Origin of the sequence: Acetobacterium wieringae, from assembly GCF_001766835.1 — a bacterium.
Lineage (GTDB): Bacteria > Bacillota > Clostridia > Eubacteriales > Eubacteriaceae > Acetobacterium > Acetobacterium wieringae.
The window spans coordinates 1-57,671 of the sequence record NZ_LKEU01000044.1 but is presented as its reverse complement, the minus strand read 5'-3'; the positions used below and the strand labels follow the sequence as shown (position 1 = coordinate 57,671).

Below are 57,671 nucleotides of genomic sequence, written 5' to 3'. Positions count from 1 at the left end.
ATTGTTTTGGCCCTGGCCATCAACAACCAGGCCTTAACCCAAAAGTGTGCTTCTTCGAAAAAGCCCCAGGTTGAAAATGAAAAGTTTGCCATGCGCACCTACTTAAACCGCATCGGCTTCATTGGCAGCGAGTTTGCCAACTGCCGCGAGCACTTAACCGCAGCCCTCACCGGTTCGGCAGCATGGCGGTATGGGGTGGCATGAGCTGCCCCCGGTTCAAAAGGAAAAAAGGAGAATGCTCATGAAGACTAAACTGTATCTGGCCTATGGCTCAAACTTAAATCTGGCTCAAATGGCCAAACGCTGCCCCACCGCTCGGGTCGTTGAAGCACTCACCCTTGACGGCTACCAACTGCTGTTTAAAGGCCCCCACGATGGCGCTGTGGCCACTATTGAACCCCAACAAGGCAGCCGGGTACCAGTGCTGGTCTGGGAAATCACCCCGGAAGATGAAGCCGCCCTGGACCATTACGAAGGCTGGCCGATTCTTTATCGCAAAGAAACCATCACCGTCCGCATCGGTAAACGGCTTAGCAAAGCCATGGTTTACCTGATGAACGAGAACCGGCCCTTGGGGCTGCCAAGCTGTTACTATTACAGCGTTATTCTGGAAGGCTACAAAGCCGCCGGGTTTGATGTTGGCATCCTACGGCAGGCAGTTAGCGACTCAACCGAAGCTGCAATTAGATAGTGACATATAAATAATTTAATATGTTTTTAAGGCGATATAACTTGCTATACGTGTCACTTAGAGCTAATATGTACACAACAAAAGCAAAGGAGGCAAACGCCATGAAAAAACAAAACGTTAACGAAAAAGATTACGAGGAACTTTTGAAAATTGCCAAGGAAGCATTCTACAGCATCGAACAAAGAGGGGACCTTGAAACAAGGTACAGCGACCACGAAGATTTCCTAGACATTTCGGTTTGGGGCCTTAAAGAAGTATTGATTCAGGCCTTTGAATACGGAAAGAAACAAGCTTAAAACTTTTGGAAAGGGCTGAAAACCAGCCTTTTTCTCGTAGCGATTATTATTCTTTAAACAAAATGCAAACTTTTTATGCAGCTCTGTAAAGGGGTGCTTTTTTGTTGTCTTTTTTTACCGGCAACGAGGAAAGGAAAAAAATGAATCTTGAAATAGGAACCATGGGTACCGCTGTGGCCCAATTACAGCGGGATTTAAATTTCTGTGCTTATGACGCCGGAACGGTTGATGGCGACTTCGGAAGGAAAACCGAGGATGCGGTACTTGCTCTACAAGCATATCACGGTCTGGAAAAGGATGGCATTTACGGGGATCACTCCGATGCCACCCTAATGGGAGAAATCAGATTGATTCAGGAAGCCCTCATTAAGAACGGCTACCGCCTTACTGTTGATGGTGCTGTCGGTTCAGAAACTTTGGCAGCCATCACAGATTTTCAAAAAAGAAATGGGTTGGCTGTTGATGGGATTGTTGGGAATGAAACGTTAAAAGCTCTGGGCATCGAAATACCACTGGCGGCAAACCAGACCGAAGCGACCACACCCATATCTAAACCAACACCGACAACTCCCCCTAATGGCACGGGCAATGGCCAGCTGGTGTGCATCAACCCCGGGCATGGCGGCTCCGATCCGGGGGCCTGCGGAAACCTGCAGGAAAAGGATATGAATCTGGTGGTGAGTCTGAGACTGGGCCAACTACTTAAGGAACGCGGTTTCAGCGTCGTTTATACACGAACCGATGATCGTTGGATGGCTTTAAGTGACCGTCCGGTCATTGCCAATGAGAACAATGCTGATATTTTTGTCAGCATCCATCACAACGGTTCCGCCAGTCCAGAATCCAGCGGTACCCTGGTCATTTGTTATCCCGGGAGTACCAATGGCTTAAGACTAGCCCAATTGGTACTTAATGGGATGTGCAATCGTATGGGATTAGCCAACCGGGGGATTATCCAGCGCGATGATTCCGACGTCACCTATTCGGACATGCCAGCGATTATCACCGAAGGGCTGTTTGCCTCATCACCCAGCGACTGTCATTTCTTTAATAATGGCGGTGCGGAGCTGGAAGCCCAGGGTATTCTGGAAGGAATCCTGGCCTATTTTAACAGTTAAAAACAGCACCAGTTCTCAGAAAGGAGCGGACGGCCATGCGCTATCTGGACAATTATCAACCAACCCCATTTAAACAAAAGACGTCCATCTTTGATCAAAACCGTGCCGATCTGGCGGTTTCATTTATCAATTGCCTCAAGCATACCAAAGGTCAATGGCATGGCCAGCCCTTTGAACTGATTGACTGGCAGGAGCAGATCATCCGGGATGTTTTCGGCATCCTAAAACCCAACCAGGCCCGGCAATTTAACACCGCCTATATTGAAATAGCCAAAAAACAAGGGAAGAGTGAGCTGGCGGCTGCGGTGGCCTTGCTCTTAACCTGTGGTGACTACGAGCACGGTGGTGAAATCTACGGCTGTGCTTCGGATCGTCAGCAAGCTTCGATTGTGTTTGATGTGGCGGTGGATATGGTTGATCAATGTCCGGCGCTTAAATCCAGAATCAAGCCAATCTTATCCCAAAAGCGACTGGTCTATAAACCGTTGGGTAGCTTCTATCAGGTATTGTCCGCCGAAGCCTACACGAAACACGGACTTAATGTTCATGGCGTGGTCTTTGACGAATTACATGCCCAACCTAATCGAAATCTCTATGACGTCATGCTCCATGGCTCCGGTGATGCTAGAAAGCAACCCCTCTACTTTTTAATCACCACCGCTGGAACGGATCGACATTCCATTTGCTGGGAAGTCCATCAGAAAGCCGAGGATATCTTGGCTGGACGAAAAATTGACCAGACCTTTTATCCGGTTATCTATGGTGCCGGAGAAAACGAGGACTGGACCGACCCGAAGGTCTGGCAAAAGGCCAATCCTTCCATGGGCATCACCGTTGACATTGAAAAAATCCAGGTAGCCTGTGAAAATGCTAAGGAAAACCCGGCTGAAGAGAACCTTTTCCGGCAGTTGCGACTGAATCAATGGGTCAAACAATCCGTCCGGTGGATGCCGATGGAGAAGTGGGATCAGTGTGGTGAGACGATCGATCCTCATGATCTGCTTGGTAGAGAATGTTATGGCGGCCTCGATCTTTCCAGTTCGATTGACATCACCGCCTTTGTCTTGGTCTTTCCACCAAAGTACGATGATGATAAGTATGTCATCATGCCTTTTTTCTGGATCCCAGAAGAAAACATCGAACAGCGCGTCCGGCGGGATCACGTCCCCTATGATGTGTGGGAAAAGCAAAATCATATGCAGACCACTGAAGGAAACGTGGTTCATTACGGATTTATCGAAAACTTCATTGACGAATTGGGCACCAGGTATAACATCCGAGAAATCGCCTTTGACCGCTGGGGTGCTGTTCAGATGGTGCAAAACCTGGAAGGATTAGGCTTTACTGTGGTTCCTTTCGGTCAGGGCTTTAAAGATATGTCGCCACCAACTAAAGAACTGATGAAGCTGACGCTGGAGGAGAAAATCACCCATGGTGGTCATCCAGTGCTCAGATGGATGATGGACAACATCTTTGTCCGGACAGATCCAGCCGGAAATATCAAGCCGGATAAAGAGAAATCGACAGAGCGGATTGATGGAGCCGTGGCCACCATTATGGCACTGGATCGGGCAATTCGCTGCGGTGTGAATATTGGTGGCAGTGTTTATGATGAACGGGGGATATTGATTTTATAATTTCAACAAGGATGAAAGAAGGTTTGTTAATAATATTATAATTGCAAGTTCCTCGAAATTACTATACAATTGAGTTGTAATCTAATTATTTAGGGGGAACTTTAATGAGTAGTAAAAAAATGATCATAGCAAATTTCAATATTGTATTTGGTGATGATGAGGAACCACTGTTAAACTATTTTGATTCAGCAATTTTACCTGCCTTCAAATCAGAATTCAAAAAAAAATCAGGTGATAATGAATACAGTTTTATGAAGGTCGAGATAAAAGAAATTGATGAGGATGGATTAGTTCTAACTGGAATTATTGTCAAGGAAACAACAATTGAAATAAAATCAAAATTTGATGACGAAGGAGTATTAATTGATACTGACGAAAGATATCCGACTGCTCCGTTTTCATTATTTGCTATTCATTTAAAAAATCATAGGATGACTTTAGTAAAAAATCAAAAGGGCAGCCCAGATTTAAAGAGTTTTTCCTCAACATTCAAAAAAGTTCTGAAATTATACATCCGTTCAGAAAACGAAATTAGAAAAGGAAATGATGTTGATTTGATCCCCAGACCTGTAGTCAATATCGTCGGTATTCCAATGAGGGAGTCTATTAAAGAAGCTCTCGGGAAGGTGATGAAGATTAATAAACTCACTCTCAGATTCTATCCTCTAAATGGTGATCTCGATTTTGGACCCTTATTTGATGATTTGATTTCTGATTTAAGGAATAAGGTAGGGAGTAAAACAGGATCAATAATTTTAAATTCTCCAACTTCAATCAATGGTGTAATTGAAGTAATTGAAGCGGCACAAGGGACAATAGATCCATTATTCAATGTAACCTATCCTGATAAATCAAAAGGAACAATAAATAACAATACAATTTCCGAAAACATGGATATCACGCTGGATGATGTAGGAAATATAGCCTCTGAATTAGACCAAGTTGTAGAGAGAACGAAAGACTTTGAAAGCATAGCTTTCATAACCCCTGAAAACCAAGAAATATTTACAAAAAACCGAGCTAAAATTCTTCCGTTTATAAATAAAAAGAGATAAAAACAGAATTTAGTGAAAGTGTGGTGATCTATTCTGGAAAAACAAGTTAATGTAGAAAATGTCAAAAATTTGTTTTTGAAACGCTCTTCAACAGAAATTTGTTTAGATGCAATCAAATTAATACTACCTTTTAAGATTAGTAACAAAAGACTCCTCGCGATTATTGGTACAATGTCGATTCCTTCATTTATAATAGCCTTTTCACCAGAAACTGTTTCTGCATTTGTAAATTCCGTTGAGACGTTTAATACCGTTATTGTCGGAATATTTGGAATAGTGTTCATGGGATATGCTTTTTTTCAAGCACTCATCAATGATGAGCTCCTTATAAGGTTGATAAATACAACAAATGATGATGAGAAGAAAAATGGATCAGGAAAAAGTAAACTTCAAGAAAGTAATGAATATTTTGCAAAAGTTATGATGCTGGATATAATGGCAATAATGATAAATATATTTATCATTATAACTATAGGAAGCCTGAAGAATGATTTCTATTTACCTTTTAATCAATTTTTAAATGAAACAGTAGCATTTTCAGCTATACTAATATATTTTTATTTTGTTGCGAATGTTGTATGGGAAATGAAATGTTTTGTATTTAATCTTTTCCAACTTTTCAATTCTCATGCCGGGACGAAAGCAATAGAATATATTGATAAAGAAAACTAAAAACAAATGTTTACGCATCTCACCCGAGGTGCTTTTTTTACGCCCATTTTTAAGGAGGAACCTATGAGTCGATTAAGAGATCTATTCCATTCTCGAGACAAACCAAAAAACTATCTGGATAATAACCCGTTTAGTTTTTTCTTTGGCGGCACCACCGCCGGAAAAACGGTCAATGAACGAACAGCCATGCAGACCACCGCTGTTTACTCTTGTGTGCGGATCCTGGCCGAAACCATCGCCAGCCTGCCTCTTCATACCTACCAATACACCGATAACGGTAAGGAAAAAGCCGAAGCACACACTTTATACCAGCTCCTTCAGCATGAACCAAACCCGGAGATGACTTCTTTCGTGTTTCGAGAAACACTGATGAGTCATCTTTTGCTTTGGGGCAATGCCTATGCCCAGATTATCCGGGATGGAAGGGGACAGGTGTTGGCGCTTTATCCCTTAATGCCAGACAAAATGACCGTTGATCGAGCTTCAAATAGAGAGCTTTTCTACAAATATCAGAGTGACAAGGGCGAAGTGGTGATGCGCAAAGAAACGGTTCTTCATATTCCAGGTCTTGGTTTTGATGGGCTGATCGGCTATTCACCGATAGCCATGGCCAAAAACGCCATTGGGATGGCCATTGCCACCGAAGAGTATGGCTCCAAGTTTTTTTCCAATGGCGCCAATCCCGGGGGTGTTTTAGAGCACCCCGGTGTAGTTAAAGATCCTAAACGGGTCCGGGAAAGCTGGAACGCGGTCTATCAAGGTAGCAGCAACGCTCATCGGATTGCCGTTTTAGAAGAAGGTATGCGGTTTACTTCCATTGGCATCCCCCCGGAACAGGCCCAGTTTCTGGAAACCCGGAAGTTTCAGATCAATGAAATCGCCCGGATTTTCAGGATCCCACCCCATATGATTGGAGATCTGGAGAAGTCCAGCTTTTCCAACATTGAGCAGCAATCTCTTGAGTTTGTCAAATACACCCTGGATCCCTGGGTCATTCGCTGGGAACAATCGATGCAGAAAGCACTATTCAGTGACAGTGAAAAGCAAAAATATTTTATCCGCTTTTCGGTTGATGGTCTACTGCGTGGCGACTACGCTTCTCGTATGGCAGGCTATGCCACTGGTCGACAAAACGGCTGGCTTTGCGCTAATGATATCCGGGAACTGGAAAACTTAAACCGTATCCCTGAAGAACTGGGTGGAGATTTATTTTTGATAAATGGCGCAATGACAAAACTTCAAGATGCTGGCGCCTTTGCAAATATCAACACGAATGAAAGTGAGGAAACGAATGAAGAAATTTTGGAATTGGATTAAGAACGAAGATGGTTCACGAACCCTTTATCTCAACGGGGCAATTGCGGAGGAAAGCTGGTTCGGTGACGAAATAACCCCCAAGCAGTTTAAATCAGAACTTGTCTCAGGTGAAGGCGACATTGATATCTGGATTAACAGTCCCGGTGGCGATTGTATTGCGGCCAGTCAAATTTATAACATGCTGATGGACTATAAAGGAAACGTCACGGTCAAGATTGATGGGATTGCGGCCAGTGCTGCCTCTGTCATTGCCATGGCCGGAACAACGGTCAAAGTCTCACCGACAAGTTTGATGATGATTCACAACCCCTTGACGGTGGCGATTGGCGACAGCACGGAAATGAAAAAAGCCATTCAAATGCTCGATGAAGTGAAGGAAAGCATTATCAATGCCTATGAGCTTAAAACCGGCCAACCCCGGGCGAAACTGTCAAAGCTGATGGATGGTGAGACTTGGCTTAATGCCAACAAAGCCTTAGAACTGGGCTTTGCTGATGAGATGCTCTTTGATGAGCGAGAAACGTGTGATGGTGCCCAGAACTACAGCTTTTCACGGCAGGCGGTGACCAACTCCCTGCTGGATAAGCTAATCCCTAAGCCAACAACCCCTGTAGGAATACCGGTCGACGTGTTTGAGACACGATTAAATTTGATTAAATAAGTGGAGGAAACGACTATGAATAAAATTTTAGAATTACGAGAAAAACGGGCCAAAGTCTGGGAAGATGCGAAAAAATTCCTGGATGAAAAAAGAAATCAGGATGGTCTGCTTGCAGTTGTCGATATTGAAGTCTATGAAAAAATGGAAGCCGATGTGGTAAATCTGGGAAAAGAGATTGATCGTCTGGAACGTCAACAGACCCTGGATCTGGAGTTTTCAAAACCGATCAATACCCCGATTACCGGAAAACCTGATGGGATGACCGAGTCCAAAAGCGGTCGGGGCAGTGATGAGTATGCCGATTCCTTCTGGAACGCCATGCGCAACAAGTCCCTGAGCTTTGAAATCACCAATGCGCTGCAAATCGGCAGCGACAGCGAAGGTGGCTATCTGGTTCCCGACGAGTTTGAACGGACTCTGGTGGAAGGTCTGGAAGAAGAAAACATCTTTAGAACCATGGCCAAAGTCATTGCGACTTCCAGTGGGGATCGAAAAATCCCAGTTGTAGCCACCAAAGGATCCGCATCATGGATAGAAGAAGAAGGGGCAGCTCCAGAGAGCGATGATTCGTTTGGACAGGTTTCCATCAGTGCTTATAAACTGGGAACCCTGCTTAAAGTATCAGAAGAACTATTAAATGATTCCATTTTTAACCTGGAAGCCTACATTGCCAAGGAATTTGCCCGTCGAATCGGCGCCAAAGAGGAAGAAGCGTTCTTTATTGGTGATGGTATCGGTAAACCAACCGGGATTTTCAACACCACCGGCGGCGCTCAGGATGGGATTACCACAGCCAGTGCTACAGCCATTACGGTAGATGAGATCATGGATCTCTATTATTCTCTTAAATCCCCGTATCGAAAAAACGCTACCTTTGTTCTTAACGATGCCACCGTCAAAGCTATCCGGAAATTAAAAGATGGCAATGGGAACTACATCTGGCAACCATCCATTACCGCTGGAACACCCGATACAATTCTCAATAGTCCGGTTAAAACATCTTCCTATGTTCCAACGATTGCGGCCGGGGCAAAAACTGTTGCTTTTGGAGATTTTAGTTATTACTGGATAGCTGATCGTCAGGGTCGTTCTTTTAAACGCTTAAACGAACTCTATGCCACAACCGGTCAGGTAGGTTTTATGGCCACTCAGCGGGTTGATGGCAAGCTGATCCTGCCAGAAGCCATTAAGACCCTGAAACAAAAAGCGTAGGTAGGACTGTGAGTTATACGACAAAGAATTATACAACTGAGGGCGGCGATAAAACGGTCATTGGCGGCACCCTTGATATTAAAGAGGGTGCTATTTTGTTGGGCCTACCCCAAGCTGGATATCAAGCCGATAGTGCTGCGACAACTGTACCAGGGCTGGTTGCGGATTTTAATTCACTGCTGGCAAAGCTTAAAGCAGCGGGTTTAATGAAGTCAGAATAATCAATCAAAAACATACCAATGAAATGAGGTGGCAGTGATGCAGACGCTCCTGGAAAAAGTCAAAGCCAATCTGATTCTCGAGCATGACCAAGACGATGAGCTCTTACAAAATCTAATCTTTACTGCCACATCTTATGCGGAAAGCTATCAAAAAAAAGAAGATGGTTTTTATTTAAAGCATGATATGCACCCCACCACCGAACAGGCAGTGATTATGCTGTCATCCCATTTCTATGAAAGCCGGGATGGCAGCACCGGGGGCTTTTTTGCCGACAATGTTCAGGCCAGCAATCAGGTCTGGACGGTGGTCAATCGGCTTCTGCAAATGAATAAGGATTTTAAGGTGTGATCATGAGTTTTGGAAAAATGAATACCACGATCGATCTGATCACTACCGAACCGGTTAAAGATGCTGAAGGGTTTGTAAGCACCGGCGATACCATCATCGCTTCAGTACGAGCCTATAAAGAGGATCGCCATGGCAATGAAAGCTGGAAAAACAGAGCGATTTTTATCAAAGCTTCGGCACTTTTTAGATTTAGAGCCATTCCCGGCATTGCTGTTAAAACCAACATGATAATCGCCTGTGATGCCGGACGATATAACATCGTTTCAGTTGAGGATGTGAAAGGTCGAGGGATGTACACCGAAGTGCTCTGTGAAAGGATGGAAACCAGTGGCTAAAATTACGATCAAAATGCCGGACGATTTTCTGCTCAAAATTTCAACCCTTGCTGAAAAGTCCGATGACATCATTCCCAGAGTTTTGGAAGCCGGTGGTGACGTGGTGCTTGAGAAAGTCAAAAGTAATCTCAGTGCTGTCATTGGCAGTGAAACGAAACTTAAGAGTCGCTCAACCGGTGAGTTGGAAGCGGCCCTGGGAGTATCACCCGTTAAAAAAGATAGTGCTGGTAATTACAATCTCAAGATTGGTTTTTCTGAACCCCGATCCGGTGGTAAAAGCAATGCCAAGATCGCCAATATTCTGGAATACGGCAAAAGCGGCCAACTGCCGAAACCGTTTCTCAAACCGGCAAAAGCAAAGTCGCGAAAGGCTTGTGTTGAAGCAATGAAAAACAAACTGGAAAGCGAGATCGAAAGCCTATGAACAGTTTAATCGAACTCAATCAGATCATTAGTGGGTTGAATGTTTCCGTTGAAACCGGAAAATTCTCTGAAGAACCTGCCTATGAATACATGGTGATTACCCCGCTGACCGATACCTTTGCACTCTATGGCGACGATCTGCCCCTCCGCACAATCGAGGAGGTTCGGATTTCGATCTTTTGTAAGAATAATTACATTGCTTTAAAAAACCGTGTTACAAGCGCCTTAATTAAAGGCGGGTTTGTCATCACCGATCGGCGCTACGTCGGTCATGAAGACGACACCGGCTATTACCATTATGCCATCGATGTGGCAAAAGACTATGAAGTGGAGGAAGTATAAAAATGGCACAAATAGGACTTAAATATCTCATCTGTTCAAAACTGACAGAAACCGAAACCGACACCAGCTACGCAGAAGGCCGAATCATGGCCTACGCGATCAAAGCTGATATGAATATCGAGGTCAATGAAGGGGTGCTGCGGGGCGATGACCGGATCATTGAAAATGTCAAAGAGTTTAAATCCGGGAAGCTGACCCTTAATGGGGATCATCTGGACTATGAAACCCGAGCCTTAATTCTTGGGCATACCCTGACTACCATTGATCCTGGAACCAATAAGAAAATGACTGCCAAAGGTTCGGATGATGGTGCTTTTGTGGGAGTCGGCTTTTATGCCACCAGTATTAAAAATAACATCCGTGGTTTTCGAGCCATCTGGCTCACCAAGGTAAAATTTGGTGTCCCATCTGAAAGTATGGAAACTCGAGGGGAAGCCATAAATTTTCAGACCCCAACCATTGAAGGCACCATCCTCACCGATGTGCTGGATGTCTGGAAAGAAGAAGCGACTTTTCCGACCGAAGCTGAAGCAAAGACCTGGTTAAATACCATGGCCAGTATTGGAGGTACCCCATGATGATGGATACTGATCGAATGGCTGTGGTTACAATCGGTGGCGTGGAGTATCAGCTTATTTTTACCACCAAAGCCACCAAGGAAATTGCGAAGCGTTATGGCGGGCTTGCCAACCTGGGTGAAACGCTAATGAAGAATGAAAACTTTGAAATGGCCTTGGATGAGGTGACCTGGCTGATTGCTCTGCTGGCCAACCAAAGCATCCTAATTCATAATCTTCAGAATGAAGAAAAGAAACCGCTACTAACCGAAGAAGCCGTCGAGCTTTTAACGACCCCGATGGAACTGGCAGATTATAAGAATGCCATCACCGAAGCCATGGTAAGTGGCACCAGGCGTCATCTCGAAAGCGAGGATAATACCTCTGAGGGTGAACCACTAAAAAACTTGAAAGTCGAGTAGATGATGAAGCATTGTTTACTCGGCTTTTATATTATGGAACCGTTCATTTGAACCGAACAGAAGATCAGGTCTGGCTTATGCCACTGGGTCAGCTACTTGATCTTTGGACTTGTCATAAGCAGTTCTTGGGGGTGGAAAAACCGAAACGGGAATGGACCATCGATGATATTTTTCCGCTATGAGTTTTTGTTTCAAATATATTGCACATAATTAGAATTAGTGATAGAGTTAATTAAAACTTTGAGGAGGTATGTTAATTATGTTTAGCAATTGTGGTGGAAAAATTAAAAATTTAGCTAAAATAATATTTTGGTTTGGATTAATTGTTGGGGTATTATGGTTGATTGTTTCACTTGCTCAATACGCAAATGGTCGAGAATATTTAGAGTATTCATCTGCATATGGCGGATCATCATCGTATTCGATTCTACAGGAATCTGGAGATAGAGCCTATACTGGATTAGTTGGTATTTATTACTCAATTATTCTATTAGCAAGCAGTATTGTAACTTCATGGCCGTTGTATGGGTTTGGAATAATTGTAGCACACTTCGAAAATGATTCAGAAAACAGTGGGCTTGAAGCTGATACAAATAATCAAATTGAAGAAACTATCAGCACTGAAGAAATCACACATGCCGAAGAAGCAAAAAACGAACATTTATAATTCTTATTGAAAATATTAAAATAACTCAAGACATTCTCAACAGAGTGTCTTTTTTCATGCCTAAAAACAGGAGGTGATGCAGTATGGCAGATAATTTTGGCTTAAAAATCGGGGTTGAAGGCGAAAAAGAATTTAAGAACGCCCTTCGCGATATCAATCAATCCTTTAAGGTACTGGGCAGCGAAATGAAGCTGGTCGAGTCCCAGTTTGACAGACAGGATAAAAGTATCGAAGCAGTCACCGCCCGGAATCAATTACTGAACAAAGAAATGGATGCCCAGAAGGATAAGATCAAAGCCCTGGAAAAAGCTCTCGACAATGCCGCCACCTCCTTTGGCGAGAATGATCGGCGCACTCAAAACTGGGTGATCCAGCTGAACAACGCCAAGGCACACCTCAATGGGCTGGAGCATGAAATCAAACAAAATGAAAAAGCCCTGACCGAAATCGCTGATGAGTTTGATGATGCCGAAAAACAGGCTGAGCAGTTTGGCAAGTCACTCCATGATACTTCGAGTAAAGCAGAAAACTCTGGCGGTAAATTTAGTGCTTTAGGCGGGACCTTAAAAGGCATTGGGATCGCCATGGGTACCGCCTTTGTCGCGGTAGGTACCGCAGCCGTTTCCTCGGCCAAATCTTTAACTGATATGACGGTGGGTGCCGCCGCCTATGCCGATGAAATCCTGACAACGGCTACAGTAGCCGGGGTATCGGCTGAAAGCCTGCAAGCTTACAAATATGCCGCAGAGCTGGTGGATATCTCCATGGAAACACTCACTGGCTCGATGGCCAAACAGATCCGATCGATGTCTTCAGCCCGAGATGGCTCAGCCGATATGATTGAAGCCTATGGGCGTTTAGGAGTTGCCGTTTCCAATGCCGATGGGTCGCTGCGAAACGGTGAAGATGTTTATTGGGAAACGATCGATGCCCTGGGCAGAATGGAAGAAGGCGCCGAGCGGGATGCCCTGGCGATGCAGATCTTCGGGAAATCGGCTCAGGATCTCAATCCGCTGATTGCTCAGGGATCAGCAGGAATTGCTGAGCTCACCGATGAAGCCAAACGTATGGGCGCTGTGCTCAGTGATGAAACCCTGGCCCAGCTGGGGAAATTTGACGACAGCGTCCAGCGCTTAAAATCCGGCAGCGATGCTGCTAAAAATGCCCTTGGTACGGTACTGCTACCCCAGCTTCAGATCCTGGCCGATGAGGGCGTTTCTCTGATGGGTGATTTTACCAAAGGGTTACAAGATGCTGGCGGCGACTTTACCAAAATATCCCAGGTCATTGGCAGTACCGTTGGCGGGATTGCCGATATGGTGCTCAGTAACATGCCAGCCGTGGTTCAGGTGGGGATGGATATCGTTGGAGCTGTCGGCAGTTCACTGCTCGAAAATCTGCCGATGCTGATTGATACTGCCAATCAATTGATCTTCACCCTTCTGGAAGGTTTGATTTCGGCCTTACCCCAATTAACCGATGGCGCCCTGCAGCTGGTGCTGGCTCTCACTCAGGGGATTCTGGATAATCTTCCGGCAATATTAGAAAGCGCCATGGTGATGGTAGCCACCCTGATTACCGGGATAGCTGAGGCGCTGCCCGAGCTGGTGCCCAAGATCGTCGAGTGTGTCATCCTGATGGCCCAAACCCTGATGGACAATGCCGGTCTTTTAATTGAAGCGGCCTTAGCCTTAATCACAGGCTTAGCCCAAGGTCTGATTAATGCCTTACCTGTTTTCATTGAAGCCCTGCCGCAGCTGATCAATTCGTTTATCAACTACTTTGTCAACAACCTGCCCTTAATCATTGAAACCGGGATCAACTTAATCATATCCCTGGTCACCGGACTGATTGCCGCCATTCCCACACTGATTGCAGCGTTGCCAGAGATTATTATTGCTTTGGTCAGCGGTTTAGGACAGGCAGCTGAGGCGATTTATGACGTGGGGATCAACATCGTCAAAGGCTTATGGGACGGGATCATGTCCATGGGACAGTGGCTTTCAGATAAGGTCACCGGTTTCTTTGGTGGCGTTACGGACGGTGTCAGAAATCTCTTAGGGATGCACTCACCATCGACCGTGTATGCGGATATTGGAGAAAACATGGGTGCTGGCGTCGGGATTGGTTTTGTCAGAAAAATGGCGACGGTCACCCGGGATATGCTCGGTGCCATTCCGACCACCCTGGATGTGAATACCCAATCAAATGGGTTAACCGGGAGAACTTCAGCAGGAAATAGTTCAACCGGTATGTTGGATGGTGGCAGTGCCGCACCGATTTATATCTACACCACCGTCGAGCTGGATAAAAAAGCCGTGGGTCATTCGATCACCCCGATTGTTTCACGAGATCTGGCCTTTAGCTTACGAGGAGGTAAAATCTAATGGCAGTATGCGACATTAACAATAGCAGTGGACCGGTAGTATTATCAACCTTCAAAGCGACCTATGCCAATAGTCTTTATACGCCGGGTGATTACAGCCCATCCTATTTCTGGCCGGAAAATGCTGCGAAGCCGATTTATTTTAAAACCAAAGAACGATTCAGCAAGCTGGCTGTGGAATGCTATTTTAAAAATGGCAAGCTCACCGATATTGAAGCGTTAAAAAAAGCCCTGAAAAAATGTGTGGTGACCATTAACAATCGCTTTATTGAAGGCCAAAGCTTTGACTGTATGCTAGTGAGCACCCAGATCAATCAAATCTCAAGCCGCCATTACAGTGCTGTTTTTGTTTTTGACTGTGTGATTCTAGCCACAGGATAGAAAAAGGTGAAATGATGATATTAAGCTTACTTAACCAAAACAAAACATTTATTGGTGAACTGGATCATATGGATAATTGCTATGTTACGGAACTGCTGGAAACCGGTGAAGACACCCTATCTTTTGAAATCTATGTCAAACACCCGCTGTATAAAGATCTGGTCGAAGAAAACCTGATTTTGACCGATCATAATCGATACGTCATAAAAAGCATTGATGAACGGGGCCAAACCACCATCATTGGGTGTGTTTTGGACTTATCGGACTTTATGGTGGCGGGGTATCATTTGTTCTTAGCCCCAGATATCAATTTATCTGCATTTTTAAATCAAGTGCTTTCGGGGACTGGCTGGTCTTTTACTGGTGCTGAGAACACCACTTCTGCAAAGACAGTATCCCTAGAATCTGGAAATACTCTGGATTTGCTGCGCCTGGCTGAAAAAGCATTCGGGGTGATTTTTCGCTATGATTGTATCGGAAAGATTATCCGCGTCACCACCACCCAAGGTTACACCAACAAAGGCGTTCATTTTTCCGATGAGCTTAATATCAGAGAATGCGAGCTCCGGGGCGACAGCTTTGATCTGGTCACCCGGCTGTATGCCTTTGGCAAAGATGGGCTTTCCTTTGAAGACATCAATGGTGGTAAAGCCTATGTCGAAAATTTTCAATATACCAATAAGGTCATCACCCAGGTCTGGGTCGATGAACGCTATGAGCTAAAAGAAGAACTGCTGGCGGCGGCTCAGAAAAAAGTGACAGGGTTATCGATCCCCAATCGGGTCTATACCGCTTCGGTGGTGGATCTGGCTAGTCTGTTACCGGATGACTATGGAAACCTGGCCATTGCCATTGGCGATAAGGTCACGCTGATTGACCGCATCCGCGGGATTGAAGTGGAACATCAGATTGTCAAACTGGTCAGCTATCCCGACACCCCAGAAAAGAATGTTGCTGAATTGGGACGAGTCTCTACCGATTTTGAATCCACCATTACCAAACTTAAAACCGAGGATATCAAAGAAGCAATCGTTAAAACTGTCCCACCAGCTGTCAATGACTACATGAATGAATACTTTGGTGGTCAAAAATGGGTGTGTGTTGAAGCCTATCCGGAGGAAATGGATCAAGGCACCCTGTACTTAAAATACGTTTCCGGATAAATGAGGTAAGCGATGGGAATTAAATTTAACGGCCGTGAGATTGAAAGCCTCAAAGCAAATGGACTGACGATTATCGAAGCAGTGATAAATGACCGAGTGGTTTGGCCGGAAGAAAGCGATTTTCATTGGCAGCCCAACCCCGATATGGTCTGGGCTAAAAGCCAATGGGAAGCCTTAGCACAAGGGCGAATCGGCTATCTACGGATGCACTATGCCAAAGATCTGGTTAATGATTTCTTTTATGAAGAAGGCACCGTTGTCACCTCTGATGGACAAACCTATCATAATTCAGCTGCAGAAGGGGTTGAACACATCTGGGATTATTCCAATAGCCGAGTCAGTGAAGTGCACCCGACCACCAAGGTCGTCTGGACCATGTATTTCCCCAATAATCAAGGGGTTTATCCTGCTACCATTGAATATGGCGAGACCTATTTCTGCTTTGATGGTGTCAGTGCAGATTGGTATCCCTGTCTTTGGACAGATATCGCCTACTTTGATCTGTTAAACCAGGCATCCGTTTTTATTGACGATAGCAGTGTGGCGCTTTATCTCGGATTTTTTAATGAATGCCGAAAGCTCCAGGCTGTCCCTAAAGAATTCACAATGAAACTTAGCGCCTACCGCTTGCAGGGGATTTTTGGCGGCTGTGCTGCGTTAGTGTCGGTGCCATATTTGGATATGACCAACGCCATATATGGAATGGGAATGTTTGAGGGCCGAACCAATCTTAAAGAGTTGAAATTGGTCAATGTCAATATTTCCATTGACCTATCGCCCTGCATCAATCTAACCAAGAGCAGTCTGAGAAATGTACTGGCGGGGCTGACCAATCGTACGGGTCAAGATAAGCTGGCCATTGGTTTGGGCGCCGCCAATATCGCTAAGCTTTCTCAAAGCGAACTGAGTGTGGCACTGAATAAAAATTGGGACGTGGTTGAGACCATCACCAACTGGCCGGATTATTCGGAGGAGGAGTAAAGTTTGGAAGGAGATTTTATGCGAAATTTTAGGGTTGCCATCAAAGAGAAGCAGCTTTTTTATGATGAGATGATCGTCAGTCAATATGATCATTTGGTTCAGTGTTTGGTATTTGAGATTCCTAGAATGAATGATGGCCTCAACGTGGCCGATTTTAATATTCATATCGAAACCGAGCTTGGTCGTTTGACGGATCGGATTCTGATGATACCGGTAATCGATGGTGATTTCGTTCGTTTTATCTGGATTCTGACCGCTACGACAACCCAGGCTGCCGGGCTGTTGGCTTTCGAAGTGCAGTTGGATGGTAAATCAGATCCCAGCATCCCGGTCTGGCAAAGTGAAAAAGGGTTGATCCGCATCAACCAATCGATTAAGGCTGATACACCCCAACCGCCCATCGAACCGTCACTCCTTTTGCAATGGGAGCAGCAAATGATAAAACTGGGTGAAGACGCCCAATCGATAATGGAAAAAGCCGATCATGCCAGCAGTGAAGCACTAATCGTTGTGGAGCGCGCCAATGCTGGTGAGTTTATTGGTGCAAGAGGCGATCCCGGCATTCCGGGTGAAGCTGGGCCGCAAGGTCCGCCCGGCATTCAAGGACCAAAAGGCGATCAAGGCGCTATTGGACTTCAAGGTCCAGCCGGGGTAAAAGGTGAACCCGGATTGCAAGGGCTCCAGGGACCACCCGGTGAGACTGGACCACAGGGCGTTCAGGGCATTCCGGGAATTCAAGGACCAAAAGGAGATCAGGGCGAGATTGGTATTCAAGGTCCGGCTGGTGAAAAAGGTGACCCTGGGTTACAAGGCCCTCAAGGGCTACCGGGAGAAAATGGTGCTCAAGGAGAACCCGGATTGCAAGGGCCGAAAGGCGATCCCGGCATTGACGGACAACCAGGAGAACAAGGCCCAAAGGGCGATAAAGGCGATCCTGGAATCCAAGGTCTGCCCGGCGCAAAAGGAGATCAAGGACTTCAAGGGCTGCCGGGTCTCACCGGTGAAACTGGTCCTCAAGGCGAGCCAGGGATCCAAGGCCCGAAAGGTGACCAAGGCCCGCCCGGTGCTAAAGGAGATCAAGGGATTCAAGGCTTGCAGGGCTTGACAGGCGAAACGGGACCTCAGGGTGAGCAAGGTGTTCAAGGTCCCAAGGGTGATAAAGGTGAACCAGGGATTCAAGGACTCCAGGGCTTAACCGGCGAAACAGGACCACAAGGTGATCCTGGAATTCAAGGACTGCAGGGTCTAACGGGAGAAACAGGTCATCAAGGCCCGAAAGGTGACCAGGGTGTTGAGGGAATCCAAGGTCTGCCCGGCGCAAAAGGGGATCAAGGGATCCAAGGACTGCAGGGTTTGACCGGTGAAGCTGGACCTCAAGGGGAACCAGGCATTCAAGGACCCAAAGGCGATCCGGGTGATCCCGGAATTCAAGGACCGATTGGCGAGCAAGGGATTCAAGGTATTCCAGGTGAAAAGGGCGCTACTGGTGATGTAGGTCCAATTGGACCAGCGGGTGCTGCCGGTTATTCACCGGTAAAGGGCGTGGACTATTTCACTGCAGCCGATCAAGCCGCCTGGTTTAATCCTTTAGGGACACGGCTGGACGCAGCTGAATCTGCTATTACATCTATCACAACCCAACTTGGCACCCTCAATGATCAATTGGAAGGAGCGTTAAATGGCAACTAAAACCTTAAGTGAAAATATTCAAACGGCCATCACTGATCTTTCCAATATTAAAACCGCACTGGTCGGTAAAGGTGTCGCTATTCCATCCGGGACCCCCACTAATAGCTATTCAGGACTGATTGATGGTCTGCTGATTGGCACCCCGGCCAGTGCGGAGTTTAATATTCATTTTGGGGATGTCGCTCCAGAAGATACCACAAAGCTATGGGTCAAAACCACTCAGGTAGCCAATATCAAACTGGACTGTGAAATTTCCAGTGTCCTCAATTCAACTACCCGGGTGAATGATATCCTTGATGCTTCCACCAATGAAATTGTCAGTGGTGTCGGGGGTTGTGCTGAGCGGGTTGGTAATCTGGTTTATCTCTTAGGGGGTTATACCATGAGTCCTAAGATCCTGACTTATAACCTGGATACCCTCGTAACCGTATCAACGGGGGTGGCGATGCCATCCAATTACTTTAGATATGCAGCTACGGGGCTGGTTGGCGATTTCATCTATTTATTGGGCGGACTAAAGTATTCAACCATGTCACTGGACATATACAAATATGATATCCTTGAAAAAACGATGACAAAGCTAGCGGTTGCCATTACTAATGATGGCAATCATGGCTGGCAGTCATTTGCCTATGCGACAGTTGGAACCCGGATCTATCTATTTGGCGGCTATAATTCAACCAGTTTTTCAAACTCCAATATTGTCACAAAAGCGTATTACTTTGATACGGTATCACAGACATTTACCATGATTACGGCACCAACTAATCATTATATTGAAGCAGGTACCGCGGTTATTGGTACGGATATATACCTGATCGGTGGTCGAAATTCAAGTGGTACTTCAACAAATAGGATTACTAAATATGATACCCTTCTCGATACCTATACGATCGTGGCATATTTACCAGCAGCATATACAAGGTGTCGAGCCGCCGTTGTTGGTACGGATATTTATATTTATTGGGACAAAAATATTTTTAAGCTGGATTCCCTGACAAATACTCTTTCAACGGTTTCAAGCGGTCTGGCTTGGGGTTTTACTGAAGGTAGTATTGTTTCTCATGGAACCAACATCTTCTATTTTTGCGGCAGTAGTTTAGCAAATGCTGCATTTATAACAACCACTGAGGTCGCCCTGGAATCGAACCATCTGCTGATTTCCAGTCTCACATCAGGTCATCGGATTGCACTCTTTAACCAGAATGGCATTGACATAAAACTGCCAGTATCAAATGTGTTTAAAGGCGATGCCAACAACAAAGCGCAAAAGGTCGAAGCCTACTATTATAATAACGCTCAGTGGAATCTGATCTAAAACAATTGTAAAGCCTTCGGGCTTTTTTTTATAGAGAAAAATACATTTAAAGGAGAACAAGAATAATGGAATATCTAGATAAGATTAAATTAGTTGTCGCCGTGGCCTTCACAGCCCTTTCCGGTTGGTTGGGGATGTTGGCCGTGCCTGTCATCTTGCTTTTTGTCCTGGCTACCTTTGATTATATCACCGGACTGGCAGCAGCCAAGTACCGGGGTAATAAGATCTCAAGCTACAAAGGCTTTCAGGGCATCATGAAAAAAGTCTGCCTGTTTTATCTGATTGCCGTGGGTGCGATTCTCGATTACACCTTACTCTATGCCAGTCAGTATATTGGCGTCGATGCAAAAGTCAATTTTGTTATTGCGTCATTTGTGGCGGTTTGGCTGATCTGTAATGAGATCATCAGCATTTTAGAAAACATGAAGGATATGAATGTGAATTTTCCACCATTCTTAGAAAAGCTGACCCAGAATATCCGCACCCAGATGGAGAATGAATCTGAAGGTAAAATTCAATCTGATACAGAAGATAAAAAGTCGGGCAATGAAACCGGAAGTAGTAACAGCTAAGATTTAAAAACAAAAACAGAGGAAATGGTCAGTGAGCATCGCCTCTGTTTTTTTATTGGAGGAAAGAATGACTACTGCAGAAAAAGATCGAATCCATGAAATGCGGCTCTTGGGTATTAGCTATTCGCAAATTTCTAGTGAACTCAATATTTCTGAAAACACCATTAAGTCCTATTGCAGACGCCATAATCTCGGAAAGACCATGGCAAAGAAAACAACTGGTGTCTTAGATGAAAAAGATGTTTGTAAACACTGTGGGAAGCCCATCAAACAAGGTTCCAAGGGAAAGCATAAAAAGTTTTGTACTGAAGAATGCCGCAGACTCTGGTGGAAAGCCAATGATGCCCACATCCAGAGAAAAGCATATTATGCCCTAGTTTGCCATGGCTGCGGTAAAAGTTTTAAAAGCTATGGCAATTCAAAGCGAAAATTTTGCAGCCATGCCTGTTATATCCAATATCGGTTTAAAGAAAAAGTTGAGGAGACACCATGACAAAAGATCAACTGGAACAGGAAAAAAACTATCGCATTTCAGTCATATTATCAAAAGAACTGATGAGTAAAGGTCTTATCACAAAGGAAGAGTTTGACCGCCTCGATACGATGCTTCTGGAAAAATATCAGCCCATTATTTCGAGCTTATAATGGCTTAATGACTTGCTTTGTATCAAAATCAGAGCTAACATCACAGGTAGAAAGGAGTGACAAAATGATGCGAAAAGTTATTAAAATTGATCCTGTCGCAATCAAGCTACCGGTGAAAAAGCGGGTAGCAGCTTACGCCAGAGTTAGTAGCGGAAAAGATGCCATGCTTCATTCGTTATCTGCTCAGATTAGCCATTACAGTGAAACCATTCAAAGTCGGCTGGATTGGCAGTATGCCGGTGTTTATGCCGATGAAGCAGCAACGGGCACCAAAGATAATCGCGCTGAGTTTCAAAAAATGCTGACAGATTGTCGGAATAAAAAAATAGATCTGATTATCACCAAGTCGATCTCACGGTTTGCACGAAATACTGTGACATTGTTAGAAGTGGTCCGGGAACTAAGTAGCCTTAATATTGAAGTCTATTTTGAAAAAGAAAATATTTACAGCCTAAGCGGGGATGGTGAGTTGATGCTCACTATCCTCGCTTCTTTTGCGCAGGCGGAAAGTTTGTCGGTCAGCGAGAACTGCAAATGGCGTATCCGCAAGGGTTTTCTGGAAGGGGAGTTGGTTAACCTTCGGTTTATGTATGGTTATCGGATTTCTAGGGGTCTGATAGAGATTGATGAAGAACAGGCCCAGATTGTCCGAATGATTTTTGATGATTACCTTGGTGGAATGGGATGTACCCAGATTGCTAAAAAGCTCAGAGAATTAAATGTTAAAAGAATCAGAGACGGAATCTGGACGGCGGAGCGGGTCGGAGAGATATTAAAAAATGAGAAGTATGCTGGAAACTCGCTTGCGCAGAAAAAATATGTTTCAGACCATTTGACAAAAAAGTTAATTACCAATTGGGGGCAGTTGCCAAAGTATTACGCCGAAAATACCCATCCGGCCATCATCGATCAAGAGACCTTTGACAAAGCGCAGGTTTTATTAGCATCAAAGCGAAAAACATCAGGGAAGAAAGAGAAGGCCGTTTATGCTTTTACTGAAAAAATAGTCTGTGACAAATGCGGAAAACACTACAACCGGAAACCAACCCATGGGTATGTGTATTGGAATTGCAGAACCTTTCTGCACTTTGGAAAATCAGTCTGTCATACCAAGCAGATTCCCGAAGTAATACTCATGCAGGTTTCAGCCGAAGTCTTAGGGCTTGACCCGTTTGATGAAGAAATTTTTCATCAGCAGATCAAAGAGATCCGGGTGCCGGATGATTTTAAATTGAAATTTGTTTTTCACAACGGAGATACCGTCGAAAAAGGATGGCATAATAAATCAAGAAAAGACAGCTGGGATGAGAAGAAGCGACAGGAAGCCAGAAAACGACAAAGTCTGATAATGGAAAGGGGGCTGGCAAATTGAATGGTGCAAGAAATATAAGATCCGTAACGGTTATTCCGGCAACTCCTGAATTGTTTATGCAGATCGATGAAAAGCCTTCCAGAAAAAAGCGGGTGGCTGCATATGCCAGAGTATCAACTAATTTAGAAGAACAGCAAAGCAGTTTTGAAGCTCAGCTGGATTATTACACGAAGTATATAAAAGACAAGCCGGAATGGGAATTTGTAGAAGTTTATACGGATGAGGGTATTTCAGCAACGAGTACCAAAAAGCGTGATGGCTTCAATCGCATGATTAAGGATGCGCTGGATGGAAAGATCGATTTAATTGTTACCAAATCAGTTTCTCGATTTGCCAGAAATACAGTTGACACGCTGACAAATGTTCGATTACTGAAAGAAAAAAACATCGAAATCTACTTTGAGAAAGAAAATATTTACACTCTCGATAGCAAAGGGGAGCTATTGATCGCCATAATGTCGAGTTTGGCTCAAGACGAAAGCCGCTCAATTTCAGAAAATGTGACGTGGGGGAAAAGAAAAAGTTTTTCCGACGGAAATATTTCCCTACCTTACAAGAGTTTCTTAGGATATGTAAAAGGGGAGAATGGACTGCCACAGATTGTTGAGGAAGAAGCAACGACAATCCGACTCATTTATAAGCTTTTTCTGGAAGGACATACCCCTTCATCCATTGCCAAACAGCTGATGGCATTAAAAATTTTAAGCCCAACGAAAAGACAAAAATGGCCAGTGTCAACGGTAATCAGCATTCTTAAAAATGAGAAATATAAAGGCGACGCGGTTTTACAAAAACGCTACACCACTGACTTTTTGACAAAAAAAATGAAAACCAATGAAGGGGAAGTTCCCCAATATTATGTTGAAAATAGTCACCCAGCCATCATTCCACCAGAAACCTTTGGCCTGGTACAGGAAGAATTTGCTAGAAGAAAATCAAAAGGCGGTTATACAGCTTGTCAAAGTTGTTTCTCCAGCCGGATTATTTGCGGCGATTGTGGCAGTGCCTATGGCAGCAAAGTCTGGCATTCTGGTAGCAAATATCAGCATACTGTCTGGCAGTGTAATAACAAGTTTAAGGAAAAAGACAAATGCAACACACCGCACTTATATGATGAAACCATTAAAAAACTATTCGTGGAAGTCATGAATCACCTCATTAAAAATAAAGCAGAGATTTTTGAGAATTACCGCCTTATGCTTGATAAGCTGACAGATTGTCAGGACTTAAAAGAAGAACTGAAGCAAGTTGATGAAGAATGCAGCTCCATTGAAATAATGGTGGATGCCTTTGTCAGTGAAAACACCCGGGTAGCGATGGACCAGGAGGAATACCAGCGCCGGTACAACACCTATGCTGAGAGCTATGATAAACTTCGCAATCGCCATATGGCCTTAACCGAAGAAATCAGAAAACGGGAGGCCCAGAAGAATCAGATTCATGCCTTTCTGGATATTCTTGAAAAACGCGACCAGCTACTCACAGAATTTGATGAAACCCTCTGGCGTCGGACTGTTTTAGAGATGGTTGTTCTCTCCAAGGATGAAGTCAACTTTCGGTTTAAAGATGGAGCGGAGATAAAATGGCCAATGAAAGGAAATATTTAGTTGCAAGGCAAGCGTTTTAAACCAATTAATAGTGAAGGCATTACGCAAAATCTCTAAATACCGCATAATAGCACAAGCTGCTCAGTTTATGCCTGATGTTTTTACCTACATGGATGATATTGCTTCAGTCATCAGTCCGATGATCTCACCTAATACCTACCGAGAACTGTTTAAAGAACATCATGCCAGAATTATTCAGGCGATCAAAGATAACGGAATGATTGCAAAACAACATATTTGTGAAAAATGGGATCTTCTGGTTGATGATTTTGTTGAGATTGGAATCCAGAGTTTCTTCCCAGCTCAGCCTTCCAATAATTTTCGAGCCATCCAGCAGAAATATCCGGAGTTTGTTATTCACGGTGGGGCTGACTCCCAGTCACCAATTTTTTCAACGGATATTACTTACGAAAAGGGAGCAGCTGAAGCTAAACGCTGCATTGATCAGTATGCAGGAAATGGCCGCTATATGGTTTACATTTCGTGTCCAGGCACGCCCAATGCGGCTCATCAAGGTTTTTTTGAAGAAGCCTGACGACTGGGCCATGAGATTTAAGTAGGGTTTACTGAACGGATTGAAATCCATAACCAGCAACCAAATTTACAGCTTGCATTAAGTCGATGAAACGAATCCAAAATTGAGACAAAAAGAACCGCATCCTCCGGTCCAGATTCATTACCAGAAACTGTAAAATAATGGCGCTTTTGGTTGTGTTCTCAAGTTTAGTTCTGACGAGGCCAAAGCCATATTTTCGTTTAGTGACACCATAAGAGCCTTCGATTGCGTTGCGCTCGCCATTATCGGCACGTTCCACTTGCTTAACTTCAGAAGATACCACTTTCGGTTTGCGCCCCAGCTTCGGGCCACTGATTCGAATGCCCCGAAGCTTCAGCCAGGCCAGGTTCTCACGGTTACGAAAGATTGAATCTGCCAACACCGCCTCCGGATAACAGCCAAAGCGCATCAGGTATTATAAAACCGCTTCCTGCAATAAAGTTCCTTCATTGAAACTCTCAAAGTCAAGCTTCTCAATGAAGGTATAGCCGTCAACAACGCTTGTCATTACTTTACACCCGAACTCAACGTCTGAGCCGGCTTTTCCTCTGAAAATTGGCCGGATGTGAGGTTGTGAGATGCTCACAATCCGGTTTGGGACAGAGTGCGTTTTCGTCTCATACATGGTGTTCTGTTGCTCATAAAGCTTTCGGATGGTCTCGAGTTCGCTGTGCTGGCGTTTTGTCAGAAGTTCGGCTCTGGCAGCGTCTTTCAGGTAAGTCTCGACGTATTCCAGATCCCGTTTCACATACCCCAGCTGTTTTCGAATTGCTTTACGGACTGTTTTGCTGCGCTTTTTGCGCTGCTTTTCGATGGACAGATAGTTTTTTCGGGCCCTATTGCGGTAAGTTCGGGGTTTGGCAACAAGAGCGATATCCGGCGTATGCAGAACGTCAATCATCATTTCAAGTTTTTCACGTGCCTCATTGAGAAGACGCAAATCGGTGGGAAAGCGGATATCACCTGGCGCACAGGTTGCATCAAGAATCAGTTTACCTTTCTTCGGGATATTAGAAAAGCTGATTTGACTTCCTTCATCGGATGGTTCTGATGGGCCGGGGGCATCGTGATGATCATCATCCTCGCCTTTGTCTTCTACAGCTTCAAACTCCTTCATGGCGATCATGTTGTTGATCTCCATGAGAATATCTGGCGTAAAGCGTTTTCTGAAGTGAGTGATCAGTGATGCATCAAATGGCGGGCGGGTATCTTCAAAACCGTCAAAGCCCAGAAAATACTGGAGATAGGGATTTTCCATCACCTGTAACGGCACTTCAGCATCAACCAGTTTTAAACGGGTCTGCAAAATCAGTGTTCCCAGAGCAACCCGGACTGAGAACGCTTCTTCGCCTCTCGTTGAAGATTTAAAGTTCCTGGCGTAGGCATCCTCAAAATCAGACCACGGAATCATCTCCGCCAGTTTGACCCAGCGGTTGTCTTTGTTAAGTTTTCCTCCGAAAGGAAGAAAGAAATCATCCGAAAACTTGATTTGGTCCGTCTTTCTGATATACATAAGGCACCTCCATCTGCAAGGGTTTTATGGTAAAAAAGTAATTATCTTTGCACTTATTATACTAAAAATATGCCTCAAAGTCAGCATTTAAGCGATTTTTGATTTGTTCAGTAAGCCCTATTTATGTTTTTGCTTTGTTACTGGATGGATAAAGTCCCAGCATGGTTTAGCTGTATTTAACGGTCTCAGCTTATTTTTGGGGGTATATTTTACGGCCGGTTACTACACTAAGGTCGGACCAATTGAAAACCCATACTGGGTTATTTTCACAAGTCTGATATGGGTTATAATAATGGGGTTATTTGGCTGGGTGTTAGGATGGATTAATGTTTCATTGACTTTTCCGGTCAAAGAAAAGTAAGTTCATACGAAGCGAATGATTAATTGCTTGAAAAACAAAGAACGATTGGCGAAACTCCAATCAACTTAGAGATTGCGATAAATACTGAGGAAGATCTGGTTTTGCCGGGTCTTTTTCCTTATAGACTTGAGTCTGTTTCGTACGCAAAGCGCGCGAAACAGTAAACCACTTATTATGTGATGAAATGTAAAAATTATAGGCATTAATAACCTTTTATGCAAGGAAAGTCATATAATTTTTGTGTAACAATGGCTTAAAATAATAAGTTGTATTAAAAAGGATTGTATGGATAACTTTTGAATTTTTCGCCAAATTGATGCTCTTTTGGCTCACGATTCTTCCTTGTTTTGAAAAGTTTTTATTGCGGTTTGGATAAAGTTATGAATAAGAGGGTTTGAGTTGTCATAGCGGTAATATAAGCACATTTTCACGATAAATTCATGCCCTATAAGCGGAATAGTTTTAATATAATCTCTATCCATATGACGTACACTATATGGCATAATGCTGATGCCTCCAGTTTTACGGATAGCAAGACCCAGTGTATCGACTTGTTGTGTGAAAATAGTCTTTTTTGGCGAAATGCCGAAACGAACAAAGATTGAGAGAATTTCAGCATTGAAATCTCGATATCCGGCGTTGTTGTCTAAAAAAATAAAGGTTTCGTTGACTAAATCTGTCGGATTAATGAATGACTGATTGGCAAGTGGATGCATAGAAGGAAGTAAAACAGCGAGTATTTCAGAAGCAAAAGGTATTTGCCGAAGTTCGCTATTCGCCGTCAAACCAGTGTTAGTTGTGAGAAAAAGATCGCTGTTTCCCGTCAGCAGACTTTTAAGACCTTCAATCGGTTGACAGGATAATATTTGCACATCACATTTTGGATAAGCCAAAGAGAAACGTTCGACGATTGGTTCGGTAAAATCAGATGTGTAGTAGTAGGGACTACTGATTTTAAGGCTCCCTAATTGACCGGAGGTGAGAAGTTTTATCTGTTCAAGTGCAATATGGTATTGCGTAAGCATAGCAGTAAAATTTTCATATGCCACTTTTCCTGCTTCAGTGAGTACGACATGTCTGGTATTGCGCTGCAAAAGTTTGGCTCCCATTTCTGCTTCAACGATTGCAATGTGTCGACTAAGAACAGGTTGGGTAATATACATTATTTCAGCTGTCTTTGAAAAATTAAGCGTCTCAGCCAGTTTTAGATACTCTTCAATATAGTGCAGTTTCAAAGTGGTACCTCCAGTTTTTATTTTGAATATATCAGTAAAAAAGTGCACTGGCAAGTTATTTATGCTTTATTGACATAAATCCCGTTAATATTGGCATTTCTCAAGAATTAAAAAAAGCACTATAATGAAAGCATAAAAGGTAATTACTTTGATAAAAACAATTTTAGGAGGAAGTGCGATGTTTACAATTGACAGTGCAGTAAATAAAGATTGCCCCGTATTGATTAATTGGGGAAAAGATGGCGGGATTTATCCCTATGCATTCACATCCAGTGAGGATGAAATGCTCGCCTGTCGAGAATCAGCGTGGTTTGGTTGCTTTTTAAATTGTTCGCCGGTGTATGATATTTCTGGGCCGGATGCCGTTAAGTTACTCAACTATGTCTGCGTTAACCGGGATTTCGAAAAACTAAAAATCGGTGGGTCAAGACACGCCTTAATGTGTAATGATAGAGGTCAGCTGTTGGCAGACGGTTTAATAATCCGAACTGGAGAAGATACCTTTAGAACCTATTGGCTGGCTCCGATTGTATCATTTTATGTCGATACATTAGGTATGAATGTGACTGGAAATTGGGTTTTTGACGAGTATTTTTACCAGATTGACGGCCCAAAATCATTGCAAATTATGGAGAAAGCTTCACAAACTGATTTACATGACATAAAATTTGCAGGAAGAAAAAATATAAAAATCGCAGGTACTGACGTAACAATAGTGAGACTTGGGATGTCTGGTGCGCTGGCTTACGAAATTCATGGCAGCACTGATCATGCTGATGCTGTTTATGATGCAGTAGTAGCAGCCGGAGCAGAATTTGGTTTAAAGCGCCAAGGCGTCAGTAATTATTGTAGAAGCCATACCCAGGGTGGTTATCCCAATCAATGGATTCATTTTTGGTATCCTTGGCGTTCCAGCGGCGAACAATTGTTGAAATATATTGAGACGTGTCCATATATTTTTGAAGGTCACAAACAATATCCATTCTTTGGAAGTGCAAGCGACAACTCTGAAAATGCCTTTGTAACGCCGTTTGATGTGGCTTGGGAATATTTAATTAACTATGATCATGAATTCATTGGGAAAACAGCGCTTCAGGAAATTGCTAAAAATCCGCCTAAAAAATGTGTGACACTGGAATGGAATTCTGAAGATATTGGGAAAGTTTTTGCAACGCAGTTTAATGGAACAAAGCAAGCAACTGCTGAAGAGATTACGCGTGTCGGTGATGGCGGGGAAGCACCTTTTGTGATCAGCAAGGTTTTAAATAACGGAAATATGGTAGGTATGACCGCAGGAAGAACAAATGACTATTATCATCAAAAAATGATTTCTTTGGCTTTTGTTGAGAAGGATTATGCAATTGAAGGCAAGGAACTGATAGTGATTTGGGGTACCGCAGAAACATCACAGCTTGAGATACGCGCAACGGTTGCACCGTTTCCTTACTATAATGAAGAGTATCGAAATGAAACCTTTGATGTGGAAAAGATACCGCATCCAGTTTTTGAATAATGCTAACTGAGCCACTCACCTGGTTATTCATTCAAATTTAAAATCAGATATTTGAAACAACAAAATGTGTCGTTAATTTTCAGCACCGTTTTTATTAACCTGATTATACAACAACGGGGCAAGAGGTTAAATTAAAGCCTTTGCCCTTTATTAGATACGACGGTTTGACTTTAATTTCACTTTTTAAGGCTTTGACTGAATAATAAAATTAATAAAAGCAAACAGTTAGGTTTAGAACAAAAGGAGGGGAATGTCGGGTATTCTACTCGGTGATCACATGAACTATTATAATATTGGTGATAGAGATTCTGAGCAGTTTAATCGCATGTTGGTGGAAAGTCTTTCTGAGATGATATCTATCTCAGTCCGTGGACCGGATAAAAAGTTTGTTTTTGTTAGTGAAGAATTTTTGAAAGGTCTAAAGCTAAAACCCGCTGATGTTGAGGGCAAAGGTTCTACAGAGTTAATCCAGGAAAAATTATATGAATCATCAGCCAGTGAAAGAGCATTTTCTGAAGGAACTGACGCAAAAGAGTTTTTTCATGCGATCGATGACCAATGGGTGTATTCCGAGAGTAAAATTATAAAAGATTTTAAGGGTGAATTAGAATATGTAGTAACATATAGTGTGCTACCTCATGAACTTTTAAAAGAAATTGATAAAATGCGGCTCCATTTGGAATATTATAAGCAAGAAAATAAGCAGCTATATAATTACCTTATTAAAAATGATAACATTCATGTTTTTGCAGACAAAAGTATGAGTAAAATTGTTAAAAATGCGGTAAAAATTGCCCCAACAAATGCTAGTGTGGTGATTACAGGAGAATCAGGTGTAGGTAAGGAAATAATTGCAAAGGTCATTCATGAAAACAGTGATCGTCGTGAAAAGCCATTTGTTGCTGTTTGCATACCCCAAATGTCACCCGCCTTAATGGAGTCGGAGTTATTCGGTTATGAAAAAGGCGCCTTTACTGGAGCACTAAGTTCAGGACATGAAGGTTTGTTAGAAAGTGCTAATGGTGGCACGGTTTTTTTGGATGAGATTGGAGATATATCGCTTGATCTGCAGGTAAAACTTCTTCGTGTCTTGGAAAACCGCAAGTTTACGCGAGTAGGTGGCACAAAAACGATTGAGCTTGATGTTCGCTTTATTGCAGCGACTAACAAGAATCTTAAACAAATGGTGAAGGATAATAGCTTCAGAGAGGATCTGCTTTACCGTATTGGAGTCATTTTTCTTAATATTCCTCCGCTACGAGAACGGAAAGACGATATTATTCCATTGGTTAATCATTTCGTTTCACTACTGAATAAGATTTATTGTAGTCATCACAGAGTTGCTGAAGATGCATATCATTTGTTTAGAGAATATGCATGGCCTGGAAATGTAAGAGAACTACGTAATTTAGTAGAGAAGCTGGTAGTGTTATCAGAAGAGAACCTTATTAACGCACAAATGGTTAATAGACTACTTCAAGGTGAAGACTTTTTAGTAGCAGACACTACAATCGGCACTCGTCAAGATCATGAGGCGATATGGGAAGAAAATACAGTTATAGATAAATATAACCAAATCGAGTCCGATAAGATTCTTACGGCGTTAGTAGAGGCCGGTGGAAACCGTACAATAGCGGCAGAAATACTAGGTATTTCGAGAAGCACATTATTTCGTCGTTTGAAAAAACACCCTATTAATAAATAAACTCGAATATTGGGATATTCTCATAAAAAGCTTGTAATGACTTCACTGTCATTACAAGCTTTTTTTAGTGCGCCCGGCATGGGCGCAATCTAACGGGTGAAAGTCCCGAGCACGGGTAGGTAGTGCCAAGTGAATAGCTTAAGGCAAGGGTGTCCCCGGCGACGGGGAATCTGAAGGAAGCCGGCGGCAAACTTCCGGTCTGACGAACAGAAATCACATCAGGCATTATCAACTGGGTAAGGTTGCTAAGCAAACCAAAGCCCTAAAACTACCCGGAAGTTGATGGTGTAAATGTGGCAGATAGATGGAAGGAAAGATTGCGTTCTTACCCGGGGAGATCTCACGGACGTGTGGAAACAGAGTATGAAACACGGTTGAAATAAGATTTATCGTGAGAAATCAGCCGAAGCCATAGTACGGAGACAATCTAGAAGTCGAAGGAAGGGCTGAACCAGAGGAGGTGAAGATCAATGAAGATTACTGATAGTGATAAAATAAAACACAGAAAACTTCAAAATGAAGGCGATCTGCAAAAGGTATCTGCGGAACAGAAAGAATATGCAGACGTGTGTGCGTCACCAAAGATAATTAAAACCGAAATCACCAACACAAATGAGCAGACGGATGGACTGCTGGAGGAAATTCTAACCCGTGATAATCTGAATCTGGCCTATAAGCAGGTGAAGAAAAACAGGGGTGCAGGTGGAATTGACGGGATGCAGGTGGATGAATTTCTGCCCTACCTGAAAGAAAACCGGAATGAACTCATTGAAGCCATCCGAAGTGGTAAATATAAACCACAACCCGTCAGACGGGTAGAAATACCCAAAGACAACGGGAAAACACGAAAATTGGGAATTCCAACTGTGGTGGATCGACTGATTCAACAGGCGATCAGCCAGGTATTGACGCCGATATTCGAGCAACAATTTTCAGACAACAGTTATGGATTCAGACCGGGGCGAAGTGCTCAGGGTGCCCTAAAACAATGCCAGAAAAATATCACCGACGGATATAAATATGTTGTGGATATGGATCTGGAGCGGTACTTTGATACCGTCAATCACAGTCGACTCATTCAGATGCTGTCTGAAACCATCAAAGATGGACGGGCATCTCCCTGATCCACAAATATTTAAACGCTGGCGTGATGTCAGGCGGTGTGTTCGAGCGAAGTGAGCAAGGCGTGCCTCAGGGCGGCCCACTCAGCCCAATTCTTGGAAATATCATGCTCAATGAATGTGACAAGGAACTGGAACGCCGGGGACACCGTTTTATCCGATACGCCGATGATCTGATGATCTTCAGCAAAAGCCGGAGAGCCGCTGAACGAACCCTTAAGAACATCGCACCGTTTATCGAAGGGAAACTGTTTCTTCGAATAAATCGGGAGAAAACAAAGGTGGCCAACGTCACAAAAGTGAAATTCCTCGGTTATGGATTCTATATCTACTGGGGACAGGGCAGGTTGCGAGTTCACCCCCAGAGCATACGGAAGCTGAAGGATAAAATCCGACAGATTACCGGACGCAGTAATGGGATGGGAATTCAGAGACGAAAAGAAAGACTGCTGCAAATCGTGCGGGGCTGGGTCAATTATTTCAAGCTGGCGGATATGAAAAATATACTCAAACCGCTGGATGAATGGATGAGAAGCCGGATCCGGATGGTTGTCTGGAAACGATGGAAGAAAGTGAAAACCCGATTTATCAATCTCAAGAAATTGGGACTGGATGAAGAACGGGCCTGGATGTGGGCAAACACAAGAAAAGGCTATTGGCGAACCGCCCATAGCCCAATCTTACTGAGAACCCTTTCTAATGACCGCTTGAAGCGGGCAAGATATCCCAACTTTTATGATTATTATCTGCAAGTAACCGTGTAAACTTTGGAACCGCCGTATACCGAACGGTACGTACGGTGGTGTGGGAGGTCGGTTGATCAATTAATGGTCAGCCTCCTACCCGATTGGTGGAAAATCATCGTTATTTTATAGTGATATCAGCATCTCCGTAAAATAATCGGGGACATGAACGCGTGTCAAATTGTTTCAACTTCGTTCAGAGGCATTGACATTAGTGTATCAATTTGTCTTATAAAAAATAAAATATGCAAACAGTAATAAAGCATTATGAAGGAGCAGATTCGAAATAAATCGCTTTGCTCCAGGATTATTAAATTGTACATTGTCATAATTTAGTTTTGAATAAAAGTTGGCATATAAATTGCTAATATATAAATTACTTCATATTGCAATGTTAAAAATATGTGAACCACAGATACAATCCCAATTTACTGAATGAATTTATTATTTCAAATCGCTAAGAGGAAAAGAAAATATCTTAATTATTAAATTGCTTTATTTAGAAATGAGATTTTTAGATGTAACAGCCCTTTGTTTTTAATATATCAAGACTAGAAGGAGGTTCAGTGAGCGGAAAAAAGCGCTATTCCAGCTGAAATGAGTAATTTTTATGAATGTAATAAAAAATTTGTCATTATGGTTATAGCTCAATAATGAGTAAAAAAGATATTTTTGATCGATGTGGGAAGATATTTAATTGCTATTAAGTGAGGTTACAGCGCCATGTGCATGAGATAAAGCACTGTTGCCATATAAAAAAGAATAAGATGAAAGGAAAAGTATGACTATCACTTTGGGTATTTCATACGAAATTATTTATGGAAGAGAGTAATATTACTGTTGTAAAGGAAAATGGTATAGCAACAATTCGAATTAATCGACCTAAATTTCTAAATGCGTTAAACAGCACAATTAGCAAAGAAATATTAAATGAGCTTGAAAAAATAAAGCTTGATTCGTCCATTCGGGTACTGATTGTAACCGGCACTGGTAGATCTTTTGTGGCTGGAGCAGACGTAAAAGAAATGTCTGATTTTCCGCCACGCAAGGCAAGAGAATTTTGCACAGTAGCAATTGATATTAATAATGAATTGGAAAGTATGCCAATCCCTACTATCGCAGCAATAAATGGTCTTGCGTTGGGAGGCGGATTAGAACTGGCTCTAGCATGTGATTTTCGAGTAGGGGGCTCACGAACACTTTTAGCTTTACCGGAGGTTGGTCTTGGCATTATCCCCGGAGCACATGGCTGTGCTCGCATAACATCAATAATTGGACCGTCAAAGGCGAAACAGTTAATAATGCTTAATGAGAAGATACCAGGTAAGCTTGCTTATGAAATTGGTCTGATTAATTGGTATGTTACAGGAAATGCTACCTTGGATGAAGAAGTAACCTCCGCTCAAACTGCACTGATAGCTCAAAAATCTTGTGAGGAAAACAAAGTTTTATTAAAACAAGCAGAAGATAGAGCAAGATCAGCAGAGAAAGTAGCAGATGCTGCTGAAGCTGAGGCTATTTATACAAAAGCAATGGACATTGCGCAATTGTTGAAATCAAAACCTAAATGCGCTTTAGCTGCAGCAAAAGCTGTAATCAATACGGCAGCTAACGAGAGTATTCGAGCTGGTAAGACAGCTGAAACGGCTGAATTTTCTTTATTATTTGATACAGATGATCAGAAAGAAGGAATGTCTGCAATGCTTGAAAAAAGAGTTGCAGTATTTACTAATAATTAAAATTTAAAAGGAATAGGAAGGAATATTATTATGAACATACAAACGATAGGTGTAATTGGCGCAGGACAGATGGGAGCTGGTATTGCGCAGGCTGTTGCAACTGGAGGTTATAGAGTCATTCTTTACGACATTAAGGAAGAGTATTGTGAAAATGCAAAAGAAAAGATATACGCATCTTTAAAGAAACGTGCTGAGGCAGGAAAAATCACAACCGATTTAGTAGAAAATACCATAGAAAAGATTAATACTACTGAGGATTTGAAGCAGTTAGGAATCTGCGATATGGTTATTGAGGCAGTGCCTGAAGTATTAGAATTAAAACAGTCTATATTCAAAGAACTCGGAACGATATGCAGACCTGATGCGATTCTTTGCACAAATACATCCACGATATCAGTTTCTCAGGTTATGAGTGAATGTACAATGAAAGAGCGTTGCGCGGGCATGCATTTCTTTTTTCCTGCACCAGTCATGAAGTTGGTGGAGGTGATTCGATCAAATGATACAACAGATGCTACGGTTTCAGTAATTAAACAAGTGGCCAGTTATATAGGTAAGACAGCTATTGAATGCAAGTTTGATACACCAGGTTTTATTGTCAACCGGTGCTTGTTTGCTTTTCTACAGGAAGCACTTCACTGCTATGAAGATGGCATAGCTACTATCGAAGATATCGATACTGCTATGAAGCAGGGGCTTAATCACCCAATGGGACCGTTTGAAATGATGGATATGTCTGGATTGGATATATATCCTCATGCCTGTGAATCATTAAGAGAACTGCCAGTTACAACATGGGAGTGCTGCGATAGTGTCAAGAAATTAATTGAAGAGGGGCGATTAGGAAGAAAGTCAGGCCATGGATGGTATGACTATAAATAAATATAAACTAAATAGTTTATTTGTCAAGCGTAAAAATATCGAAAGATATGAAAAATACTTTTTGCAATTATGTCTATGAAGTTGTGAGGAGTAAGCATTTTTTAGAATTAACAAGGAGGAAATAATGAAAGAAGCAGTTATTGTTGCATATGGACGCAGCGCTTGTTGTCGGGCAAATAAAGGAGGGTTTGCAAATAGTCATCCGATAAATTATGCCGCACAGACACTGAAGGGAGTACTAAGCAAGGTTCCTCAAATCAATCCTGAAATAATAGGTGATGTAATTACTGGATGTGCTATGCCGATAAATGAGGCACATATGAATATCAGTCGACTGATTGTAAATCGAGCTGAATTACCTGATTGTGTACCAGCACAAACGATAAATCGTTTTTGTTCATCTGGTTTACAAGCGATTTCATCTGCGGCTAATGCTATTATTTCAGGTGAATATGATGTAGCAGTAGCAGGTGGCGTAGAGAGTATGAGTAAGTGTTTTATTCCGTATTCTGATTCGTATATGAATCCATGGATTAAAGAAAATTATATTGGTGGTTATATGTCTATGGGTGAAACGGCTGAAAGGGTAGCAGAACATTATATGATCAGACGTGAAGACATGGAAAAAATGGCCTTGGAATCCCATAAAAAAGCCGCAAAAGCTCGTACCGAAGGCAAGTTGGCTCATTGTATCATCCCGGTTTTAAATGATCAAGGTAACATGATCATGATAGATGAGGGGATTCTCGCCGACGAAAATGGAATGCTTAAAACGAGTATGGAAAGAATGGCCGCAATGACTCCGTGTTTCCGTGAAGAAGGTCAAGTAACGGCAGCTACTTCCTCTCAAATGACTGATGCGGCGGCATATGTAGTTATTATGTCTTCGGAGAAAGCATCAGAGCTTGGCATAAAGCCAATTGCCAAGTTTGCGGGATATTCTGTAGCGGGTTGTGACGCAACAGAAATGGGGATGGGACCCTTATTTGCTGTTCCAAAGCTTATGAAAAAATGCAATTTATCTCTCGAACAGATGGATGTTATCGAGATAAATGAAGCTTTTGCATCACAGGCATTAGCGTGCATTAACGAACTTGGTATGGATATGCAGAAGGTTAATCCTTATGGAGGTGCTATGTCCATTGGCCACCCTATGGGGGCTACTGGTGCTATTCTTACGTCAAAAGCGTTGTCTTATCTGAGTGATACTGGTGGACAATATGCCTTGATTACTATGTGTATAGGTGGCGGCATGGGAGCGGCAGGTGTCTTTGAGTTATGTAAATAGTAAGAAGAAATTACTAAGAATTGAATAGGAGAAATAAAATTATGGCAAAAATTATTAGTGCAGAAGAAGCCGTTCGCATAGTCAAAGATGGCGATGTTTTAGCAGTAAATGGCGTAGCTACAGTATGTAACCCTGATCTGCTTTGTCAAGCTCTTGGCAAACGATACCAAGACACAAAAACCCCTAGTGGACTTACTCTATGGGGTGCAACAGCGCTCGGCTTATCAAAAAAAGGTGCCTTTGCAGATAGTTTGTTTTTAGACAATGAAGGGCTTTTCAAAAAAGCGGTATTGGGACAAGTCAACTCTACTCCTACTCTTGCCCAAATGATTTCTGAAAACAAAATAGCTGGTTTCAATCTCCCTCAAGGAGTGGTTTCACATTTGTATAGGGCTGCGGCAGGAAAACAACCAGCAATAATTAGTGGAATTGGTTTAAATACCTCGGTTGATCCGCGTCTCGACGGTGCGTGTCTTAATGAAAAAGCTCGTAATGAACCTCCGCTTTCCCAAGTCGTAAATATTGCTGAGAAGGAATATCTTCAGTTTTTCACACCTAAGATTGATGTTGCATTTATTGCAGGCTCTATCGCTGATGAAAAAGGTAATATTTCTTTTGAGAATGAGGCTGCTTTTGTTGATGCGATTGCAATTGCATTAGCAACAAAGGCTAATGGGGGAATAGTGTGTATTCAGGTTGAGCAGATATCGGATAAGCGATTGCATCCAAAATTGGTAAAGATTCCGGGGAAAGCAGTGGATTATATTATCGTTAACCCGAATCAGTTGCAGTGCGTATTTGAAAAAAACCAGCCAGCTATTAATGGAGATGGGATACTTTATTCAGAAGAGATCGTACCTTACATTGAAAGAATGGTATCATTTATTCCTGGAAATAAGAAAAGATATGATCAATATATCATTGCTCGAAGAGCATATAAAGAGATCAATAAGGGTGACATAATCAATCTGGGAGTTGGCATTCCAGGACTCATTGCTACGATAGCTACTGAATGCGGTGATTGGGAGGATATTACTTTAACCAATGAAGTTGGCCTGATCGGTGGGATTCCCCTGCCTCGTCCTGGTTTTGGCGCTTCTCTTAATGCTGAGATGATTACAGAAATGCCCATCATGTTTGATTTTTATGATGGTGGGAATCTGGATGGTGTATATGTTGGTGCTGCACAGGTATCATCAGAGGGAAACGTTGGTGTAAGCAAAGTAGGTAGTGTAATTATCGGAGTAGGCGGATTTATCAATCTGACACAATCATCACATAAAGTTGTCTTCATGACAAACTTTATGGATGGAAAGAATATGGAGCTAAAATTTGAAGAGAATAAACTTCGCATTATTCAAGAGGGTACTAATCGAAAATTTGTAAATAAAGTAGAACAAATATCCTTTTCAGGAGATGGTGCCATAGAGAATAATCAAGATATTACCTATATCACAGAGCGCTGTGTATTTAAACTGACCCCTGAAGGATTATTATTAACAGAAGTTGCTCCTGGGATTGATATAGAGCGTGATATACTGGCAAATATGGATTTTGTACCATTGATCACAGAAAATGTTAAAATCATGGATCATGAATTTTTTGATTTTAAAATTCAAAATTAAAAGAAAAATTGTTTTAAATTTACATTAGAAAGTGAGTGCTAATATATGTCTAATATTTTGTTACAACCATATGAAATAGGTAGAATAACAATTAAAAATCGTTTTGTAATGACTCCTGTTCAGCTTTCCTATGCAACACAAGATGGCAAGCCTACACCCAGGTTAATAGAATTTTACCGTCGGCGTGCTGCAGGCGGTGCTGGCCTCATTGTTGTTGGGGCAGTAGGTGTGGATCCTATGCGTATATGCACTGCAGGTGTAATGCAACTTTCGCGTGACAACGATATGCCAGGTATGAAGGAATTGGTAGATGCCGTTCATAAGGAAGGTGGGAAAATATTCCCGCAATTGTGGCATCCTGGAGCTTACGCTAAACCTGAAGAGTACAACGGTCAAACCCCTGTTGCCCCTTCTGATTATAAGTGCAAATTTAATCGAGCCCAGACACGTGCATTAAAAATAGAAGAAATAGAAGAAATTATCTGTAATTTTGCTGCAGCGGCAAAACGGGCACAAGATGTTGGTTTTGATGGTATTGAATTGGTCGCTAGTGCTGGGTACTTAATTGCACAATTTCTATCAGCATCTACAAACTTTCGCACTGATCGTTATGGCGGATTTTTAGATGGCCGCATGAATTTTCTTCGTGATATAGTCGTTGCAGTAAAAAAAGCTGTGGGCTCCGATTTTCCGGTTACCGTACGATTAGCTGGAAATGAGTTTGTACCCAATGGTAATGATAATGACAGTTGCATTATCATTGCCAAGGAATTGGAACGACTTGGCGTAGCTGCACTTAATATAACGGGAGGTTGGCATGAAACGTTGGTGCCACAGCTTACTATGGATGTGCCAAGAGGTGCCTTTAGCTATTTGTCAAAACGCGTGAAAGAGGCCGTTTCTATTCCTGTATACGCATGTAATCGCTTTGATATTTCGACTGCAGAAGAAGTCGTAATCCGAGGAGATGCAGACTTTATAGGGTTTTGTCGAGCTTTTATAGCTGACCCGGATATGGTGCGAAAATTAGAGGATGGACGTCCTGATTTAATTCGGCCTTGTGTTGGTTGCAATCAAGGATGTATGGATCACGTTTTCAAGTCAAAACCACTGGCCTGTCTTGCAAATAGTGATGCAGGATTCGAGTCTGAATCTGCGTCTTCCTTGATCAAGAAAATTCTTGTGATTGGTGCTGGTGTGGCGGGGATGGAATTTGCCCTGCGTGCTGCATCTGATGGCTCCATAATTACTGTTTGGGAAAAGGAAGATGAACCTGGCGGACAGATGGATTTAGTTTCTTCACCTCCAGGACGCGAAAGTTTTGCTGAGCTTTCTACTTTCCAATACATCGCCTGCAAAAATATTGGTGTAACTTTTGATTTCAGTCATGAAGCTACGGCAGAGGAGATTATATCTTGTGTTGAAAGTGGAAAGTTTGACAAAGTAGTTTTAGCAACTGGAGCTCAACCCTTACTTCCTGATTTTCCAAAAGAGGAAGGTGCAAATATAGTTTCAGCGTGGGATGTTCTGCGTGGGAAAGCATCTATTGGAAAAAAGGTTGTTGTCGTTGGGGGTGGAGCGGTTGGTATAGAAACTGCGTTAAAAATTGCTGAAGAAGGAACTATCAGTGCAGATACGCTTAAATTTCTCTTTCTGAATCGTGCAGAAACACCTGAAATGCTATATGAATTATTGACTCATGGCAGCAAAAAAGTCTCCATTGTTGAAATGCAGCCTAAAATTGGATCGGATATTGGACCTTCTTCCAAGTGGATTATGATGACAAATTTGGAAAGATACAATGTTGACAAACATCCTGATTCAAAAGTTATCTCTATTCAGAAAAATTCAGTTACCGTAGAACGTTCCGACGGCACAAGGGAGATTATACCTGCAGAAACAGTTGTTTTGGCAATTGGATCTCGAGCCGAAAATAAATTGGCAGAGCAATTAAAAGGGAAAATTGCAGATATGGTTGTAATTGGCGACGCTAGAAAACCACGAAAAGTGATAGATGCTCTGAAAGACGCTAAAGAAGCACTCGCAGAATAATCGAAGTAACTTTCTATTGATATAATATATAGAAATCCAAAGTGTCTCGAAATGTGTCAGAAATGCGCATCTTTTATATTCTCAACTTGAGACATTGCGACGCATAATGAAACGGAAACCTGATTTAACGTGGCAAAAGCGGAAAAAAACTTGGCACAAGATTTGCTGTAATTATAACCAAATCTTGTAAGGAGGAATTAATAAAGACTGAGCGCTTTAAAAACAAAAACTACAATTTTAAGAAAACAATTTAAAGGAGGAAAAGTAATGTCTAAAATTAAAATTGCATCCGTAGCAATGGTAAGTGTTCCTGATAAGGCGGTAAATTTGGCAAAAATGTTGTGTTTTATTGATGAAGCAGCCCAAAAAGGGGTTGATCTTATTGCGTTTCCTGAATTTTGTCTTCCAGGTATTCCAACTACATTTACTATGATGTCTACCAACATTGATGCGACATCTTATTGGGTGAATGCAGCGGAGTATGTGCCCGAGGGTGATTCAGTTCAGGCCTTGATTGCAAAGGCGAAAGAGCGTAATATTTATATCTCTTGGACCATGTCAGAACAAGACAAGGAGTATTGTGACAGATTCTACAATTGTGGTGTATTGGTTGGGCCAGAAGGATTTATAGGGAAATACAGAAAAATTCAACAACCCGGTACAGAACGGCTTTTCTTCCATCCTGGTAACGAGATACCGGTGTTCGACACAAAAATCGGTAGAATTGGTATGATGATCTGTTTTGATAGGTGGTGGCCAGAAATCGCAAGATGCCTAAAAATTGGGGGTGCAGAAATAATACTTGCAATGTCCGCCTGGCCAGGAACAGATAAAAGCACAGGCGAGGATGATTTCACTTTGAATCTCTGGACGAGTACTGGTTATTGCCGTACGCTTGAAAACGCCGTTGTACTTGTAGATAGCTGTGGAGCTAGCCCGGAAAATATTACCCGCATGGAAGAAGGCCTTGAAGCAGGGCATGCAAGAATATATAGTCCAGAAGGTTATGTTATTGTTACAACTGGCTGGGAAGAAGACATGGCGATTGCGGAGATTGATCCAAAGGCGGCAATTGCAAACTGCTTTGCTACTTTTGGTCTTGGAAACATGGATTCTATCAGAGATCTACGAACTGATATATATATACCGTATTTTGAAAAACACAGAAGATAGCTGTATGATGAGCAGCTAAAATTACCTTAAAAATACAGGAGGGGTTTTTTATGGAAAATAAAAAATTAGTAAAAGCATCACTTGCTCTATCTTCGACTTACCTATATATTAATATCGGTATTTTTGTTTCAATTTTCGGGAATATTATGAAAACATATTCAAGTAATGGCGCTGTAATGACCAACTTGATTTATCTCATTCCCAATCTAACAGTTATTCCGTTTATTTTTATAGGAGGAAAATTGTGCAGTTGGTTTAGTAAAAAGACTCTTCTAGTAATAGGCTTATCTATTTTTTCGTTAGCTGGAGCAGGGACTCTTTTATTTGAAAATATCTATTATGTCTTGGCTATGAGAGCATTGCTTGGAGTTGGAATGGGGATTCTTTATCCTCTTGCAAGAGCTCTCGCTGTACAGTACTTTGATGGCGAAGAACGAGCAAGTATGTTAGGGATCATGCAGGCTACAGCATGTGGAATCGGTGTTCTACTGGCACTTGCTTCAGGAAGAATTGCTGTCGTTGATTATCACTATGCGTTGTTCTTGTATCTGATTGCTTTGCCCATCGCACTGTTGGCTTTTTTGGCTTTACCTAAAGATGAACCAGAAAAAAAACTTTATCAACATGCGGCAAAGGAAGAAAAAATGCAGAAATTCAGTTCCTCATATTACTATTTTCTAGCTGCTGTGTTTTTTCTATCGGTAATCTTAGTTATAAACCAATTGAAGATGGGGGTATTTGTTACCACTGAGCAATTGGGGACACCCATGCAGATAGGGATTGGAAGTGCGACTGTATTTGTGGCAGGTTTTCTATCGGGAATGCTGTTTGGGAAAATATATACTAAAATTGAGAGATATACAATTGCGTTGGGATGCTGTCTATTGGGGACAGGGTATGTTATTTATTATTTTACGTACAGTATTACAGGCGTTTATCTTGCCTGCGCTACAGCGGGTGCTGCGGTAGGACTGATCCAACCGTATTTTACAGCAAGAGTAGCTGTATTGGTGCCTAAAGAAAGAGCGACAATGGCTATAACATATCTTGGAGTGGTTTATTCGCTTGCTTATTTTTTAGCATCGTATATCATCCCAATGATTGAAAGTTTATTTAATGTTACAACTGCAAGGGGTTCGTATTTGTTGTTTGGAGTCATTGCACTTATAGGTTTTGTTGTGTCGATAGTTTGTACACTACTCTCACAGTCCAGTCAAAAAAAAGCTGATAATGTAGCGTAAAGTCATTTGAATTTTATAAGGTTTTTCAGTGGGGGGATGGTATCCATTTGTTCAAAAGCTTAACGATTTAAAATTTTCTGACTATAAAGACATGAGTTTAAGGTGTCATGAGGTTAAAGCGGATAACACCAACATCGTAGTAATTGCTGCTTGCGTTATCCGCTATCAATATAAAATTAATTTTATTATGAAAGGAAATATAACAATGAAATTTTCAGTAGATAGTTCGATTAATCGGGATTGCAAACTTATGAATAAGCGAGGACCATCGCTGTATCCATTCTTGGTTTCGTCACCTAAAGAGGAATTGCTTGCATGCAGAGAGACCGCATGGTTAGGATGCTTTTTGAATATTTCACCGGTCTATGATGTCTCAGGACCAGATGCAGTAAAACTACTGAATGACGTATGCGTAAATAGGGATTTTAGCAAGTTAAAGATTAGCGGTTCCCGACATGCATTAATGTGCAATGAGAAAGGACAGCTTATTGCTGATGGATTAATAACTAGAATCGATGATGAGACATTCCGTACTTATTGGTTGGCACCAGCGTTGCCATTTTATGTGGACACACTTGGAATGAATGTAAAAGGCCAGTGGATAACAGACGAATATTTTTTCCAGATTGATGGACCAAAGTCTCTTCAAATACTCGAAAAAGCTACCCAGACAGATTTACACGACATTAAGTTCGCAGGCAAAAAGGACGTTAAGATCGCTGGTACAGATATGACTGTAGTGCGGCTCGGGATGTCGGGTTGCTTAGCTTATGAAGTTCATGGTGAAGAAAAAAATGCCGATTTGGTCTTTGACACCATCATGGAAGCAGGTAAGGAATTTGGTATTAAGCAGCAAGGCACGAATACATACTGCAGAAATCACACTCAGGGCGGCTATCCGAATCAATGGATTCATTTCTGGTATCCGTGGCTTTCTAGCGGAGATGCGCTTGCACAGTTCGTTACTAATGAACCACATATTGCTCCTCACCATAAAATCTACCCATTCTCAGGAAGTGCAAGTGATGATGTTCAGAATGCATTCGTGACACCGCATGACCTTGCGTGGGATTATCTAATTAGTTATGATCATGACTTTGTTGGTAAAGAAGCGCTACAGGAAATTGAAAAGAAAAGTCCGAGAAAGTGCGTAACTTTGGAGTGGAATGCGGCAGATGTTGGAGAGATTTTTGCCAGCCAGTTCATGGGTGCTGAGGTAGAGCCCTTAGACATAATTACAAAGGTAGGAGATGGAGCTGATGAACCGTTCATTATCAGCAAGGTATTATGTGAAGGGAGTGTTGTCGGTGTGGCTTCAGGCAGAACACATGACTTTTACCACCGTCGTATGATTTCTCTTGCGTTTATCAAATCAGAATTCGCTATAGAAGGAAAAGAACTCAAAATCCTTTGGGGAACGCCGGGTACACCTCAAAAGGAAATCCGGGCAATAGTGGCACAGTTCCCTTATTACAATGAAGAATATAGAAATGAAACATTTGATGTAGAAAAAATTCCCCATCCAGTATTCAACGTTTGAGATTTTATTTAACAGGTCATGATCAAGAGATGGGCATGGTAAACACAATAAAGGACTGAGGCGCAACCTGGCACTGCCGGGAAAGTCGTGCTAATAGATGAGTCATAAAATAATGTGTTCAATTGATTTGAAAATTTTAGCGATAAATAGAGGTGAAATAATTGAAAGTAAAAGATATTCTAATTATGGGATTACCAGGTATTGTTATGGGGTTTATAATGAGTTTTATAATTTCTTATTTTGTAATTGGTATACCTGAAAATGAAATAGCAAATGCGATCAATAATGGGATAAGTGGATTAGTCAGCACCTTTTTGGGTGTTTTAATGACCTTTGTTGTGAATAAACAAAAGATAGCCAAGTGTTTTGCAGAAGTGAATGAGAAAAGCAAATAATAACTGTACAATTTAGCGATTTTAACATGGCAGAAAATTTAAAAACTGTAGATTAGATGGGCTTGTTGCATATTTATTTTGATGATCAATTTTATTTATATTTCCGCAGTTCCAATGGTGTTGGAAATTTTCAGTTTTGTGGTTATAACAGGTCAATTCTTCTTTATTGAACATAACTTTGGAATCGTGTCATGGAAATTAGTTACTGGTTTGCCATCGATACGATTCCGTTGATTATTATACAGCGGATTATTATGGAAAGGTGAAAAGGGCACCGGTATGACATCAGCTTCGTTTAACAGGTGGTTATGCAAAGGTTACTTATTTACCGAATGTGTTATTTGGTAAGTGTATCACTTTGTAGAGATACAAGGAGAGAAAAATGAAATTCAAAAGAAGGCTATTAAAAAAAATAATTATTGATCAATGTGCACCATTGTTTTTGATCACTTTGATGCTACTGGTTCTATTACTGGGAATATTTAACCCATCTAATAAAATCAACGAAACAATTAATTCTTTAATGGCTGTTATTTTCTTAATATTTTCTATTTCTGCAATCAGCGTATACTGTCTTTCAATGAAAAAATGGTATACCAAAATTGTCAATATGGCTGATATGTTGGGTAGAATTAACATATCAGAACAAAGCAGAGTTGGTAACGTTCTGGCAAGTGAGGGTGGTAATCCGTTGGATGAACTGATCTTACGAATCAAAATGGTTGAGCATCAGATTGAGTTCCATTATAAGATGGTTCATTCAATTTCGGAAGGAGATTTTTCACCTAAAAGCGAGTTGCTATCAGCTAACATTCCTTTTGATTTGGCATTATTGAGAATAAATGAGTGCTTAAGTGTATTAGAAGCTACAACTGAAGAAAATGTTCTATTAACCCAATGCGATAAGGGAGACAGAAAAATACCTGGTGTTATGGAACTTTCTGGAGGATTTCAAAGGGTCTTTATAAATCAGCAGCAAGCGCTAAAAAAAGCAACTGAACAAAAGGATTTTCTCGGGGCAATCCTTGATGCAATTCCATATGCTTTGATGGTTACAGACGATAATTACAAATACAAATATATCAATAAAGGCATGGCTGATTATCTTATTAGCAAAGGCGTCATTGAAACGCGTGAAATGGCAGTGGGTATGGATTGTAGTTTATCCGGCTCGAGCATGTGTGGGAATGAAAACTGTGCCAGAAAAATGTTGATTGAAAGAAGCATAAATACTGTAAACTTTGATGCAAGAGGAAAATATTATAAGCAAGATATTGCTTATTTACTTGATAAAAATGGGAAGCCCACTACGGATATCTTAGAGATGACACTAGATCAGACAGCTGTAATGAGTGTGAATGCTTACAATCAAACGGAAATAAAACGGCTTGTGGGGAACTTGGGTAATTTAGCAAGGGGAGAGCTAAATTTTGACTTGAATCTTGGTGAGCCGAATGAATTTACGCAGGAAGTCTATCAGCAATATGAAAGTATCAGAGAGATGATGCGACAGGTAGGAGCATCAGTTGGCGGTTTGATTGACAACACGACTTGGATGATTGAGGAAATAATGAAAGGGAATCTAAGTGCCTGCGCTGATGAAATAGGATTTGAAGGGGCGTGGAAAACGCTGATTATTGGTCTTAACGCAATTCTAAAACGGATAAAAGCACCTTTAGATGAAGTAATTACTGTGATGACAGCTGTTTCAGGCGGTAATCTGAACGTTATGGTCAAAGGCGATTACCAGGGCGACTTCGATAAGTTGAAACAATCAGTAAATCAGACCAATACTTATCTGAACTGGATCACGAAGCGAATAAAAGATATAACTGGCGAAATCAGTAACGGAAATTTGGCATTGGATACTATTGATAGTTTTGATGGTGATTTTTCTGAAATTTCCACTGCTCTAAATGATATTATTGAAACTCTGAATGAGCTGTTATCAGAAATCAACCATGCTGCTGAGCAGGTTTTATCAGGTGCCAGTCAGGTAGCCAGTGGTAGTCAGTCGCTTGCACAAGGTTCGACTGAGCAGGCCAGTGCTATTGAAGAATTGACTGCTGCGATTAGTGAAATTGCCAATCGGACTAAAACAAATGCGGATTCAGCAAATCAAGCACAGGTGTTATCAAAGAATGTCAAATTAGGTGCTGAAGCTGGTAATGGGCAAATGGCTACCATGCAACATGCTATGGAAAAAATCAATCAGTCATCCATCGATATTTCAAAGATCATAAAAGTGATCGATGATATCGCCTTTCAGACAAATATTCTGGCTTTAAATGCAGCTGTTGAGGCAGCCAGAGCTGGACAACATGGCAAAGGTTTTGCAGTGGTAGCGGAAGAAGTACGAACTTTGGCAGCACGTAGTTCGGATGCCGCAAAAGAGACAACATTTCTAATTGAAGGTACCATCAATAAGGTGAAAAATGGAACTGAGATTGCCAATCAAACTGCAATATCTCTTCATGAAATGGTAGATGGGATCGGTAAGATCTCCGAAATTAATGGTCGTATTGCTTCGGCATCAACTCAACAGGCCGTAGAAATTGCTCAGATCAACCAGGGCATTGAGCAGGTGTCACAGGTAGTCCATCAGAATTCAGCGACTGCTGAAGAAAGTGCAGCGGCCAGTGAAGAACTGTCCGGGCAAGCGGAAATGCTTAAAAATAAGCTATATCGATTTAAATTAAAGAATGGGAAGTGCTAATTTTTCATCGATATCACCAAACAGTTTTAGCTGTTATATGAAGAACAAATTGGTAGAGCGGCAGACTAAGCGTAAATGTTAAGAATGAAGATTAGCTCAACTTCAATTAAAACAAAAAACGACAATAAGTTGTTTAAATGCCATTACGAAAGGCTTAGTTGGCAAACTGTAGATCTTTTAGTGGCATTTTCTCATTTGGAAAATAATACTTGAAGATAAAATATTTCAGAACATTTTGTCTTCTGAGTGAAACGAAAGGAATAATTATTGAAATGAATCATCTAAATCGCTGGATATATGCCAGCGTCGGAGTTGTTATTATGTTGTTGGCCGGTCTTGTTTATGCATGGACTGTTTTGCAGGCGCCAATCGCCATGATGTATAAAGAGTGGACAAAAAGCCAGCTATCAGTCACGTTTACAATTATCATGTTTTGTTTTTGCCTGGGCGGTTTCCTTGGTGGAGTAATGCAAAAAAAACTGACACCGCGAGTCATTGTTTGGATTTCGGCCCTGCTGTTTCTGGCTGGTTTCAGTATTACCTCAGTTGCCGATTCACTGATTACCCTTTATTTGGGTTTTGGGGTATTGGCGGGCTTGGCTTCAGGACTAGTGTATAATGCAGTAATGAGTTCAGTAACGAGCTGGTTTCCTGATAAACAGGGATTTATTTCAGGGCTTCTGCTAATGGGATTTGGGATAAGCGGTTTTATTATTGGAAAAGTCTACACTGCGGTAACGCCAATGGATAGCAATGGCGGTTGGAGGACAACGTTTTTAGTATTTGGGTTTATTATTTTTGTCGTCATGGCTTTTGCCGGTTTTTTTATAGTAAAGAACGATAAACAATGGGATGTTGATGTAACAGAAAATGTTAAAGAATCTGAAAAAAGTTATGAGGAGATTTGTTCAAAAGAAATGGTAGTGCGCCCTTCATTCTGGTTATATCTTTTCTGGGCGACGTCGCTCTCAGCAGCGGGATTGGCCATCATTTCGCAGGGGGCACCGATGGCAATGGAAGCTTGTCCGGAAATCACAATGAGTACTGTAGCAACGGTTGTCGGTCTTATTTCGGTCTTTAATGGAGTGGGACGGATTGTATTCGGTACACTGTTCGATAAAATTGGACATTTTTTCACAATGGTTATTGGGAGTGTGATATTTATAATCGCGATAATATTGCTGATAACCGCATTAACAAGTCATATGATGGTATTACTGATCGTCGCTTATATCGTAACGGGGCTTGCTTACGGCTGCATAACCCCGACAGGATCGGCCTATGTTAATCGTTTTTATGGTTCAAAGAACTATCCGATCAATCTTTCCGTTGTGAATATGAATATGCTGGTTTCATCATTTGGATCGATGGCTGCGGGTATTGTATTTGATCTGACGCATTCGTATGTCGCAATTCTTGAGATGGTTATTATTCTGGTTGTACTCGGTACAGTTGCATCATTTTTTATCCGGAAACCGAAAGAAGCGCATTTGCCAGTGATTCAATAGTTGTTTGATAAAGTTTTATAGGTATATGAAATATTTGTTGACGTTTTAATTAAATGATTAAATATGAAGGGTGTAAGCGTAAAAAGGTATCAATATGGTTGTACATCCCATAAGTGAAACAGTTAGTTAATGCCAGCAGATTTTGAAACAGTCAACAATTTTTTGTCAGAAAAACTATATATAATTGATTAAAGATTTTGAATAGCTATAACTTGAAACACAGTCTCTGAATGACCGCTTCCCGGACTGAATGGAGGTTAAGAAATCAGCAACATTCTTACGTATTTCAGAAACAGAATGATAGAATACATTATTAACGACCCGTTCCTTCAGCCACTTCCAGAGTCCCTCAATGAGATTCAGATTCGGGTTGTAAGGCGGTAGGAAAATCAGTTGGAGCCGGTCAGCATTCTCAGTAAGAAAGGGAATCAGCAGTTTTGCGTGATGGATACGTGCGTTGTCCAGAATCAGAACGGTCTTACCATCCGGATTCCTTGAAAGTAAATTTTCAAGGAATCCGAGGAAAACCGCTGCATCATAGGTTTCATGCTCTTCGCAGTAAACTTCACCGGTTTCGTAGTTAAGATTTCCGACCAATTTTACACCGCGATGTTTCCCATAAGTCGGTACATACCGGTCCAAATATTTAATTATTATACTTTTTAGCGTAATAATACAATTTAGCGTAATTCGAATTACGCTAAATTGTATTATTTTTTGCGTTCTTATACATACAAGACTTAGACGAACACTCAGCAAAGGCCGGTTTACCGTCATTGTTGGTGTAATTGTAAGCGATACTGATTTGATTCCCGTCAATCAAAACAGAGTTAATCAAAGAATTGATCAAACGCACCTGATTTTCTGGATCACTGTAATCCAGACGGGTGAAATTGTTCAGAAACCAAATGACCGCATCCTTTGTGATTGTCGGTCTTTTTATTTGCTCCCGGGAAATGAAGACAGAAAGATTATTGACCTCACGCTCCAAGGCTTCCAGGCGCTGCTTAGTTGACGAGGTAAAGATACCTTCCTCTATTGCTTTTAGCATATTCTCAATTTTTTGTTCAGCAGCGGCACGATCACAGATAAGTTTTGATAGGTAAGGGGATTCGCTCTTACTTTTACAAAGCGCAATAATGTTATCAGCTATTTTTTCAATATGATCCGGGGTCAGCACATATTCCAGGGTAGTTTTTACAATGATTTCTTCCAGCTTATCTTTGCCGATCCGCTTGGCCCTACAGCCTTTTTTCTGCTTGCTGTTCCCACAAACATAGTAATAATAGGTATTACCACTTTTACTTGTTCCGCTCTCTCCACGATAGGCGCTGCCACATTCTTTGCAAAATACTTTTCCAGTCAAAATAAAGCAAACATCATTGTCTTTTTTTGTTCTAATTTTTCGATATTTCATACTGGTATTCTCCAATCTATTCTGAACACGATCAAACAGGTCTTTATCAATAATTGCCGGGACGCCACCCTCAAGACGGATATCCATATGCTTATAAATACCGATGTATTTTTCATTGCTCAACATCGGGCGTAAAGTATTTTTATTAAACTTACCGCCCCGGCTTGTTTTAATACCACGGCTATTCATAATCTCACAGATATCAGCAAAGCTGTATCCATTATCATAAAGAGTGAAGATCTCAACAACTACTGGGCGCAACTCTTCCACCACTTCAAAGTCTTTGTCTTTGCCGATCCGATACCCGAAAGCGATGTTGCCACCAGTGGATTTTCCCTTTGTTGCGTTTGTATGCATTCCCCGGCGAATATCCCGGGAGAGGTTCAGGCTGTAGTATTCGGCCAGACCTTCCATAAGCGATTCGATTAAAACACCCTCTGGACCATCAGGGATATTCTCTTTGACGCTTTTAACCGTCACGCCGTTTTTTCGCAAGCGTGATTTATTGATTGCCATTTCTTCCCGATTACGACCGAAGCGGTCAAGCTTCCACACCAGGACGGTATCAAAATGTTTTTTAGAACTATCCTTGAGCATTTGCTTTAATCCATCTCGGTTGTCATTTGTTCCGGTCTTTGCTCGGTCAATATACGAGTCTAGGATCTGGATATTGTTATCAAGCGCATATTTAGTACAGCTTTCAATCTGGCCCTCAATTGATTCCTCACGCTGGTTGTCAGAACTGTATCTTGCATATATCACAGCTGTTTGCATTTTATACCTCCAAATTGTGGGCATAAAAATGCCCGGGTGTTGTAAAAACCCGGGATATAAAGTATAATACGAGTGTTAGAAATACTGTGGTTTATATCCCGGTATGTGAAGCCGTTCTGATGTTGGTAGCACCAGAGCGGTTTTTTAAATTACTTAAGATCAATTGACAAATAGAGAAAATTCTAATACAATATAGACAATAAGATAACTTGAGAAGGAACAACACTGGGTCCCAAAATGGGGTAAGTATTTTTTATTGAGCATTCCCATGTGCCTGGGGTTATCTTTTTATTTTGCCTTTTAAGCTCTCAACAAATTTGTTGGGAGCTTTTTCTATCTCAGAAACGATAAAATCAATAAACTGTTGAGAATAGGTAAAATGGCTATTATTACCTATTATGTGTTCATAAGCAAAATTTTCGTTTTGTTTAATAGCGTAAAAATCAATTACCAAGTTAAGTACATGCGAGTTAAATCCTTTCTCGTAATCTAATTTTATTCGTTTTTTCGTTAAACGTTCGTTTACGGCGGTTATAACTGTACTGTAAGTATATTTGTGGGTATCTGATGGGTCTTTAAGTTCCTTTACAATAGCAACTTCACTTGCAGCGCCACTTTTAATACTAACAACAAAATCAGCCTCATCTTTTTTCTTTGTGATATAAAGATTTTGCTTGATATTAATTGCGAATTTATCCGAGTTGTATTCCGCGCTCAATACATCAATTTCATTTGCTTGCATGATAAATTTCTCAGCGATTTCAGATGAATATTTTAATTTTATTTGTTCATTTGTTAAAGGTTCGTAGTTTGCAGTGATAGTTAAAAAATTTTGAGCAATATACTTTGTTATATCTTCATTGTGAAATCTTTTTATTTCATTTACAAAGTTCAAAACACATGCTTGAAAAAGGGGTGCATATTTTAGCTCATAATCTTCAGTAATATAGTGAGTGCTAATATTTCTAAGATCAATTATCTTTTCGAGATTGAGTCTTACTCTGGTATTTTTGTCTGTGTAAATTTTTTTAATTACTTTTTCGACACTAAGCGTCCTATCAGGCTTATCTCGATAATAGATGCTTTCATTTTTATTTATCAATTCTGCTTTAAGCATCAATTCCCAAGCATTCACAATAAAAAACGAAAATCCTTCAATGCGATAGCGAATTGTTGGCTTGTTATATATTTCTAATCCCATAATAAAAGCTTCAATACTTTTGTTTATTAGATTAGTTTTCAAGTTCTCCATGAGCTTCACCTTCTTTCCTTTCTGAAAGCCGTTCTACTCTGCCAGGAGTAGGGCGGGATTTTATTATATTTCTAAACCAATAAGATTATAAAAAACATCTTCAGTCATGATCTCAATATCAAAACCTTTAATTTTCAATTCTTCAGCTTTTTTATGTTTATTGCTTTTGCCATCTTTTATACTTTTGCAATAATCGTTATTACCAAGGATCAAATAATTAGTTTTTTGAGTGACGCTTTTACCGCAGGAACCACCTAAATTAACAACCATTTGCTGGGCGTCTTTCCTAACTAATTTATCAAGAGTACCGGTAAAGATGCACTCTTTATTAAAAAGAGGGTTTGTCTCATCGATAGATTCTGATTCTGAAACAAGTGAACGAGGATCATAGTTTAGATAATTTATTTTTGAAAATAAATCAGTAAAAGCATTTATGGTTTCGTAAGATTCTAAAGCCAAATTTTTCATTGAATCATAACAGTTAAGAGTTATTTCGCAATCGTAAAGGCTACGATGAGTCTTTGATTCATCTACTTGTATTTCCAGATAATCGACAATATCAATTAGTCGGTGGTGTTTTTTATCTTTGAATAACTTCCTGGCAATTCTCATTGTATCTACATAATTACAATCAAAATTTTCATTTAATAATTCAGATATATTTGCTTTTAAGAAATTTATATCAAAGCTTACATTGTGACCAACTATAATTGAATCAGCAACGAAAGGGAAAAAATCATTGAGTACTGATTTTAAGTCTGGAGCATTATTAAGCATTTCATTGGTTATCCCGGTAAGATTAGTTATAAATTCACTAACGTAATAGAATGGTCTGCCATCGTTATCATACAAATAATCTCTGTCTTCTGATGGAAATAAGGGCATGAACCCGCCTGAAGGCTTAGCGAGGGATGTGAAACTATCAACAATTTGATTGTTTTTTACTTTTAATGCTGAAACTTCAATTATCGAGTCGTATACTGGTGAGAGACCAGTTGTTTCGATATCGACAACTACGAATTCATTGGGAAAATCAATGATACTGTTCTTTTTACTTTTAGTCATAACAAACTTACCTCCTAAATAAGATAAGTTTATTATAGATCACGTTGAAAATGATTGCAATTGGTTATATAACATCACTCTGAAAAGCAATCGCCTTACCAAGTATACGAATCCCGTTTAATTCTTCTTTTTTATAAATCATTGGAGGAACTGAAGGATTTTCTGCAATCAGTTGAACAAAATCATTGTTCATGTAAAAACGCTTGAGAGTGGCTTCTTCATCAATCAGGATAGCGGCAATTTCTCCGTTTTCCACCATTTCCTGTTTGCGGATAAAAACAATGTCACCATCAAGTATTCTTGCATTAACCATGCTGTCACCTTTTGCTTTTAAACAGAAGTCGGCGTGAATATTAGAACCAGATTCAATATAGCCCTCAAAATTTTCGGTTGCAAGGATCGGCTGGCCACAGGCTACATTACCAAGGAGAGGGAATTTTTTCTTTTCGATGGGGAAGATATTTTTAATTAAGTTTTCAGCATGACTTCTTATATTAGATTTTCCGAGCAAATAGTCCATATTAACGTTAAAATAGTCAGCAAGCGCTTCTAAAGTTTCAAGTTCAGGTTTTCTTGAGTTAGCTTCATACATACTTATGGAACTTTTTGAAATACCTACCTTTGTAGAAAGTTCAATTTGCGTTAATCCTGATTCTTTTCTTAATTCTTTTAATCTACTTGCAAAATTACTCATAATGACTACCTCCTAATTTTAAATACATTATACCACGCTACGTGGAAAAGGCAATGGAAAATTAAAAATAAGTTCACACAAAGTGTTGACAGGAAAAGAAAACAGGTGTAGTATTTAAGTACACATGAAGTGTACTTACGAAAGGAGGCGATGAAATGGAAAATGTCATTATAGCTAAGCGGTTAGTGGAATTGCGTGGGGTAAGAACTCAAAAAGAAGTAGCTGAATCCCTTGGTATATCGATTTCAGCATTAAGTATGTATGAAATTGGGCAGAGAATCCCCAGGGATGAAGTGAAAATTAAAATTGCAAAATATTATGGAAAATCAGTACAGGATATTTTTTTTAAGCAGTAAAGTCACCTCATGTGTACTTTCGCAAAAAGATAGGAGGTCATAATTATGAAAAACCCCCAGATCAGTGATGACCTGATTAAAGAAGTCGCATTTACATTCTTCCAGGAAATGACAAATGATGATTCTTGGGTGAAGCAATATGAAAATGAAACTGGAAAATCTGCCTATGAGGTACCAGCGGAAGAGGAGAGGAGGAAAAAAGGATGATAGCACTTATTACGTCATGCGCTGCATTGGGAGCATCAATTACTGCGCTGGTGATAACAATAAGAAATAAAAAAAAGCCTGATTTTGTAAATATCAGGCGTGAAGAACCAATATTGTCAAATGACCAGGTTAAGCGTGAAGTAGAACTTCAAAGGAATTATGAACAGTATATGCAAGAATCGGCAAAGTTTATTTTTCGGGTTGCTCTTGAGAAGGCATATCGGGATTTGCATCAGGACGAGGTGTAAAATCTCTTGTAATGCTTCCAAAAAAATCATCTAAAGGCATATTTAGAGGAAGGTGCATGCGGGAATTACTTTGCCAGTCAGGAATGTTCAAATCTATGGCATAAAATCGATATTTCTTTTGATTTTTACTTACGTATTTGTCGGATCTGGTGAATGGGCGTCTTTTGATAGCAACACGAAATGATACACGTAATTTTGTTGAATCTTTTCTCGGAATAATAAAAAGATTCCAATAAGTGAATGATCGAGCACGAAGCATACCATACGATGCATCTGGAAGGTTGTGGTGAAATGGAGCCTGAGGGTTTTCAGGATTCTCACGATACAGTTTCTTATGCGAAATGGTTTCTGGCAATGAAGTTCTTGTCATTAAAAAATAATTTTTGTCAGTTACTGGATCAAATGCACGCAAGTCAAAATAAGAAAGATCGCATGGAGAGGAATTGATAATTTCTACAGTAAGGTTAATTCCAGGTCCATAGGAGGAGCCAGGAATAAAAATACCATCCTGATCACGGCAATACAAAGAATTTTCGGCAAGAACTTCGATTGGACTACCGTAATGGACGGAAATTCTCTTCCGATTCAAGTACATTGTTAATGCTGAAAGTCCAAAGGCAAGCGTCGAAATGATAATCGGGAAATAGGTCAAAATAATAATTGGAAATAAGGTAGTAAGAAAGGAAAAATCAAATTTCATTTATAAAAGCCCTTTCATGAAAGATTTATAAAATTAATTATACGTTTCGTACATAAAAGAAACAAGTTCAAATTAACGATGAAAAAGGAGGTTTGCAAATGAGTGGCCATTTATGGTGCGAATTTAAAAACATGTGGTGTTCAGACACCGATGAAGAGGATTATGCAGATATGAACTGTGATGGTGATTGCAAGGGGTGTATTTTCTCTGAGGTAGTAGGAAATGAGGATAAAGATGGAAGAGATTAAATGCAGTCGCTGCAGAAACAGAATCGGGAATCTATGTAAAGAGCTGGATCAGCGCCTTGAACTAGTATCCGTGGAAAAAGAATTAGAATTTGATCAGCCAGAAGAATGCAAAGGGGTAACGAAAAATGAAAACAGAAATTAACCAAGACCTATACATAGAACTGCTGCAGAATGAATTGATTTATGAAAGAGCGGAACATAAGAATACTATTTCGGATCTTGAAATAGAGGCTAAGTATAAAGAAGTCATTGAAAGCGACCTGGCACGGAACATTAACGAAAAATACCAGATCCAGCAGGAAAAAAGTGAACTGGAAAAAAGAATTGAATTTTTGGAAGGATTGATCTTTGAGCTGGGTGATGATCTGGAAGACGTGCAGGAGGATCTGCAGTCGGACATTGAACGAGAAGCATTAGGACATAAAGCCTTAGTGAAAGAGCTTAAGAAAGAAATCTATGACTATGGAATGGAAACAACAAGAATTAAAAAAGAAAATGCAGAATTGAAAAAAGTGATTGTTGAATTAAGACGTGGATCTGAAGAGGTTGCATCTTGAGAATAAAAGGACAGAAAAAACAGACGGAGCAGAAATTAACCCATGGGGCTATGTGGTTTGAGTGCCAGGAATGCGGAAAGCGATGGCGCATGTGGCTGGAAAAAGGTGTGGAAGACAAACGGTTCCGGCGGATCTATCCGGAAAAGCATAAGCTGGTACCATTATCAATTGATTGCCAGTGCGGGGGATCCGCTGAACATGTTGACTGGGATAAAGATCTTGTCTTGAAAAGCTACAAGCCGATTTTGCCGCATATGAACCACTTTGGATATTCGGACAATGAAGATTACGCCATGACAGTGATAAAAAGATTATAGGAGGGAAATTTGATGAACATTGATTTTAAAAAGGCAGGGATCGTGACAATAGGAACATTTCTTTTCACGACAGCATGTATCAGTATTGGCGGGGTAGTCTCCGGAGCTGGTCCGAATATGGGCGCAGCGGTAGCCATTGGAATCATTGCTGCCATGTGTGTTGCTGCAGGAATTGCATTCAGTGGGGTCAAGTAAATGGGGCACCTGAATTTGGAAGATGTGGCTAAAACATCACATAACCGTGAAGATGATCATGAAATTGAAAAAGGATATTGGGAAAAGACTGGGGATCCTAATAAATTTAGAAGAATGGTTGCGCTGGATATCCGATCAAGACTGTAAATTTTCACATTATTTCGGACTGGTTTAATCACAATAAAACGGATGAAAAAGAACGGAATAATGTAAAAATTATGAGTTGTTGAAAATAAAACGCCAGTCTTTAATCACATAATCACGCTTTATTTCTCCAGAAAAAAAGGGAAGTAACGCCGTCAGGCGTTAAATCCCAGCTTCCGCAGAAGCGGCAAAAACAATCTCTTCATCGATAAGATCGGTTTGCTTTTGAAAGGCGAGAATCAGACATTGGGTAACCAGATTACCGACTAATCGGGGATAACCGCCAGTGGATGACGAAATGGCTTCATAAGCATTCTCGTTGATCAGATTCCGTGAAACACCGGCATGCTTAAACCGGTGTTTGATATAGTCCCGGACCTCATCCGGTGTCAGCGGCGAGAAATGAAACCGGGTCACCAGTCGCTGATCCAGCGACCGGTTCTGGTTTAAGGCCAGGCGGTTGGCCAGCGTTGGTAAACCAGTGAGAATCAGGATAAAAGGA

The 57,671-nt window shown here is 41.3% G+C and carries 57 protein-coding genes and 4 pseudogenes (1 of these 61 running past the window's edge); 52 read left to right on the top strand and 9 right to left on the bottom strand.

All coding sequences use genetic code 11. The annotated features are described in order from the left end of the window. From ACWI_RS16925 to ACWI_RS16785, 30 genes are all read left to right on the top strand, one after another. Window positions 1-204 carry the final stretch of an amidoligase family protein gene (locus ACWI_RS16925; RefSeq protein WP_479714951.1) on the top strand. It extends 699 nt beyond the left edge of the window, so only the last 204 of its 903 coding nucleotides appear in the window; its start codon lies beyond the left edge, outside the window; its stop codon occupies window positions 202-204. A gap of 37 nt (window positions 205-241) precedes the next feature. Beyond that, window positions 242-691 carry a gamma-glutamylcyclotransferase family protein gene (locus ACWI_RS16920; protein WP_070372626.1) on the top strand — a complete coding sequence of 150 codons (450 nt, stop codon included), beginning with the start codon at window positions 242-244 and terminating at the stop codon, window positions 689-691. 101 nt (window positions 692-792) lie between these two features. Next, a complete protein-coding gene (locus ACWI_RS16915) occupies window positions 793-987 on the top strand; it encodes a DUF6900 domain-containing protein (protein ID WP_139142406.1) in 195 nt (64 codons plus the stop codon). A gap of 140 nt (window positions 988-1,127) precedes the next feature. Beyond that, on the top strand, window positions 1,128-2,105 hold the full coding sequence (locus ACWI_RS18670; RefSeq protein ID WP_084633794.1) for an N-acetylmuramoyl-L-alanine amidase: 978 nt from the start codon (window positions 1,128-1,130) through the stop codon (window positions 2,103-2,105). 35 nt (window positions 2,106-2,140) lie between these two features. Then, entirely contained in the window at window positions 2,141-3,742 is a 1,602-nt protein-coding gene (locus ACWI_RS16905) for a terminase large subunit (RefSeq protein ID WP_070372624.1), read from the top strand. A gap of 104 nt (window positions 3,743-3,846) precedes the next feature. Next, entirely contained in the window at window positions 3,847-4,797 is a 951-nt protein-coding gene (locus tag ACWI_RS16900) for a hypothetical protein (RefSeq protein WP_070372623.1), read from the top strand. A gap of 282 nt (window positions 4,798-5,079) precedes the next feature. Beyond that, window positions 5,080-5,469 (top strand): hypothetical protein, encoded by a 390-nt coding sequence (locus ACWI_RS18860; RefSeq protein WP_139142405.1) that lies wholly within the window; start codon window positions 5,080-5,082, stop codon window positions 5,467-5,469. A 63-nt stretch (window positions 5,470-5,532) separates the two neighbouring features. Then, window positions 5,533-6,786, top strand: coding sequence for a phage portal protein (locus ACWI_RS16890; RefSeq protein ID WP_070372621.1), 1,254 nt, complete (start codon window positions 5,533-5,535; stop codon window positions 6,784-6,786). Beyond that, window positions 6,761-7,447 carry a head maturation protease, ClpP-related gene (locus ACWI_RS16885; RefSeq protein ID WP_070372620.1) on the top strand — a complete coding sequence of 229 codons (687 nt, stop codon included), beginning with the start codon at window positions 6,761-6,763 and terminating at the stop codon, window positions 7,445-7,447. The genes ACWI_RS16890 and ACWI_RS16885 overlap by 26 nt, the downstream gene beginning before the upstream one ends. Before the next feature lie 15 nt (window positions 7,448-7,462). Beyond that, window positions 7,463-8,659, top strand: coding sequence for a phage major capsid protein (locus ACWI_RS16880; RefSeq protein WP_070372619.1), 1,197 nt, complete (start codon window positions 7,463-7,465; stop codon window positions 8,657-8,659). Between the two features lie 8 nt (window positions 8,660-8,667). Further along, window positions 8,668-8,880, top strand: coding sequence for a Head fiber protein (locus ACWI_RS16875; RefSeq protein WP_070372618.1), 213 nt, complete (start codon window positions 8,668-8,670; stop codon window positions 8,878-8,880). Between the two features lie 37 nt (window positions 8,881-8,917). After that, entirely contained in the window at window positions 8,918-9,229 is a 312-nt protein-coding gene (locus ACWI_RS16870; protein WP_070372617.1) for a head-tail connector protein, read from the top strand. Between the two features lie 2 nt (window positions 9,230-9,231). Next, window positions 9,232-9,564 (top strand): head-tail adaptor protein, encoded by a 333-nt coding sequence (locus tag ACWI_RS16865; RefSeq protein ID WP_070372616.1) that lies wholly within the window; start codon window positions 9,232-9,234, stop codon window positions 9,562-9,564. Then, entirely contained in the window at window positions 9,557-9,988 is a 432-nt protein-coding gene (locus ACWI_RS16860) for an HK97 gp10 family phage protein (protein ID WP_070372615.1), read from the top strand. The genes ACWI_RS16865 and ACWI_RS16860 overlap by 8 nt, the downstream gene beginning before the upstream one ends. Next, the gene (locus ACWI_RS16855) at window positions 9,985-10,329 is read left to right on the top strand and encodes a hypothetical protein (protein WP_070372614.1); all 345 of its coding nucleotides are present in this window, start codon (window positions 9,985-9,987) and stop codon (window positions 10,327-10,329) included. Before ACWI_RS16860 ends, ACWI_RS16855 begins: the two co-directional genes overlap by 4 nt. A gap of 2 nt (window positions 10,330-10,331) precedes the next feature. Then, complete coding sequence (locus ACWI_RS16850) at window positions 10,332-10,907, top strand: major tail protein (RefSeq protein ID WP_070372613.1); 576 nt, start codon at window positions 10,332-10,334, stop codon at window positions 10,905-10,907. A 2-nt stretch (window positions 10,908-10,909) separates the two neighbouring features. Next, window positions 10,910-11,308 carry a hypothetical protein gene (locus tag ACWI_RS16845; protein ID WP_479714952.1) on the top strand — a complete coding sequence of 133 codons (399 nt, stop codon included), beginning with the start codon at window positions 10,910-10,912 and terminating at the stop codon, window positions 11,306-11,308. Between the two features lie 259 nt (window positions 11,309-11,567). Next, window positions 11,568-11,975, top strand: coding sequence for a hypothetical protein (locus tag ACWI_RS16840; protein WP_070372612.1), 408 nt, complete (start codon window positions 11,568-11,570; stop codon window positions 11,973-11,975). Between the two features lie 83 nt (window positions 11,976-12,058). After that, on the top strand, window positions 12,059-14,362 hold the full coding sequence (locus ACWI_RS16835) for a phage tail protein (RefSeq protein WP_070372611.1): 2,304 nt from the start codon (window positions 12,059-12,061) through the stop codon (window positions 14,360-14,362). Further along, entirely contained in the window at window positions 14,362-14,742 is a 381-nt protein-coding gene (locus ACWI_RS16830) for a hypothetical protein (protein ID WP_070372610.1), read from the top strand. Before ACWI_RS16835 ends, ACWI_RS16830 begins: the two co-directional genes overlap by 1 nt. Window positions 14,743-14,753: 11 nt before the next feature. After that, window positions 14,754-15,905 (top strand): phage tail protein, encoded by a 1,152-nt coding sequence (locus tag ACWI_RS16825; RefSeq protein WP_084633791.1) that lies wholly within the window; start codon window positions 14,754-14,756, stop codon window positions 15,903-15,905. Window positions 15,906-15,917: 12 nt separating this feature from the next. Continuing rightward, a complete protein-coding gene (locus ACWI_RS16820) occupies window positions 15,918-16,886 on the top strand; it encodes a hypothetical protein (protein WP_070372608.1) in 969 nt (322 codons plus the stop codon). Between the two features lie 3 nt (window positions 16,887-16,889). Further along, the gene (locus ACWI_RS16815) at window positions 16,890-18,575 is read left to right on the top strand and encodes a hypothetical protein (protein ID WP_070372607.1); all 1,686 of its coding nucleotides are present in this window, start codon (window positions 16,890-16,892) and stop codon (window positions 18,573-18,575) included. Then, window positions 18,565-19,893 carry a Kelch repeat-containing protein gene (locus ACWI_RS16810; RefSeq protein ID WP_070372606.1) on the top strand — a complete coding sequence of 443 codons (1,329 nt, stop codon included), beginning with the start codon at window positions 18,565-18,567 and terminating at the stop codon, window positions 19,891-19,893. Before ACWI_RS16815 ends, ACWI_RS16810 begins: the two co-directional genes overlap by 11 nt. A 65-nt stretch (window positions 19,894-19,958) precedes the next feature. Continuing rightward, window positions 19,959-20,465, top strand: a complete 507-nt coding sequence (locus tag ACWI_RS16805; protein ID WP_070372605.1) for a phage holin family protein — start codon at window positions 19,959-19,961, stop codon at window positions 20,463-20,465. 67 nt (window positions 20,466-20,532) lie between these two features. Further along, window positions 20,533-20,958, top strand: coding sequence for a helix-turn-helix domain-containing protein (locus tag ACWI_RS16800; protein WP_070372604.1), 426 nt, complete (start codon window positions 20,533-20,535; stop codon window positions 20,956-20,958). Continuing rightward, complete coding sequence (locus ACWI_RS19140) at window positions 20,955-21,110, top strand: SHOCT domain-containing protein (protein WP_175440976.1); 156 nt, start codon at window positions 20,955-20,957, stop codon at window positions 21,108-21,110. Before ACWI_RS16800 ends, ACWI_RS19140 begins: the two co-directional genes overlap by 4 nt. A gap of 64 nt (window positions 21,111-21,174) precedes the next feature. Next, entirely contained in the window at window positions 21,175-22,482 is a 1,308-nt protein-coding gene (locus ACWI_RS16795; RefSeq protein ID WP_070372603.1) for a recombinase family protein, read from the top strand. Further along, window positions 22,479-24,089, top strand: a complete 1,611-nt coding sequence (locus tag ACWI_RS16790) for a recombinase family protein (protein ID WP_242871642.1) — start codon at window positions 22,479-22,481, stop codon at window positions 24,087-24,089. Before ACWI_RS16795 ends, ACWI_RS16790 begins: the two co-directional genes overlap by 4 nt. An 88-nt stretch (window positions 24,090-24,177) precedes the next feature. Next, on the top strand, window positions 24,178-24,624 hold the full coding sequence (locus ACWI_RS16785; RefSeq protein WP_070372602.1) for a uroporphyrinogen decarboxylase family protein: 447 nt from the start codon (window positions 24,178-24,180) through the stop codon (window positions 24,622-24,624). 28 nt (window positions 24,625-24,652) lie between these two features. On the opposite strand, the pseudogene ACWI_RS16775 reads toward ACWI_RS16785, so the two are convergent. Beyond that, window positions 24,653-26,158 (bottom strand): annotated as a pseudogene (locus ACWI_RS16775) (IS5 family transposase). Between the two features lie 690 nt (window positions 26,159-26,848). Beyond that, on the bottom strand, window positions 26,849-27,754 hold the full coding sequence (locus ACWI_RS16770) for a LysR family transcriptional regulator (protein ID WP_070372599.1): 906 nt from the start codon (window positions 27,752-27,754) through the stop codon (window positions 26,849-26,851). Window positions 27,755-27,932: 178 nt separating this feature from the next. Between ACWI_RS16770 and ACWI_RS16765 the strand changes: the two genes are divergently transcribed. The 14 genes and pseudogenes from ACWI_RS16765 (at window position 27,933) to ACWI_RS16700 (ending at window position 48,995) form a co-directional block, all read left to right on the top strand. Beyond that, a complete protein-coding gene (locus tag ACWI_RS16765; RefSeq protein WP_070372598.1) occupies window positions 27,933-29,267 on the top strand; it encodes an aminomethyltransferase family protein in 1,335 nt (444 codons plus the stop codon). Window positions 29,268-29,517: 250 nt separating this feature from the next. Next, entirely contained in the window at window positions 29,518-30,972 is a 1,455-nt protein-coding gene (locus ACWI_RS16760) for a sigma-54 interaction domain-containing protein (RefSeq protein WP_070372597.1), read from the top strand. Window positions 30,973-31,442: 470 nt separating this feature from the next. Further along, window positions 31,443-32,857: pseudogene (gene ltrA, locus ACWI_RS16755) on the top strand (group II intron reverse transcriptase/maturase). 797 nt (window positions 32,858-33,654) lie between these two features. After that, a complete protein-coding gene (locus ACWI_RS16750) occupies window positions 33,655-34,575 on the top strand; it encodes an enoyl-CoA hydratase/isomerase family protein (RefSeq protein ID WP_070372596.1) in 921 nt (306 codons plus the stop codon). A 30-nt stretch (window positions 34,576-34,605) separates the two neighbouring features. Next, complete coding sequence (locus tag ACWI_RS16745; RefSeq protein WP_084633789.1) at window positions 34,606-35,457, top strand: 3-hydroxyacyl-CoA dehydrogenase family protein; 852 nt, start codon at window positions 34,606-34,608, stop codon at window positions 35,455-35,457. A gap of 124 nt (window positions 35,458-35,581) precedes the next feature. Continuing rightward, entirely contained in the window at window positions 35,582-36,745 is a 1,164-nt protein-coding gene (locus ACWI_RS16740; RefSeq protein WP_070372594.1) for a thiolase family protein, read from the top strand. A gap of 41 nt (window positions 36,746-36,786) precedes the next feature. Beyond that, window positions 36,787-38,370, top strand: a complete 1,584-nt coding sequence (locus tag ACWI_RS16735) for a malonate decarboxylase subunit alpha (protein ID WP_070372593.1) — start codon at window positions 36,787-36,789, stop codon at window positions 38,368-38,370. A 45-nt stretch (window positions 38,371-38,415) separates the two neighbouring features. After that, on the top strand, window positions 38,416-40,422 hold the full coding sequence (locus ACWI_RS16730; RefSeq protein WP_070372592.1) for an oxidoreductase: 2,007 nt from the start codon (window positions 38,416-38,418) through the stop codon (window positions 40,420-40,422). Window positions 40,423-40,689: 267 nt separating this feature from the next. Further along, on the top strand, window positions 40,690-41,595 hold the full coding sequence (locus ACWI_RS16725; protein ID WP_070372591.1) for a carbon-nitrogen hydrolase family protein: 906 nt from the start codon (window positions 40,690-40,692) through the stop codon (window positions 41,593-41,595). Between the two features lie 50 nt (window positions 41,596-41,645). After that, window positions 41,646-42,836: an MFS transporter gene (locus ACWI_RS16720; protein ID WP_070372590.1), complete on the top strand. Its 1,191-nt coding sequence runs from the start codon at window positions 41,646-41,648 to the stop codon at window positions 42,834-42,836. Window positions 42,837-42,864: 28 nt separating this feature from the next. Then, on the top strand, window positions 42,865-44,376 hold the full coding sequence (locus ACWI_RS16715; RefSeq protein ID WP_084633787.1) for an aminomethyltransferase family protein: 1,512 nt from the start codon (window positions 42,865-42,867) through the stop codon (window positions 44,374-44,376). A 161-nt stretch (window positions 44,377-44,537) separates the two neighbouring features. Further along, window positions 44,538-44,771 (top strand): hypothetical protein, encoded by a 234-nt coding sequence (locus tag ACWI_RS16710; protein WP_070372589.1) that lies wholly within the window; start codon window positions 44,538-44,540, stop codon window positions 44,769-44,771. A 382-nt stretch (window positions 44,772-45,153) separates the two neighbouring features. Further along, a complete protein-coding gene (locus ACWI_RS16705) occupies window positions 45,154-47,487 on the top strand; it encodes a methyl-accepting chemotaxis protein (protein ID WP_070372588.1) in 2,334 nt (777 codons plus the stop codon). A gap of 209 nt (window positions 47,488-47,696) precedes the next feature. Further along, window positions 47,697-48,995 (top strand): MFS transporter, encoded by a 1,299-nt coding sequence (locus ACWI_RS16700; protein ID WP_139142404.1) that lies wholly within the window; start codon window positions 47,697-47,699, stop codon window positions 48,993-48,995. 205 nt (window positions 48,996-49,200) lie between these two features. Here ACWI_RS16700 and ACWI_RS16695 read toward each other — a convergent pair. From ACWI_RS16695 to ACWI_RS16675, 5 genes and pseudogenes are all read right to left on the bottom strand, one after another. Continuing rightward, window positions 49,201-49,658 (bottom strand): annotated as a pseudogene (locus ACWI_RS16695) (IS630 family transposase); the annotation flags it as partial. Between the two features lie 37 nt (window positions 49,659-49,695). Beyond that, window positions 49,696-51,186: a recombinase family protein gene (locus tag ACWI_RS16690; RefSeq protein WP_070372586.1), complete on the bottom strand. Its 1,491-nt coding sequence runs from the start codon at window positions 51,184-51,186 to the stop codon at window positions 49,696-49,698. A 280-nt stretch (window positions 51,187-51,466) separates the two neighbouring features. Beyond that, window positions 51,467-52,438 carry a DUF3644 domain-containing protein gene (locus tag ACWI_RS16685; RefSeq protein WP_070372585.1) on the bottom strand — a complete coding sequence of 324 codons (972 nt, stop codon included), beginning with the start codon at window positions 52,436-52,438 and terminating at the stop codon, window positions 51,467-51,469. A gap of 63 nt (window positions 52,439-52,501) precedes the next feature. Further along, on the bottom strand, window positions 52,502-53,503 hold the full coding sequence (locus tag ACWI_RS16680; RefSeq protein ID WP_070372584.1) for an exonuclease domain-containing protein: 1,002 nt from the start codon (window positions 53,501-53,503) through the stop codon (window positions 52,502-52,504). Window positions 53,504-53,567: 64 nt separating this feature from the next. After that, on the bottom strand, window positions 53,568-54,197 hold the full coding sequence (locus ACWI_RS16675) for a LexA family protein (protein ID WP_070372583.1): 630 nt from the start codon (window positions 54,195-54,197) through the stop codon (window positions 53,568-53,570). Between the two features lie 155 nt (window positions 54,198-54,352). Between ACWI_RS16675 and ACWI_RS16670 the strand changes: the two genes are divergently transcribed. Next, the gene (locus tag ACWI_RS16670; RefSeq protein ID WP_070372582.1) at window positions 54,353-54,553 is read left to right on the top strand and encodes a helix-turn-helix transcriptional regulator; all 201 of its coding nucleotides are present in this window, start codon (window positions 54,353-54,355) and stop codon (window positions 54,551-54,553) included. A gap of 45 nt (window positions 54,554-54,598) precedes the next feature. Continuing rightward, complete coding sequence (locus ACWI_RS19135) at window positions 54,599-54,760, top strand: hypothetical protein (protein ID WP_175440973.1); 162 nt, start codon at window positions 54,599-54,601, stop codon at window positions 54,758-54,760. A 189-nt stretch (window positions 54,761-54,949) separates the two neighbouring features. Here the strand turns inward: ACWI_RS19135 and ACWI_RS18850 are convergent, their stop codons facing one another. Beyond that, window positions 54,950-55,708, bottom strand: a complete 759-nt coding sequence (locus tag ACWI_RS18850; RefSeq protein WP_139142402.1) for a hypothetical protein — start codon at window positions 55,706-55,708, stop codon at window positions 54,950-54,952. 98 nt (window positions 55,709-55,806) lie between these two features. Between ACWI_RS18850 and ACWI_RS19130 the strand changes: the two genes are divergently transcribed. Genes ACWI_RS19130 through ACWI_RS19120 form a run of 6 tightly spaced genes read left to right on the top strand, consistent with a single transcriptional unit; the run spans window position 55,807 to window position 57,172 of the window. Beyond that, window positions 55,807-55,956: a hypothetical protein gene (locus ACWI_RS19130; protein WP_175440972.1), complete on the top strand. Its 150-nt coding sequence runs from the start codon at window positions 55,807-55,809 to the stop codon at window positions 55,954-55,956. Beyond that, window positions 55,943-56,098 (top strand): hypothetical protein, encoded by a 156-nt coding sequence (locus ACWI_RS19125; RefSeq protein ID WP_175440971.1) that lies wholly within the window; start codon window positions 55,943-55,945, stop codon window positions 56,096-56,098. The genes ACWI_RS19130 and ACWI_RS19125 overlap by 14 nt, the downstream gene beginning before the upstream one ends. Continuing rightward, window positions 56,082-56,513, top strand: coding sequence for a hypothetical protein (locus ACWI_RS16660; RefSeq protein WP_070372580.1), 432 nt, complete (start codon window positions 56,082-56,084; stop codon window positions 56,511-56,513). The genes ACWI_RS19125 and ACWI_RS16660 overlap by 17 nt, the downstream gene beginning before the upstream one ends. Then, window positions 56,510-56,830 (top strand): hypothetical protein, encoded by a 321-nt coding sequence (locus ACWI_RS16655; protein WP_070372579.1) that lies wholly within the window; start codon window positions 56,510-56,512, stop codon window positions 56,828-56,830. Before ACWI_RS16660 ends, ACWI_RS16655 begins: the two co-directional genes overlap by 4 nt. Window positions 56,831-56,842: 12 nt before the next feature. Next, on the top strand, window positions 56,843-57,025 hold the full coding sequence (locus tag ACWI_RS16650) for a hypothetical protein (protein ID WP_070372578.1): 183 nt from the start codon (window positions 56,843-56,845) through the stop codon (window positions 57,023-57,025). Next, on the top strand, window positions 57,026-57,172 hold the full coding sequence (locus tag ACWI_RS19120) for a hypothetical protein (protein WP_175440970.1): 147 nt from the start codon (window positions 57,026-57,028) through the stop codon (window positions 57,170-57,172). A 159-nt stretch (window positions 57,173-57,331) separates the two neighbouring features. On the opposite strand, the pseudogene ACWI_RS16645 reads toward ACWI_RS19120, so the two are convergent. Next, window positions 57,332-57,671: pseudogene (locus ACWI_RS16645) on the bottom strand (AAA family ATPase); the annotation flags it as partial.

What these genes read in the sequence shown, in the direction of transcription:
- ACWI_RS16920 (WP_070372626.1), top strand. Translation starts at nt 242, where the DNA reads ATGAAGACTAAACTGTATCTGGCCTATGGCTCAAACTTAAATCTGGCT.
- ACWI_RS16915 (WP_139142406.1), top strand. Translation starts at nt 793, where the DNA reads ATGAAAAAACAAAACGTTAACGAAAAAGATTACGAGGAACTTTTGAAA.
- ACWI_RS18670 (WP_084633794.1), top strand. Translation starts at nt 1,128, where the DNA reads ATGAATCTTGAAATAGGAACCATGGGTACCGCTGTGGCCCAATTACAG.
- ACWI_RS16905 (WP_070372624.1), top strand. Translation starts at nt 2,141, where the DNA reads ATGCGCTATCTGGACAATTATCAACCAACCCCATTTAAACAAAAGACG.
- ACWI_RS16900 (WP_070372623.1), top strand. Translation starts at nt 3,847, where the DNA reads ATGAGTAGTAAAAAAATGATCATAGCAAATTTCAATATTGTATTTGGT.
- ACWI_RS18860 (WP_139142405.1), top strand. Translation starts at nt 5,080, where the DNA reads ATGGGATATGCTTTTTTTCAAGCACTCATCAATGATGAGCTCCTTATA.
- ACWI_RS16890 (WP_070372621.1), top strand. Translation starts at nt 5,533, where the DNA reads ATGAGTCGATTAAGAGATCTATTCCATTCTCGAGACAAACCAAAAAAC.
- ACWI_RS16885 (WP_070372620.1), top strand. Translation starts at nt 6,761, where the DNA reads ATGAAGAAATTTTGGAATTGGATTAAGAACGAAGATGGTTCACGAACC.
- ACWI_RS16880 (WP_070372619.1), top strand. Translation starts at nt 7,463, where the DNA reads ATGAATAAAATTTTAGAATTACGAGAAAAACGGGCCAAAGTCTGGGAA.
- ACWI_RS16870 (WP_070372617.1), top strand. Translation starts at nt 8,918, where the DNA reads ATGCAGACGCTCCTGGAAAAAGTCAAAGCCAATCTGATTCTCGAGCAT.
- ACWI_RS16865 (WP_070372616.1), top strand. Translation starts at nt 9,232, where the DNA reads ATGAGTTTTGGAAAAATGAATACCACGATCGATCTGATCACTACCGAA.
- ACWI_RS16855 (WP_070372614.1), top strand. Translation starts at nt 9,985, where the DNA reads ATGAACAGTTTAATCGAACTCAATCAGATCATTAGTGGGTTGAATGTT.
- ACWI_RS16850 (WP_070372613.1), top strand. Translation starts at nt 10,332, where the DNA reads ATGGCACAAATAGGACTTAAATATCTCATCTGTTCAAAACTGACAGAA.
- ACWI_RS16845 (WP_479714952.1), top strand. Translation starts at nt 10,910, where the DNA reads ATGGATACTGATCGAATGGCTGTGGTTACAATCGGTGGCGTGGAGTAT.
- ACWI_RS16840 (WP_070372612.1), top strand. Translation starts at nt 11,568, where the DNA reads ATGTTTAGCAATTGTGGTGGAAAAATTAAAAATTTAGCTAAAATAATA.
- ACWI_RS16835 (WP_070372611.1), top strand. Translation starts at nt 12,059, where the DNA reads ATGGCAGATAATTTTGGCTTAAAAATCGGGGTTGAAGGCGAAAAAGAA.
- ACWI_RS16830 (WP_070372610.1), top strand. Translation starts at nt 14,362, where the DNA reads ATGGCAGTATGCGACATTAACAATAGCAGTGGACCGGTAGTATTATCA.
- ACWI_RS16825 (WP_084633791.1), top strand. Translation starts at nt 14,754, where the DNA reads ATGATGATATTAAGCTTACTTAACCAAAACAAAACATTTATTGGTGAA.
- ACWI_RS16820 (WP_070372608.1), top strand. Translation starts at nt 15,918, where the DNA reads ATGGGAATTAAATTTAACGGCCGTGAGATTGAAAGCCTCAAAGCAAAT.
- ACWI_RS16810 (WP_070372606.1), top strand. Translation starts at nt 18,565, where the DNA reads ATGGCAACTAAAACCTTAAGTGAAAATATTCAAACGGCCATCACTGAT.
- ACWI_RS16805 (WP_070372605.1), top strand. Translation starts at nt 19,959, where the DNA reads ATGGAATATCTAGATAAGATTAAATTAGTTGTCGCCGTGGCCTTCACA.
- ACWI_RS16800 (WP_070372604.1), top strand. Translation starts at nt 20,533, where the DNA reads ATGACTACTGCAGAAAAAGATCGAATCCATGAAATGCGGCTCTTGGGT.
- ACWI_RS19140 (WP_175440976.1), top strand. Translation starts at nt 20,955, where the DNA reads ATGACAAAAGATCAACTGGAACAGGAAAAAAACTATCGCATTTCAGTC.
- ACWI_RS16795 (WP_070372603.1), top strand. Translation starts at nt 21,175, where the DNA reads ATGATGCGAAAAGTTATTAAAATTGATCCTGTCGCAATCAAGCTACCG.
- ACWI_RS16785 (WP_070372602.1), top strand. Translation starts at nt 24,178, where the DNA reads ATGCCTGATGTTTTTACCTACATGGATGATATTGCTTCAGTCATCAGT.
- ACWI_RS16765 (WP_070372598.1), top strand. Translation starts at nt 27,933, where the DNA reads ATGTTTACAATTGACAGTGCAGTAAATAAAGATTGCCCCGTATTGATT.
- ACWI_RS16760 (WP_070372597.1), top strand. Translation starts at nt 29,518, where the DNA reads ATGTCGGGTATTCTACTCGGTGATCACATGAACTATTATAATATTGGT.
- ACWI_RS16750 (WP_070372596.1), top strand. Translation starts at nt 33,655, where the DNA reads ATGGAAGAGAGTAATATTACTGTTGTAAAGGAAAATGGTATAGCAACA.
- ACWI_RS16745 (WP_084633789.1), top strand. Translation starts at nt 34,606, where the DNA reads ATGAACATACAAACGATAGGTGTAATTGGCGCAGGACAGATGGGAGCT.
- ACWI_RS16740 (WP_070372594.1), top strand. Translation starts at nt 35,582, where the DNA reads ATGAAAGAAGCAGTTATTGTTGCATATGGACGCAGCGCTTGTTGTCGG.
- ACWI_RS16735 (WP_070372593.1), top strand. Translation starts at nt 36,787, where the DNA reads ATGGCAAAAATTATTAGTGCAGAAGAAGCCGTTCGCATAGTCAAAGAT.
- ACWI_RS16730 (WP_070372592.1), top strand. Translation starts at nt 38,416, where the DNA reads ATGTCTAATATTTTGTTACAACCATATGAAATAGGTAGAATAACAATT.
- ACWI_RS16725 (WP_070372591.1), top strand. Translation starts at nt 40,690, where the DNA reads ATGTCTAAAATTAAAATTGCATCCGTAGCAATGGTAAGTGTTCCTGAT.
- ACWI_RS16720 (WP_070372590.1), top strand. Translation starts at nt 41,646, where the DNA reads ATGGAAAATAAAAAATTAGTAAAAGCATCACTTGCTCTATCTTCGACT.
- ACWI_RS16705 (WP_070372588.1), top strand. Translation starts at nt 45,154, where the DNA reads ATGAAATTCAAAAGAAGGCTATTAAAAAAAATAATTATTGATCAATGT.
- ACWI_RS16690 (WP_070372586.1), bottom strand. Translation starts at nt 51,186, where the DNA reads ATGCAAACAGCTGTGATATATGCAAGATACAGTTCTGACAACCAGCGT.
- ACWI_RS16685 (WP_070372585.1), bottom strand. Translation starts at nt 52,438, where the DNA reads ATGGAGAACTTGAAAACTAATCTAATAAACAAAAGTATTGAAGCTTTT.
- ACWI_RS16680 (WP_070372584.1), bottom strand. Translation starts at nt 53,503, where the DNA reads ATGACTAAAAGTAAAAAGAACAGTATCATTGATTTTCCCAATGAATTC.
- ACWI_RS16675 (WP_070372583.1), bottom strand. Translation starts at nt 54,197, where the DNA reads ATGAGTAATTTTGCAAGTAGATTAAAAGAATTAAGAAAAGAATCAGGA.
- ACWI_RS16670 (WP_070372582.1), top strand. Translation starts at nt 54,353, where the DNA reads ATGGAAAATGTCATTATAGCTAAGCGGTTAGTGGAATTGCGTGGGGTA.
- ACWI_RS19135 (WP_175440973.1), top strand. Translation starts at nt 54,599, where the DNA reads ATGAAAAACCCCCAGATCAGTGATGACCTGATTAAAGAAGTCGCATTT.
- ACWI_RS18850 (WP_139142402.1), bottom strand. Translation starts at nt 55,708, where the DNA reads ATGAAATTTGATTTTTCCTTTCTTACTACCTTATTTCCAATTATTATT.
- ACWI_RS19130 (WP_175440972.1), top strand. Translation starts at nt 55,807, where the DNA reads ATGAGTGGCCATTTATGGTGCGAATTTAAAAACATGTGGTGTTCAGAC.
- ACWI_RS19125 (WP_175440971.1), top strand. Translation starts at nt 55,943, where the DNA reads ATGGAAGAGATTAAATGCAGTCGCTGCAGAAACAGAATCGGGAATCTA.
- ACWI_RS16660 (WP_070372580.1), top strand. Translation starts at nt 56,082, where the DNA reads ATGAAAACAGAAATTAACCAAGACCTATACATAGAACTGCTGCAGAAT.
- ACWI_RS16650 (WP_070372578.1), top strand. Translation starts at nt 56,843, where the DNA reads ATGAACATTGATTTTAAAAAGGCAGGGATCGTGACAATAGGAACATTT.
- ACWI_RS19120 (WP_175440970.1), top strand. Translation starts at nt 57,026, where the DNA reads ATGGGGCACCTGAATTTGGAAGATGTGGCTAAAACATCACATAACCGT.